Origin of the sequence: Cohnella terricola, assembly GCF_007786475.1 — a bacterium.
Classification (GTDB): Bacteria; Bacillota; Bacilli; order Paenibacillales; family Paenibacillaceae; genus Cohnella; species Cohnella terricola.
Genome location: NZ_VNJJ01000010.1, coordinates 115,344 through 159,073, shown reverse-complemented (window position 1 = coordinate 159,073; position 43,730 = coordinate 115,344). Strand labels below are relative to the sequence as shown.

The 43,730-nt window shown below is 52.9% G+C and carries 38 protein-coding genes and 1 tRNA gene (1 of these 39 only partly in view); 5 read left to right on the top strand and 34 right to left on the bottom strand.

Annotation, left to right across the window (positions count from 1 at the left end):
- Nucleotides 1-398: 398 nt before the first annotated feature.
- The 3 genes from FPZ45_RS17530 to nrdR all read right to left on the bottom strand — a co-directional run bounded on the left by FPZ45_RS17530 (nt 399) and on the right by nrdR (nt 2,344).
- The gene (locus FPZ45_RS17530) at nt 399-1,082 is read right to left on the bottom strand and encodes a hypothetical protein (RefSeq protein ID WP_144704732.1); all 684 of its coding nucleotides are present in this window, start codon (nt 1,080-1,082) and stop codon (nt 399-401) included.
- A gap of 579 nt (nt 1,083-1,661) precedes the next feature.
- Nucleotides 1,662-1,737, bottom strand: a tRNA-Ala gene (locus FPZ45_RS17525).
- A gap of 145 nt (nt 1,738-1,882) precedes the next feature.
- Nucleotides 1,883-2,344: a transcriptional regulator NrdR gene (nrdR, locus tag FPZ45_RS17520; protein WP_144704729.1), complete on the bottom strand. Its 462-nt coding sequence runs from the start codon at nt 2,342-2,344 to the stop codon at nt 1,883-1,885.
- Nucleotides 2,345-2,450: 106 nt separating this feature from the next.
- Between nrdR and FPZ45_RS17515 the strand changes: the two genes are divergently transcribed.
- Nucleotides 2,451-2,678: an alpha/beta-type small acid-soluble spore protein gene (locus FPZ45_RS17515; protein ID WP_144704726.1), complete on the top strand. Its 228-nt coding sequence runs from the start codon at nt 2,451-2,453 to the stop codon at nt 2,676-2,678.
- Between the two features lie 100 nt (nt 2,679-2,778).
- On the opposite strand, the gene FPZ45_RS17510 is transcribed toward FPZ45_RS17515, so the two are convergent.
- From FPZ45_RS17510 to FPZ45_RS17450, 13 genes are all read right to left on the bottom strand, one after another.
- Nucleotides 2,779-3,348, bottom strand: coding sequence for a lytic transglycosylase domain-containing protein (locus FPZ45_RS17510; RefSeq protein ID WP_144704723.1), 570 nt, complete (start codon nt 3,346-3,348; stop codon nt 2,779-2,781).
- Entirely contained in the window at nt 3,345-3,941 is a 597-nt protein-coding gene (gene coaE, locus FPZ45_RS17505; protein WP_144704719.1) for a dephospho-CoA kinase, read from the bottom strand. The genes FPZ45_RS17510 and coaE overlap by 4 nt, the downstream gene beginning before the upstream one ends.
- Before the next feature lie 12 nt (nt 3,942-3,953).
- Complete coding sequence (ytaF, locus tag FPZ45_RS17500) at nt 3,954-4,649, bottom strand: sporulation membrane protein YtaF (protein ID WP_342780068.1); 696 nt, start codon at nt 4,647-4,649, stop codon at nt 3,954-3,956.
- Between the two features lie 117 nt (nt 4,650-4,766).
- The gene (mutM, locus tag FPZ45_RS17495; RefSeq protein ID WP_144704716.1) at nt 4,767-5,681 is read right to left on the bottom strand and encodes a DNA-formamidopyrimidine glycosylase; all 915 of its coding nucleotides are present in this window, start codon (nt 5,679-5,681) and stop codon (nt 4,767-4,769) included.
- A 48-nt stretch (nt 5,682-5,729) separates the two neighbouring features.
- Nucleotides 5,730-8,402 (bottom strand): DNA polymerase I, encoded by a 2,673-nt coding sequence (polA, locus tag FPZ45_RS17490; RefSeq protein WP_144704713.1) that lies wholly within the window; start codon nt 8,400-8,402, stop codon nt 5,730-5,732.
- 277 nt (nt 8,403-8,679) lie between these two features.
- Nucleotides 8,680-9,903, bottom strand: coding sequence for an EAL domain-containing protein (locus FPZ45_RS17485; RefSeq protein WP_186438448.1), 1,224 nt, complete (start codon nt 9,901-9,903; stop codon nt 8,680-8,682).
- A gap of 80 nt (nt 9,904-9,983) precedes the next feature.
- Nucleotides 9,984-12,275 carry a GGDEF domain-containing protein gene (locus FPZ45_RS17480; RefSeq protein ID WP_186438447.1) on the bottom strand — a complete coding sequence of 764 codons (2,292 nt, stop codon included), beginning with the start codon at nt 12,273-12,275 and terminating at the stop codon, nt 9,984-9,986.
- A 193-nt stretch (nt 12,276-12,468) separates the two neighbouring features.
- Complete coding sequence (gene phoU / locus FPZ45_RS17475; protein WP_144704750.1) at nt 12,469-13,128, bottom strand: phosphate signaling complex protein PhoU; 660 nt, start codon at nt 13,126-13,128, stop codon at nt 12,469-12,471.
- 25 nt (nt 13,129-13,153) lie between these two features.
- The gene (gene pstB / locus FPZ45_RS17470) at nt 13,154-13,909 is read right to left on the bottom strand and encodes a phosphate ABC transporter ATP-binding protein PstB (protein ID WP_144704704.1); all 756 of its coding nucleotides are present in this window, start codon (nt 13,907-13,909) and stop codon (nt 13,154-13,156) included.
- A 37-nt stretch (nt 13,910-13,946) separates the two neighbouring features.
- On the bottom strand, nt 13,947-14,705 hold the full coding sequence (pstB, locus tag FPZ45_RS17465; protein WP_144704702.1) for a phosphate ABC transporter ATP-binding protein PstB: 759 nt from the start codon (nt 14,703-14,705) through the stop codon (nt 13,947-13,949).
- 15 nt (nt 14,706-14,720) lie between these two features.
- Entirely contained in the window at nt 14,721-15,608 is an 888-nt protein-coding gene (pstA, locus tag FPZ45_RS17460) for a phosphate ABC transporter permease PstA (protein WP_144704699.1), read from the bottom strand.
- The gene (gene pstC / locus FPZ45_RS17455) at nt 15,605-16,507 is read right to left on the bottom strand and encodes a phosphate ABC transporter permease subunit PstC (RefSeq protein WP_144704696.1); all 903 of its coding nucleotides are present in this window, start codon (nt 16,505-16,507) and stop codon (nt 15,605-15,607) included. Before pstC (FPZ45_RS17455) ends, pstA (FPZ45_RS17460) begins: the two co-directional genes overlap by 4 nt.
- A gap of 77 nt (nt 16,508-16,584) precedes the next feature.
- Complete coding sequence (locus tag FPZ45_RS17450) at nt 16,585-17,511, bottom strand: phosphate ABC transporter substrate-binding protein (RefSeq protein ID WP_144704693.1); 927 nt, start codon at nt 17,509-17,511, stop codon at nt 16,585-16,587.
- A 181-nt stretch (nt 17,512-17,692) separates the two neighbouring features.
- Between FPZ45_RS17450 and FPZ45_RS17445 the strand changes: the two genes are divergently transcribed.
- Nucleotides 17,693-18,562, top strand: coding sequence for a LysR family transcriptional regulator (locus FPZ45_RS17445; protein ID WP_144704690.1), 870 nt, complete (start codon nt 17,693-17,695; stop codon nt 18,560-18,562).
- Between the two features lie 13 nt (nt 18,563-18,575).
- Here the strand turns inward: FPZ45_RS17445 and pstA (FPZ45_RS17440) are convergent, their stop codons facing one another.
- From pstA (FPZ45_RS17440) to FPZ45_RS17380, 13 genes are all read right to left on the bottom strand, one after another.
- The gene (gene pstA / locus FPZ45_RS17440; protein WP_144704687.1) at nt 18,576-19,472 is read right to left on the bottom strand and encodes a phosphate ABC transporter permease PstA; all 897 of its coding nucleotides are present in this window, start codon (nt 19,470-19,472) and stop codon (nt 18,576-18,578) included.
- On the bottom strand, nt 19,469-20,437 hold the full coding sequence (pstC, locus tag FPZ45_RS17435; protein ID WP_144704684.1) for a phosphate ABC transporter permease subunit PstC: 969 nt from the start codon (nt 20,435-20,437) through the stop codon (nt 19,469-19,471). The genes pstA (FPZ45_RS17440) and pstC (FPZ45_RS17435) overlap by 4 nt, the downstream gene beginning before the upstream one ends.
- Nucleotides 20,438-20,528: 91 nt before the next feature.
- On the bottom strand, nt 20,529-21,380 hold the full coding sequence (locus FPZ45_RS17430; RefSeq protein ID WP_144704681.1) for a phosphate ABC transporter substrate-binding protein: 852 nt from the start codon (nt 21,378-21,380) through the stop codon (nt 20,529-20,531).
- A 25-nt stretch (nt 21,381-21,405) separates the two neighbouring features.
- Entirely contained in the window at nt 21,406-22,821 is a 1,416-nt protein-coding gene (locus FPZ45_RS17425; RefSeq protein WP_144704678.1) for a stalk domain-containing protein, read from the bottom strand.
- Between the two features lie 104 nt (nt 22,822-22,925).
- A complete protein-coding gene (locus tag FPZ45_RS17420) occupies nt 22,926-24,113 on the bottom strand; it encodes a methyl-accepting chemotaxis protein (RefSeq protein WP_144704675.1) in 1,188 nt (395 codons plus the stop codon).
- 356 nt (nt 24,114-24,469) lie between these two features.
- Nucleotides 24,470-26,521 carry a TolB-like translocation protein gene (locus FPZ45_RS17415; RefSeq protein ID WP_144704672.1) on the bottom strand — a complete coding sequence of 684 codons (2,052 nt, stop codon included), beginning with the start codon at nt 26,519-26,521 and terminating at the stop codon, nt 24,470-24,472.
- A 142-nt stretch (nt 26,522-26,663) separates the two neighbouring features.
- Nucleotides 26,664-27,800 (bottom strand): Gfo/Idh/MocA family protein, encoded by a 1,137-nt coding sequence (locus FPZ45_RS17410; RefSeq protein WP_144704747.1) that lies wholly within the window; start codon nt 27,798-27,800, stop codon nt 26,664-26,666.
- A gap of 23 nt (nt 27,801-27,823) precedes the next feature.
- On the bottom strand, nt 27,824-28,786 hold the full coding sequence (locus FPZ45_RS17405; RefSeq protein WP_144704669.1) for a sugar phosphate isomerase/epimerase family protein: 963 nt from the start codon (nt 28,784-28,786) through the stop codon (nt 27,824-27,826).
- A 169-nt stretch (nt 28,787-28,955) separates the two neighbouring features.
- On the bottom strand, nt 28,956-30,005 hold the full coding sequence (locus tag FPZ45_RS17400) for a substrate-binding domain-containing protein (RefSeq protein WP_144704666.1): 1,050 nt from the start codon (nt 30,003-30,005) through the stop codon (nt 28,956-28,958).
- 58 nt (nt 30,006-30,063) lie between these two features.
- The gene (locus FPZ45_RS17395) at nt 30,064-31,041 is read right to left on the bottom strand and encodes an ABC transporter permease (RefSeq protein WP_144704664.1); all 978 of its coding nucleotides are present in this window, start codon (nt 31,039-31,041) and stop codon (nt 30,064-30,066) included.
- Nucleotides 31,042-31,059: 18 nt separating this feature from the next.
- Entirely contained in the window at nt 31,060-32,538 is a 1,479-nt protein-coding gene (locus FPZ45_RS17390; protein WP_144704661.1) for a sugar ABC transporter ATP-binding protein, read from the bottom strand.
- 431 nt (nt 32,539-32,969) lie between these two features.
- Nucleotides 32,970-33,929, bottom strand: a complete 960-nt coding sequence (locus FPZ45_RS17385; protein ID WP_144704658.1) for an ABC transporter permease — start codon at nt 33,927-33,929, stop codon at nt 32,970-32,972.
- Between the two features lie 21 nt (nt 33,930-33,950).
- Complete coding sequence (locus FPZ45_RS17380; RefSeq protein ID WP_144704655.1) at nt 33,951-35,435, bottom strand: sugar ABC transporter ATP-binding protein; 1,485 nt, start codon at nt 35,433-35,435, stop codon at nt 33,951-33,953.
- 224 nt (nt 35,436-35,659) lie between these two features.
- Here FPZ45_RS17380 and FPZ45_RS17375 point away from each other — a divergent pair, with 224 nt between their 5' ends.
- Nucleotides 35,660-36,481 carry a helix-turn-helix domain-containing protein gene (locus FPZ45_RS17375; protein WP_186438446.1) on the top strand — a complete coding sequence of 274 codons (822 nt, stop codon included), beginning with the start codon at nt 35,660-35,662 and terminating at the stop codon, nt 36,479-36,481.
- A gap of 68 nt (nt 36,482-36,549) precedes the next feature.
- Here the strand turns inward: FPZ45_RS17375 and FPZ45_RS17370 are convergent, their stop codons facing one another.
- Nucleotides 36,550-37,623: a Gfo/Idh/MocA family protein gene (locus tag FPZ45_RS17370; RefSeq protein WP_144704649.1), complete on the bottom strand. Its 1,074-nt coding sequence runs from the start codon at nt 37,621-37,623 to the stop codon at nt 36,550-36,552.
- 125 nt (nt 37,624-37,748) lie between these two features.
- Between FPZ45_RS17370 and FPZ45_RS17365 the strand changes: the two genes are divergently transcribed.
- Nucleotides 37,749-38,618, top strand: a complete 870-nt coding sequence (locus FPZ45_RS17365) for an AraC family transcriptional regulator (protein WP_144704646.1) — start codon at nt 37,749-37,751, stop codon at nt 38,616-38,618.
- Between the two features lie 136 nt (nt 38,619-38,754).
- Nucleotides 38,755-39,465, top strand: coding sequence for a MarR family transcriptional regulator (locus FPZ45_RS17360; protein WP_144704643.1), 711 nt, complete (start codon nt 38,755-38,757; stop codon nt 39,463-39,465).
- Between the two features lie 38 nt (nt 39,466-39,503).
- Here FPZ45_RS17360 and FPZ45_RS17355 read toward each other — a convergent pair whose 3' ends face one another.
- The 4 genes from FPZ45_RS17355 to FPZ45_RS17340 all read right to left on the bottom strand — a co-directional run.
- Nucleotides 39,504-40,256 (bottom strand): hypothetical protein, encoded by a 753-nt coding sequence (locus FPZ45_RS17355; RefSeq protein ID WP_144704640.1) that lies wholly within the window; start codon nt 40,254-40,256, stop codon nt 39,504-39,506.
- 41 nt (nt 40,257-40,297) lie between these two features.
- Nucleotides 40,298-41,026, bottom strand: coding sequence for a response regulator transcription factor (locus FPZ45_RS17350; RefSeq protein WP_144704637.1), 729 nt, complete (start codon nt 41,024-41,026; stop codon nt 40,298-40,300).
- A 121-nt stretch (nt 41,027-41,147) separates the two neighbouring features.
- Nucleotides 41,148-42,947, bottom strand: coding sequence for a two-component system histidine kinase PnpS (gene pnpS, locus FPZ45_RS17345; protein WP_144704634.1), 1,800 nt, complete (start codon nt 42,945-42,947; stop codon nt 41,148-41,150).
- Between the two features lie 26 nt (nt 42,948-42,973).
- Nucleotides 42,974-43,730 carry the 3' end of a fumarate hydratase gene (locus FPZ45_RS17340; RefSeq protein ID WP_144704631.1) on the bottom strand. 794 nt of this gene lie beyond the right edge of the window, so only the last 757 of its 1,551 coding nucleotides appear in the window; its start codon lies beyond the right edge, outside the window; the stop codon is at nt 42,974-42,976.

Genomic DNA, 43,730 nt, shown 5'->3' with positions numbered 1-43,730 from the left:
CGATAAATCGTACAAACTTGACGCATTTAGCAGCAAAGGTTGCAAAAAAACAGCCCGATAAGGCTGCCCGTTGAATCGTTTTGGTGGACCATAGCGGGATATTGAAATTCTGATTAACTTTGCTTACGAAGATAATCAACGATGACGTTCTTAGTGGTAAATTTCAATGCCGTGCTCGTCCGCCTACGGCTCCCTGCGCGCGGAACGCTCCAGTTCGATCTCCGTAAAGGTTCCCAATAAATCAAAAAACGTAGTCCAGTTGGACTGCGTTGATTATAATTTATTGGTGGACCCTAGCGGGATCGAACCGCTGACCGTTTCGCTGCCAGCTAAGCGCTCTACCATGGATGGTCATTCACACTGCCATAACCACTCTCTGTGTAGTAACGTCATAGTGCTCATAGTAAATCGGGGCTTTGGATCGATCCCAAATATTCGTAATGATAGATTTTCCCTGTTGTTCCGGTGGGTACTGGACGAAGCCTATCTTTCTGAACAAGCATGCGGCAATATTTAATGACAGTTTGCTTGTGAAGCTCCAGTTCCCTTGCCGCTTCAGGGGGACGAAGGACTCGATTGTGACGGATGGCGAAACGCATAAGCTGTCGTTCAATTTTGCAGAAAGGCCGCGAAACCAGTATATATTTCTCTGTAGCAGAAGCCAGATAGGGAGCCAACATATTCCGGAGAATGGCTTCTATAAATGACGGGTTTTCATTCATCTCGTCGTATGAGATCGAAATGACTTGGAATTGTTGGGACTGTAAAAACAACCCGCGGTTCAAATCCAATCGATACTTGGAACGGTCTTTGCCGTGTGATCCGTAATCCATGATTTCGAACGCAAAGCGGTTTCCTCCCACGTTCCACATAAAGTCCACAAAATACGATCGCCCCCGCCAATCCAATACCTCATACTCCGGATGAAGCCCAACAAATTGTCCCATGAGTGACCACCAAATCTTTTCGACAAACATTTTATTCCCAAACCCGTGTCCCCGCAACAGTGCGTCTTTTCGCTCTCCATGACGCCTGCTCAAATGCCATCTAATCCACTTATCATGTTCGATCTCGAAGCTCAATTTCTTCGCCTCCTAGATTAAAATAAAAAAAGCCCCAATTAACCCTGCGCGGTACAGGATCATCGGGGCGTGCTTCGCCAATATGAATGAAATATCGTATAAAACTTAATCATTACCAGTCTAATTAAGCCAACTCAAACGATTTTTCGTACAAATTCTATGATTTATTCGCCATCAGGCTGGATTTTGTACGAAAAATCGTACAAAATAGCTCCAACCACGCTAAAACCAGTGCCACTTGTACGATAAATCGTACAAACTGGCTCCAACTTCATCAAAACCAGGGTCACTTGTACGATAAATCGTACAAACTTGACGCATTTAGCAGCAAAGGTTGCAAAAAAACAGCCCGATAAGGCTGCCCGTTGAATCGTTTTGGTGGACCATAGCGGGATATTGAAATTCTGATTAACTTTGCTTACGAAGATAATCAACGATGACGTTCTTAGTGGTAAATTTCAATGCCGTGCTCGTCCGCCTACGGCTCCCTGCGCGCGGAACGCCCCAGTTCGATCTCCGTAAAGGTTCCCAATAAATCAAAAAACGCAGTCCAGTTGGACTGCGTTGATTATAATTTATTGGTGGACCCTAGCGGGATCGAACCGCTGACCTCTTCGCTGCCAGCGAAGCGCTCTCCCAGCTGAGCTAAGGGCCCGTAATTGGCGACAAAAATGAGTTTATCACACGACTGTAGGTACTGTCAACGCTTTTTACTTTTCGTTTAGAAATAAAAATTGAAGACGGAGAAACGACTCGAAGTAGCCTTCGACGTCTCTTCCGTCCCCTCGATTTATTCCTATTTAAATACCATGTTTGTTCATCAGCGTATTCAATTCCTTCAGGAACATATTTATGTCCTTGAATTGCCGATACACCGACGCGAAACGCACGTAAGCGACTTCGTCCACGTGGTAGATCTGTCCCATCAGAAGCTCGCCGATCATCCGGCTCTCCACTTCCGCTTGCGCCGTATTGCGGACTTCCCTCTCTACATCGGAGACGATCACTTCCAACTGGCCGACGGATACCGGTCGTTTCTCGCAGGCGCGGAGCAATCCGCGAAGCACCTTGTCACGGCTAAATTCCTCGCGGCTCCCGTCTTTCTTGATAACGACCAGCGGCGTTTCCTCGACCGTCTCGAAAGTCGTGAACCGGCGGCTGCACTGCTCACACTCTCTTCGACGGCGAATCGATTTGTTGTCGTTCGCTGGACGGGAGTCCAGAACTTTCGTTCCGCTATAATCGCAATAAGGGCATTTCATACGCCGATTTCGCCTCCTTCGATATTTATCTTTTCCAAGCCTTCCCTTACATGATCAGTAAAATAAAGCACATAATACAGTTACCAACCGCAAGGAGGTGAACAACATGGCCGGACAAAACAACGCTAGCAATAACAACAGCAATCAACTGCTCGTCCCTCAAGCGACTGCGGGCTTGAATCAACTGAAATACGAAGCAGCCCAAGAACTCGGTATCGCCATCCCGCAAGATGGTTATCAAGGCAACATGACGACAAAAGATAACGGTTCTATTGGGGGTAACATCACCCGCCGTCTGGTGCAAATTGCCGAACAACAACTGGCAGGCAAATAATCACGCGATTAATTTCAATTACCGAAGCACATAATAGAGGAAGCTTTGAAGCGGATCGCTTCAAGGCTTTCTTCGCACATTCGGGACTTTCCGGAAAAAGTCAAAGCTTCTCATAAATACTTTGATACTTCTTATAATAATACAACACACGCTGCACGTAATGTCTAGTCTCTCCGTAAGGAATATCTTTAAGCGTCTGTTCTTCGCCGTTCCATACCCCTTTGTTTAACCATTGCTTTACTTTGCCGGGTCCTGCGTTATAGGCGGCTAATGAAATAACCAGATCGCCGTTAAACTGGCGATTCAGTTCCTTCATGTACCATGATCCTAAGGCGATCCCCGCATGCGCTTCTCTTCCGGCGTCCTTTACGGTAATACTGCCGAAATCATCTTGCTTCAAAATCCACTCAGCCGTGTCGGGCATAATCTGCATGATCCCGATCGCGCCTTTGCGCGAGACGGCAGTTAACTTGTAATTGGACTCCACGCGGATGATCGCCGCGATGAGCAGCGGATCCAGTTCGTAAACCGCCGCGTTCCTTTTGATCTCTTCTTGGTATGAAATCGGATATATCCGCTTCCCCAGCCAATCCGACTGAATGAACAATGCAGCCAGGACGATTAGAATCAGCAGAAGGATAAAGCGTTTGCGCTTGACTCGTTTTTTCATCCTAACCCCTTTTCCCGCCAGAAGCGATCGATTTGTTCCTCCGTCCGCGTGAGGGACCCGCTATTGTCAATAACGATGTCCGCCCTGTTTTTCTTCTCCTCGATGCCCATTTGCGCATCCAATCGCTTGCGTGCGTCGTCCGCTGATATCTCATCACGTTCCATTAAACGCTGCAATTGCTTTTCCCGAGGCACGTAAACGACCATCACCTGTTCAAAATAGTCTTCAAGACGCGATTCGTATAGAAGCGGCACGTCCACGACGATAAGCGTTTCCGGCGTTTTCTCCTCGTATTCGGTCATTCTTCGTTTCATGACGGCTCGAATAGCCGGATGGGTGATGGCTTCGAGCGCCTTGCGTTCAGACGAATCGGAGAAGACGATCTCGCCGAGCTTTTTGCGATTAAGCGATCCGTCTTCCTGCAGAACGGCCTGTCCGAATCTTTCCGCGATCGCGCGCAAAGCCGGTTGCCCGGGCTCAACAACTTCCCGGGCGATTTTATCCAGATCGATTAAAATGGCTCCTCTATCCGTAAGCAGCTTCGCGACCGTGCTTTTGCCTGCCGCGATTCCGCCCGTTAGACCTATATTCATTCGCTCTCTTCCTTATACCAACAATTTGAATAATCCCATCGCGATGAGAATAATGCCCGGCAGCATCGTCAATTGCTTTACCCAACGCCATCGGGAAGCCCATAAGCCGAACTTCGTTCCCGTCCAAAGAAACAATCCGCTTGAACCCGCGATCAAAATCGCGGTCGTGAATGGCGGAAATCCGACCAGAGCGGCGCCGATCCCCGCTCCGAACGCGTCAAGTGAAAGCGCCGTACCGAGCAGAAACGCTTCTTTCGGACTGATCGTTCCCGAGCGGTCCATGTCGGCCGCGGAAGGCGTTCGGAGAATCTGAATGATAAATCCGAATATTTTAAGCTCCATTTTTAGAACCGGAGCATCGCTTGCACTGTCCATTGTTCCCGATTCCGCTCCGCTATCCTCGTGAACTGAGCGCTGCGGACGTTCGCCGCGTTCTCCGCCGCGAATGAATTGAAGCAAAGCAGTCGAGCCTATTCCGATAAGAATGAAAGCGCCGACGGCCGAAGCTCCCTGAGGCGGAATCCATCTCGACATCGCCACGCCGACCATCATCGACATCAGAATGATGAACCCGGAACAAGCGGAAATAATCATAACGGAGGACACGGGAATTTTGATCTTTCTGACTCCGTAAGTAATACCGACACCGAATCCGTCTAAACTGACCGCGAAAGCCAATAGAAGCAGCGAAGCGACAGGCGCCATCATATCGTTTTCCCCCTGCATGGATGCGATCCCGAGCTTCCGATTGCGGAAGCCGGGTATTTTCCATCCTATGCAGGAATTCGCTTGAATGCCCAGTTTTCGAACCTTGCATGTCTATTCTCAGCGATTCTTGCCGTCTAATCGGTTTTTCACGGTATTGCCGCGCTTGTTTGTCTTGGACAGCGATCGTTGCGCCTTGACCGCTCGCGGCGGCTTCTGGCATTTCGGGCACACGTGCGTTCCGCGTCCGCCGACGACCGACTTCTCGATCGGCGAGCCGCAGGAATGGCACGGTTCCCCGGTCCTTCCGTAAGCTTTCAGACTGTGTTGAAAGAACCCCATCTCACCCTGTCCGTTCACGTAGGACTTAATTGAGGAACCGCCCGCATTTACAGCGGAAGACAACGTCTCGACGATGGACCCGTGAAGAAGGTCGCGTTTATTCTTCGCGATCTCGTTCGCGGGCGTCTCCGGATGAATGCCCGCCATATGCAAAGCCTCGTCTACGTATATATTACCGAGTCCGACGATCACTTCCTGATTCAGCAGCAAAGGCTTGATTTTCGTCGTTCGCTTCCCCAGCGCCGTCCGGAACGCTTCTATTGTAAAGCTGTCGTCGAGGGGCTCCAATCCCAGTTTATTCAACGGAGGGGACTGCCATTCTTCGCCCGGCAGGAAGAGATGCATCGTACCGAATTGGCGTACGTCCTTATAACGCAATTCCGTCCCGTCCGTAAAGTGAAAAATGACATGCGTATGATTCTCGATCGGCTCGTCTTGGCGGTACAAGCCGTATCGTCCTTCCATTCGCAGATGGGAGACGAGTACGATTCCGTCCATAACCAGTCTCAGAAACTTCCCCCTGCGCTCGACCGAGCGAACCGTTCTCCCTTCCAGCCAAGCGGCGAAAAGATGCGGATCGTCCGGCTTCTGCACGATTCGCGGTAATTTTACCGTGACGTGGTCAATCGTCTTCCCGACGATCAATTGTTGCAATGTGCGGCGTACGGTCTCGACCTCGGGTAATTCAGGCATCCCTATCTCCCCCTCTCTAGTTGTGCGTTTCCCGATGTTTGCCGATTATTATTTCGCTTCGTACCAATTGCTTCCGAAGCTCACTTCGGCGAGCAGCGGCACGTCGAGCTTCAAGGCGCTACCCATCACTTCCGGCACCAGCTTCTTCATCAGTTCGACCTCGTCCGCCGGCACCTCGAACACCAATTCATCGTGCACTTGCAGCAGCATCCGGCTGCGCAATTCGCGCTCGATCAGCGCTTCGTTCATATGCATCATCGCAAGCTTGATAATGTCCGCCGCGGTCCCTTGAATCGGCGTATTCATCGCTGTCCGTTCCGCGAACGAGCGCAGATTGAAGTTGGAATGGCGGATTTCCGGCAAATACCTGCGGCGCTCCAGGAGCGTCGTCACATAACCGTCGTTTCTCGCCCGCTCCACGATGTCGGTCATGTACCGACGCACGCCAGGGAAAGCCAGAAAATACTGTTCGATGAACTCGGCAGCCTCGCCCCGGGTGATGTTCAGATTCTGCGAAAGTCCCCAATCGCTGATTCCGTAGACGATGCCGAAGTTGACCGCTTTCGCTTGCCGCCTCATATTGGCGTCTACCTGGTCCGCCTGCACTCCAAAGACGTCCATCGCCGTTTTCGTATGAATGTCCATCTCTTTAAGAAACGCTTCTTTAAGTCCGTCGTCGCCGGAAATATGAGCGAGAACGCGCAGCTCGATCTGCGAGTAGTCGGCCGCAAGAATCGTCCAGTCGGGCTCTGACGGCACGAAAGCTTTGCGGATCTGGCGTCCTTCTTCCATGCGAATCGGAATGTTCTGAAGGTTGGGGAACTGGCTCGACAGCCTTCCCGTCGCCGCAATCGTTTGCCGATAAAAGGTATGGATTTTGCCCGTCTCCGGACGGATTTCCTTCAGCAAACCTTCGATATAAGTCGATTGAAGCTTCGACAATTGGCGATAATGCAATATCAAACGAACGATCTCGTGATGCGGCTCCAGTTTCTCCAACACTTCGGCGTCCGTCGAATATCCCGTCTTCGTCTTCTTCAGAACCGGAAGGCCGAGTCGTTCGAACAGCACTTCACCGAGCTGACGCGTCGATCCGATGTTGAATTCGAAACCTGCGGACGCATAGATCGCTTCGGTCGTCTCTTCAAGCCTACGTTGGAATTCTGCTCCCAACTCGCGCAGCGCATCGGCGTTGACGGTAATTCCTTGCTTTTCCATACCCGCGAGTACGATCGATAGCGGCTGCTCCAGCTCGTAATAGAGCCGATGCATGCCAAGCTCCTCGAGCTGTTCCGCCAGATGCGGCTGCAATCTGCGCACGGCTTCCGCCTTCGCCGCCAAGTGCTTGGCCAGCTCTTCGCCGGAAGGCAGCCGGAACTTGGCGCCTTTGCCGTATACCGCTTCGTCCGGCAAGATCGGCGCCAGCTTGTACCGCTGCAGCAACCCGTGCAGCGAAGGATCGGCTTCCGTCGGATCGAGCAAATAAGCAGCTAATTGCACGTCGAACGACTGCCCTCTCAAAGTAATACCGGAGCGCGCCAATATGAGCTCGACCCGGTGCAGATCGTAGCTGATCTTCGGCGCGCCGGCGTCTTCAAGCCAAGCGACGAGCGGTTTCGCTTCTTTGTCGGAGAGCAAGGCGTAAGGCACGACATAACACTTCGCGCCTGCGACGATGGTGATTCCGATGCCTTCGCTCTGATGCGGGTTGTCGCCGACGGAATCGACCAGCACGGCTTCCGCGACGGGAAAAGCTTCCGTCAGAACGCCCCATCCCGCTTCCTCTACCCGGACAACCTCGTAATGCGAGGCGGTTTCGGCGCTTTCCGCCTCCATCGCTTCGTCCGCCGCGCCAAGGTTTAATCTTTCGCTCAAGTTTTTGAACTCCAGCTTGCGGAAAGCGGCCGCAAGCGTCGCTGACTCATAACCTTTCCAAGCGACGTCTTCGATAGAGAATTCAAGCGGAACCTCGCGATAGATCGTCGCGAGCTGCTTGCTCATTCTGGCGTTATCTTGGTTCGTTTCGATATTCTCGCGAAGCTTTCCTTTGATCTCTTCGACGTGCTGAAGTACATTCTCGACCGTTCCATATTCGTGCAGCAGCTTAAGCGCGGTTTTCTCGCCTACGCCCGGAACGCCGGGAATGTTATCGCTCGCGTCTCCCATAAGACCTTTCAAGTCGATGATCTGCGCGGGAGTCAGCCCGTACTTCTCTCCGATGCTGGCGGGAGTAAAGCGTTCGACTTCGCTCACGCCTTTGCGAGTAATCAGCACGCTGACCTCATCCGTCGCGAGTTGCAGCATATCCTTGTCCCCGGACACGACGATGGCCGACTTGCCCTGTTCCGCCGCAAGCTTCGCCATCGTGCCGATAATATCATCCGCTTCGTACCCCGCAAGCTCAAACTGCGAGATCGAGAACGCCTGCAGCAGTTCCTTCAAAAGGGGGAACTGTTCGGACAGCTCCGGAGGCGTTTTCTGGCGCCCGCCTTTATATTCTGAATAACCTTCGTGCCGGAAAGTCACTTTGCCCGCGTCGAAGGCGACGAGCACATGGCTCGGCTTCTCTTCCTCCAGAACTTTAAGCAGCATCGTCGTAAATCCCAACACCGCGTTCGTATGAAGCCCATTGCTGCTCGTAAGCGGCGGCAACGCGTAAAATGCGCGATTGATAATGCTGTTGCCGTCGATCAAGACCAGCTTGTCCTTGTCATTCCCCATGTCCGTTCGCCCACCTCACCGACAAATTTTCATACAAATATCATAACATAAGTGACGAACGAACCGCGACCCGACAACAGCTGTCGCTAGGGAAGCAATATCTTCCGGGAAAGTAACGACTATTGTAGTCATTTCATTGGTTGTAAGCGCATTCGTGTAATTGTTTCAGGTAAGTTGCGGAGTTTAGTTAGGTTTCGCCGGACTACAGACGCACGGAGCACTGAACACGTGAACTAGGACATTAGCCGAAACTGAAAAAAAAGCTCCCCCCTCGTCGTTAGACTTTGGGGACAGCTCCCGTAATTGCCACCGGATTTTCGCTTGGTCTTCCGATCAGATACCCTTGCGCGTAATCGAACCCCATGGCGCGCAGGAGGCGAAGCTCCTCCGGACGTTCGATGCCTTCGGCGACCGTGCGAATGTTCATCTTCTTGGCGAAACGAACGAACGTCCGCAGCATATGCTTCTTCATCTCGTCTTTATCGGCCATGCGAACCAGGGAACGATCCACTTTAATATAATCGGGGCTAAGCTCGACGATCGATTGCAGCGACGAATATCCCGCGCCAGCGTCGTCGATTGCAATTTCGTATCCTTGGCTGCGATAATGTGCGAGTATTTTTTTCGCTGCTTCGAAGTCGTCGATCGAGCTTCGCTCCGTCAGTTCAAACACGACCTGGCCGGGAATCAGCCCCTTTTCGTTCAGCCACCGAACAGTCTGGCCCGAGACGAAATGAGGGTCGTTGATAATGCTCATCGTAACGTTGATGAATATTTTTTGGATCGAACCCAGCGCAGGGGAATGCCGAATGGCCGTTTCCCTGGCCAGGCGGTCGAGCGCCAGCGCCATATTGCTCTTCTCGGCGAACCGGAACAACGACAGCGGACCGTCGAACAGACTGTCTTCCGGGCATCTCGTCAACGCCTCGTAACCGAACACTCTGCCGTCCCCGAGCCGCACGATCGGCTGGTAGACGCTTCTAATGCTGCTCTCGGTAAGCATTCGCTCCAATTCGTGGCGCAGTTCCCAATCCCGGTGACCGTTGAGCGATTCCCGGATTTGTCCCGTTGCTTTCACGATGCCCTCGTAGACGTTCTCTTTGATCCGATCCGCATGCATGATCTGTAGCTTGGCGTAACCGATGCCTTTCTCCCGATACTTCGGCGATGCATAGGCGATCGCGGCTCCGCCAGTCTCGGCTACGATCGCCTCCTTGACGCGCTTCGCCATGCTGCGCAAATAAGTATCCCCGTCCTCATCCCCGAGCTCGGCCGGCAGTTCCGCATACAGCCAAAGATGTCCCGCGATTTCGTCTCCGTACCACAGATCTCCGCGGCCCATCGAGACGGCCAGCCACTTCGTCCAATCAAAGCCGTTTTCGCGGAATTTCGACGAGAGTCCGCCTCCGCACTCAGATACGTCGATCCCGATTAAACCGATAGAAGAATGATGTTCGATACGATCCATTAGTTGCTCTATGCCAAACCAAGAAGTTGTCATGCGAATGAACACCATCTTCCCCATAATCTTCCGCAATCCTCAATTTACCAAGGTTTTGTTAATGGAATTCGTCGTTTTTGTTAATGAGACGTTAAATCGACAGGTGACGCCGGTACCTCAATTGGTTCGCATCTTTCTATCGTTTCCCATACGATCGAGTTGCCGATTTGCTGCTTAGCCTTTTTCTTCAAGTGAGCCGCCTGCTCCGACAATGTCTCCGGCGTCCAGCCGGAGGCCGATCTGCATAACAGCAATGACAACGATAATGACAAAACCGGTGCCTCGACTGCATAACCCGACCGATCATGTACCGTCTCCGATCGCGTCCCGCCGTATGCGCCGATTCCCTGCTGGAATCGTCCGATGACACGATGAGCCATTTCCAGCACGTCCACGCCCGATGAGATGACGATAAAATCGTCCCCGCCGATATGACCGATGAAACAATCGCCGTTTCCTTCTTCGCGCACGGCATGAACCAGAATATCCCCCGTGTATCGAATAACGTCGTCTCCCTTTTGAAACCCATAACGATCGTTATACCATTTGAAATGATCCAGATCGGCGTACAACACCGCGAACGGCCGGCCATCCGCGAGTCTGCGGATCATCTCCCGGCGAATTGGTTCGTTGCCGGGCAGTCCGGACAGTGGATTGGCCCACTGTGCGTCGTTCATGCGGGATTGGGATATCCATTCCAGCATCGAGCGGATGGAGGCTATACCCGCCACCACCCCGCCGCGAGTAATGATCACCTCGTCGTACAGCTTGTCCGGTTCCCGGGCCATCGCCATCTGCGAGGCCTGATCGACGGTGACCGATTCTTCTACGATCATCGGATGCGTATCCATAATTTTGCCAACCGGCCGATTCCAATAGAGAGGCAGACCGAATTGTCCCGATAATAGGTGCAGCAGCTTTTCCTTCATTAATAAACCGATCGGTCTGCCGTTATCCGAGATCACGATAGCCGGAGCCTCGCGATGCAATTCGAAGTGGCGAGAGATTTCCGATACGGCCGTTTCCCTGGCGAACTGCTTGACCGGGTTCACCAGCTCCGACATCGTACCGGAAGCGCCCCGAAAGCGCTTATTCACTTCCGAACGGATGCTGGCCCGAAGATCGGGCAGATGCGCCAGCGAATCCCCTCCCCGAACGTCGCCAAGCCATTCCCTTTGGGCATAGTTCATCCCGCTGGCGACCAACGCCGGTAGCATTCGCTCCCCATGAAGCCCTTTGGCGATCATGACGATCTGTTCTTTGCGGGCAATGCCGATTAAAGCTTGAAGCAGGTTTTCTTCCACGGTTCCGATTCCTTCGTTGCTCATCCACTCTACGTTCATCAGCGAATAATCCGGGTGCAAAGCGGTCATTCTGCGCAACGATTTAAGCGCGGGTGTAACCTCCGATAGAGCGATGCGAAAGCCTTGATTACGATAATGACTGAGTGCCGATCGCATCGTGGAATTCAGTTCGTCTTCTCCGCCTACGATAACAAGCACGACGTGTTCGGGCCTTAGATTGGCCGCTTCGATCCTTCGCAGCGTGCTCCCTGGATATAAGCGTGGGTCAAAAATAATTTTCGCGGGCACGGGCAGGAACAGCTTCACGTCCCCGTTGCGGGACGGCAATCCACGAATCGCCGCTTCCCTGAACTTACGGTCCAATTCGAACAGCTTGCCCGCCTGATCCGTACTCGAGTAGAAGTATTGCAGGTCGATCCGCTCACCTTTTCGGGCATCCACGGGAACCGCTTCGTATCCGTACAGCGAACCGTCCAACAAGGAGACGATCGGCAAATACCGCACTTGAAAATCGAACCCTTGCGAATCCGTGTTTCTTTCCGCGATCGGCAGTCGAATTAGAGGGCTGGATGCATATTGCATGCGCTGCCAAGCCGTATCATAGGCTTTCATAAGCGCACGCTCCCACTTGCCGGAACACTCCTCCGCCGATTCCGCCTTGTTTTCGACTCCCGTCGCCCAACCGAACCCGCAGCGGATGGCACCATTGCCCTCAACCGCAGCTGGGTATTGAAATTCAACAAGTATTCGATGCGCCGTATCGCGGATCAAGAATGCCATTCTCCCGGCGGATATTTCGCGGTCATCGGCTTCCTCCTCCGCGAACGAGACGACGATGATCAGACTATCCTCGGTCTGCGTCCATCCCCGCACGGAATCCGCGATTTTCGAAATACGCAAAGCTAAAGCGCTCAATATACGGCCGATTCGAAGCGGTGAAGGACCTTTACCGGGTTCAAGTCCGGATTCCCACCGCACCATAAATAATCCGCTTTGCCGCGAAGCCTCATCCGTACTCCGCCATTTTTCTATCAAATCCGGGTTCAGCCATCCGTTAGCGCTTTTCATCTGATTCGCCTCCGACCGGAGATGCTTGCCTATCGGCATCCGTTTCATTTTCCTAAACTTAACATGCCAACGTAAACTCAATCGACGCATTCTGTTAAATCAATGTCAAAACATTTATATCCCAGCCGGTATGGCAAAAAGCGCCGGAACGGATCTCCTCCGCCCGGCGCTTATTCGGTTCGTATACACAAAATTATTGGTTCAAATCCGGGCGTTTGCCCGTCATTAAGTAAACGACGCTTTCGGCAATATTCGTCGCGTGGTCGGCGATCCGTTCGATGTAACGTCCGACGAAGCTGAGCAGCATCGCTTGGCTGACCATCTTCGGATTCTCGACCATGAACGAGAACATCTCCCGAATGATTTGCGAGTACAACGCATCGACTTGGTCGTCGTCCTTCGCGCTCTTGTAAGCCAGATCGACGTTCTCGTCGACGTAGGATTGCAGAGATTCCCGGATCATAACCGCTACGATCTCGGACATGCGCGGCAAGTCGATCAGCGGCTTGAACAGCTCCTGTCCATCTAGACGGATTACGGATTTGGCGATATCCACGGACAAGTCGCCCATGCGCTCAAGATCGGACGAGATTTTGAAAGCGATCAGAATGCGACGGAGATCCTTCGCGACCGGTTGCTGCGTGGCGATCAACTTAGCACCGATCTCGGCGATCTTTTCTTCCAGCAAGTTCAGTTCGTGGTCGGCGCCTACGATTTTCTTGGCTTTTTCCACGTTGCTGTTCTTTAGCGCGTCCATCGATTCGACGAGCGCCTTTTCCACTCGTCTCCCCATCTCAACGAGTAATTCCGTCATTTCCTCCAAACCATGATCGAACTCCAGACGTTTAACCATCATCCTAACCCATCCTCTCCCGGTATCAACCGAACCGTCCGCTAATGTAATCTTCCGTGCGCTGGTCTGTCGGATTCGAAAACAGCTTCTCCGTCTCCGAGTACTCCACGACTTCCCCGTTCAAGAAGAAGACGGTTTGCTGGGATACCCTCGCGGCTTGATGCATGTTATGCGTGACCATGACGATCGTATAGCGGTCTTTCAGTTCCTGCGCCAGTTCTTCGATCTTCAGGGTGGAGATCGGATCGAGCGCCGAAGTCGCTTCGTCCATGAGCAGGATGTCTGGCTCAACGGCCAGTGCCCGCGCGATGCACAAGCGCTGCTGCTGTCCACCGGAGATGCTGCCGGCTGAACGTTTCAGATGGTCTTTGACTTCATTCCAAAGAGCGGCGGAACGAAGACTCGTCTCCACGATTTCATCGAGCTTTTTGCGGTCGGTAATGCCGTGAAGGCGCGGTCCGTAGGCAACATTGTCGTAGATCGACTTCGGAAACGGATTCGGCTGTTGAAATACCATGCCTACACGCTTGCGAAGTGTCTCTACGTCAACGTCTCCCGAATAGATGTCGGTGCCCGCGATCTCGACCTTGCCTTCGATTCTCGTTCCCGCAATCATGTCATTCATACGGTTGAAAGTTCGCAGAAGCGTCGACTTGCCGCAGCCGGAAGGACCAATGAACGCAGTAATGGCTTTCTCGGGAATTTCCATGTTCACGCCTTTCAACGCGTGAAATTCTCCGTAGTACAAATCCAAGTCATTAATCTCGATAATGGAGTTCATGGCCGTTTCTCCTCTTTCATTTGGGGATGGCTAGCATTTATCCGAACCGCCCGGTGATGTAGTCGTTCGTCTCTCGTCTTTGCGGATTCGTAAAGATAGTAGGCGTGAGATCGTACTCTACGACTTCTCCCGACAGGAAAAACGCCGTTTTGTCCGACACCCTCGCCGCTTGATGCATGTTGTGCGTCACGATGACGATGCAATAATCTTGCTTCAGCTCCGCGATCAGTTCTTCGATCTTGGCTGTCGAGACTGGATCCAGCGCCGACGCGGGTTCATCCATGAGGATAATATCCGGCTTGACGGCGATCGATCTCGCGATGCATAACCTTTGCTGCTGCCCGCCCGATAAAGCGAGCGCGGAGTTGTGCAGCCGGTCCTTCGTTTCATCCCAGAGCGCCGCTTTCCTCAGCGACTCTTCGACGATCTCGTCCAGTTGCTTCTTGTTCTTCGTGCCGTGGTAACGCGGTCCGAAGGCGATGTTCTCGTAGATTGATTTATGAAAAGGATTCGGGCGTTGCCAGACCATGCCAATCCGCTGCCGCAAAGAGACGACGTCCGTCTCCGGGCTGTTGATGTTCTGGTCGCGAATCCAGATTTCTCCCGTAACCGTACAGCCCGCGATCAGATCGTTCATGCGGTTCAAGCTGCGCAGGAACGTCGATTTCCCGCAGCCGGAAGGGCCGATTAACGCCGTTACCTGCTTTGGCGCGAAATCGAGCGATACGTTCTTCACGGCCGTCCTGTCGCCGTACGCGACGCTTAAGTCGTTAACGGTCATGCCGAATGCTTGCATCCGATTTCCCCCTTCCTATTTAATAGCGGTGAATTTGCGATACATGTAACGACCGAGCCATCTTGCCGCGAAGTTAAACAGCAGCACGGTGATGACGAGCACCGCGGATGCTCCGGCGGCGATCTCTCCGGCGTCCGGAGCCAAACCTTCGGAATTGATCTTCCAAATATGGACAGCGAGTGTTTCCGCCGGACGAAACGGATTCAGCGGCGAGAACGGGCTGAGCGGATTCCAATCGGAGAAATCAAGTCTAGGCGAGCTCATTCCCGCCGTGAACAGAAGCGCTGCGGCTTCCCCGAATACACGGCCAGCCGCCAGAATTGTTCCGGTCAGAATGACGGGCATCGCGATTGGCAGCATGACCGAAGTGATCGTCTTCCACTTGGACAGACCAAGCGCGAGACTGGCTTCCTTCTGTTCCCTAGGTACGCCTTTTAAGCCCTGCTCGGTAATCCGGACCATCAGCGGGAGGTTAAACACGGTCAAGGCTAATGCGCCCGAGAACAAGGAGAATCCGAAGCCGAACAGGTTAACCAGGACAAGAAGTCCGAACAAACCGACGATGATGGAAGGCACCGATGACAGCACCTCGACGACCAAACGAATGGCGTTCGTCAGTTTGTTAGACGGAGCGTATTCGCTCATATAGATGCCCGCGCCCAGACCGATCGGAATCGTGATGATCATCGTAAGTACGAGTAGAAAGATCGAATTGAATAGTTGAGGGCCGATGCCTCCACCCTTGCGGATCGTTTCCGGTGCGGAGGTCAGAAAATGAAAGCTGACATGCCCAAGTCCCCTTACGAGGATGTAACCGAGCAGCCCGGCCAGCACGAGAACGATAAGGGCCGCAATCGCAATAATGACCGAGGTCGCGATCTTATCCACCGTTTTGGCTTTCATATTTTTGATCTCCTTTCAAGCCAGCGTACGATAAAGACGAATATAAACGTCATAATCATCAGGATGAGTCCAAGCGACCACAGTGCATTGTTGGCCGCGGTGCCCATCGCCGTGTTGCCCATGCTCAGCGTAATCGCGCTCGTTAAAGTCGAAGCTGATTCGAACAGGGAACTCGGGATGTGAGGCGCGTTGCCGATAACCATCTGCACAGCGAGTGCTTCGCCGAACGCGCGTGCGATGCCGAGTACAATACCCGTCATCAGAGCCGGCAGCGTAGTCGGCAGTACAATTCGATATATCGTTTGCCAACGGGTAGCCCCCAGCGCGTAAGAGCCTTCCTTCAAGCCCTTAGGCAGCGCGGCTAACGCGTCGGTCGCTATTGTCGTAATCGTGGGAAGAATCATAATCGACAGCACGATGGAACCGGCTGCGATACCGACGCCTTGGCCGGGAAAAATATCGCGGAATAGCGGAACGATCACGCTGAGTCCAACGAAGCCGTAGACGACGGATGGAATGCCCGCCAGCAGCTCGATGACCGGTTGCAGGAATTGACGTCCGAACTTAGGCGCGATTTCAATCATGAATACAGCCGCGCAGAAGCCGAGCGGTGCTGCGATGGCCGCCGCAAGCAGCGACGTGCTGAACGAACCGAATATGAAAGGCAATGCTCCGAAAAGTGCGGGTTCCCCTTCTGGTGCCCATTTTAATCCGGTCAACAGATCCAAAACGTTCACATGGTTCTTGAAGAATGTACTTAGCCCTTTGGAAGCGACAAAATAAACGATCGAGATAATGGTGATAATAAGAAACGCGATACAGAACAACGTATAGATTTTGCCGACCCATTCTTCCGCGAGATGCGGCTTCGCTTTCTGTCTATCTAACGGCTGAGCCATAAACCTCTCCCTTTACACGGCCAATCAAGAGGCTTGAAGAGAAACCTCTTGATTGGCTCATCGTATGGAATGCGTTATTACTTCGTGATGTTGCCTTGCGCGTCGCGTTTGATTTGCATTTGGTTAGCCGGAATATAATCGAGTTCCACGACATCGCTGTTCTGAACTTCATCGCTCAGCATATAATCCAGGAACGCTTTGGCGACTTCGTTCGGCTCGCCCTTCGTGTACATGTGCTCGTAAGCCCATACCGGATAAGTGCCGCTCACGATATTGTCGACCGTAGCTTCGACGCCTTCGTATTTCACCGTTTTGACCGACTCGTTGAGGTAGGACAGCGCCAGGTAACCGATCGCTCCCGGAGTTTCGCCGACCAACTTGCGAACCGTACCGGAGGAATCTTCTTGGATAGAACCTTTCGGATCTTCGGTTTTCTGACCAAGCGCGTATTTCTCGAATGTTGCGCGAGTACCGGAGCTGGAAGGACGGTTGATGATTTGGATCTTCTGATCGTTGCCGCCTACGTCTTTCCAGTTCGTAACTTTACCCGTGAAAATGTCGACCAATTGCTGTTTCGTCAAGTTGTCTACCGCTACGTTCGGATTGACGACTGCCGCCATACCTACGACCGCAACTTGGTGGTCGATAAGCTCAGCCGCTTTGTCCGCGTCAAGCTTCTCTTCTGCGAATACGTCGGAGTTGCCGATATCCGATTGTCCTTCGGACACTTGCGTCAGACCCTGTCCGCTGCCGCCTGCTTGAACTTGAATGGACACGCCTTTGTTCGTATCCATGAACTTCTTCGAGACTTGATCGACGAGCGGCTGCAATGCCGAGGAGCCTGTCGCGAGCAGCGAGCCCTTCAATTCGCTAGCAGGACTTTCGCTTGCCTCGCTGGAGCCCGGCGCCGCATTTCCCGAATTGTTGCCTTTATTATTTTGGCCGCATGCGGCCAGAGCCAACGTCAACGTCAGAACCATCAACAACACTACCGTTTTCTTCATTCGTTTAGTTCCCCTTCCAACTCTCGCTGTTTTTGTTTACATTTCATATTGTAGAAGTCTCGCGTTAATGTAATGTTTTCATTTTGTTAACTGTGAGAAAAATATACATACATAATAACTATGATGGTGATATTATTATAGAAAAATTAAATACTTAAAGTTGAATTGCGGGGAAAATGGGATGAGTCTATTAAAATTGAAAATTCTCGCGCTTATGGATCGATATAAGCAAGTGACTGCGGTCGCCGATGCGCTTCGCATGAAGCAGCCCACGATTAGCTTTCATATGAAGAAAATGGAGGCGGAATGGGGAGTTAAACTGTTCGAGGGAAAGTCCGGTCGAATCTATTTGACGAACGCGGGAAAAATGCTTCTTCCGTACGCCGAGGAGATCGGCTTTTTGTATGCGGAAGCGGAAGAGAAAATCGCGGAACTGCGGGATAGCGAACGAACGATTCTGCGATTAGGATGTACGGACGCGGCAATGACGTGCCTTGCGCGTTCGAACGGTCTGTCTAAGCTCGGGCAGCTTAACGAGATTCAGATGACTTTTTTGAAACAGGACGCGTTATCACTATATCGTTCGCTGCAATCCAAGCGGCTCGACTTGGCCCTATGCGGGGAGCAGCCGGCGGATTCGGACGATCTGCGCAGCGCCAAGCTCGGCGTTTTCCCGCTTCGGCTCGTTCTACCCGTCAACCATCCGCTCTCTCTCAAACAAACGATCTCCTTTCGAGATCTGGCGGCTTATCCATTCGTCCTTCATTCCGAGCCGTCCGTGAACGAGATTGTCGCCTCATGGAAAGAGCCCATGCAAGCGGGCGCTACCGTTACCGCAAGGATGGACTCTGTAGAAATGCTTATACAGTCCGTCTTTTCCGGACTTGGCTTGTCCGTCCTGCCCTCTTGCGTATTGCCCGATCCAGCAAATCGGGTGACCTCGGCGGAAATGCCGGGTCACCCTGAACAATGGACGTTATACGCCGTATGGAGAGCGGACTTCTGGAATGCCCGTCTGATGGATCGAATCGTCGACTCCATCACCTTTTGATTGGAGTTTCTTTTTACCGGTTTTTTCGGTCTTTGATCCATAGCGGGATGCGGAATAGAACGTTAAACAGAAGAATGACGAACAGGAGCACGGCAGCCGCTTTATCCGAGATCGATACCGCGTCGGGTACGATCGCTTCCGATTGGACGTACCAGAGATGGACAGCAAGCGTCTCACCCGGCGAGAACAGATTAAAATCCCACATCTCTCCCGACGTGGTCACGCCGGCCGTAAGGATAATGACCGCGCTCTCTCCGAACGCCCTACCTGCGATCAGACAGATTCCCGTCACTAGGCCTCCGAGCGCCGCCGGAATGAGCGCCTTGCGGATCGTCTGCAAATGCGTTCCACCCAGCGCGAACGACGCTTGCTTAAGCTCACCCGGAACAGCCCGGATCGATTCCTCCGTTACCCGAGTCATGACCGGCAAGTTCAGGAACGCCAAGCTGATCGCTCCGCCGATGATCGTCAGGCCGATTTGGAACATTTCTACGAACAAGGCGATACCGAATAGACCGAAAATAATCGAAGGCACGGAAGCCAAACCTTCTACGCAAATCCGTACGAAAGAAATCAGCTTGTTATTCGGCGCGAACTCTGCCAAATAGATGCCTGCCGCCATCCCTAGCGGTATCGCAACGACCAGAGAGATAAGCAGCATGTAGAAGGAGTTGAACAAGGCCGGACCGATGCCTCCGCCCTCCTCCATCTCGCTAGGCAATCCGATGATAAAATCCCACGTCAAATACGGAAGCCCCTTCTGTAGAATTAAAAAGAGCAGAGAGATGATAAACAAGACGATGCAGCCGGATATGCCCCATACGAGCACGGTAAACAACCGGTTGTTAAATCCGTTGATGCCCCTGCTTTTCGTAAACATGCCGCGCGTTTCCGATACGACGGACTTCATGACTTAGCCCCCTTGCGCTGAAGCAACCGTACAAGTACGATCATCAGGAGAGAAATGACGAGCAACAAGAATCCCATCATATAAAGCGCGTAATTCCACGTCGAGTCGAAAGGCACGTTGGCGATCTGCATGACGATGTTGCTTGTCAGGACCGACGTCGGCTTGAACAGCGCGTCTGCGAGCTGCGGCGTATTGCCGATGACCATGACGACTGCCATCGTCTCCCCGATCGCGCGGGCCATCCCAAGAATAACGCCGTACAGAATGCCGCTTCGCGCCGCTGGGATCGTAACCTTAAAAATCGTCTGGAATCTCGTTCCGCCTAGCGCGTACGAAGCATCCCGATACTTTCTCGGCACGGCGCTGATCGCGTCGTCGCTCACCCGGCTGATCGTCGGCAGCACCATGATCGTCAGCACGATCGCTGCCGCCAATATGCCGTCTCCCATATTCGTACCGGTGACGTCCCGCAGCAATGGGATCAAGATCGTCAGCCCCAGAAAACCGTAGACGACGGATGGAATGCCGACCAGCAGATCCAGAATCGGACGGAGCGCGTTGCGCAGCCACGCCGGAGCGACTTCGGACAGAAAGACGGCGATGACGACCGAGAGCGGTACGGAAATGAGCAACGTCAGAAAAGTCAGTGCGAACGTTCCGAATATAAACACGAACGCGCCATACGACTCTTCTTCCGGCGACCACTCCGTAGAGAAGAAAAACGTGAGCGGCGAAACATCGCGGAACGTCAGTATTCCCGTTCGAAACATGAAGAACAAAATACCGAACAGAATCAAACAGACGAATACCGCGCTTGCGATACATGCGATTCTAAAGAAACGGTTATAGAACAGCAGCCTGTTTTTTCGATCGAAGGTTTTCCCGGAACCGGCTTTGATGCTGACGCCGAGATCGCTGTCCTTCGCGCCGAGTATCGAAGGCTGAGCGGACGTTTCCAGTTGCATAAGATACGATCCTCCCATGAAGAAACCAGCTTCCGCGAGGTCCGCTTTGCTGGTTTCTCCTGCGTTTATGGTATGCAATTATAACGGTCGATTACTTGATTGCGGAAATCGGGATAAACTTCAGCTTTTTCAGGGAACCGTTCTGGAACTTCGCGCTTTGAATATACTCGATGAACGCTTTCGTTACTTCGTCCGGTTGGCCCTTAGTCATGTAGTAGCCGAAGCCCCACACTTTATAAGTACCGTTGATCACGTTAGCTTCCGTAGGAGCAATGCCATTGATTTGCAGAGCTTTCATGTTGCTCGTAACGTACACGAGATCCATATAACCGATAGCGTTAGGCGTCGTTTCGACCGCGGTTTTCATGTCGCCGCTCGATTTCACTTCTTTATAGTTGTTGCCCTTGCTGATGAAATCCGTTCCTTGCAGGGCTTTCATCTGGAAGTTGACGCGAGTACCGGATCCGAACGCGCGGTTGACGACGATGATGTCGGCATCCGAACCGCCTACGTCTTTCCAGTTCGTCACTTTGCCCGAGAAAATGTCTTGAAGCTGTTTCGTCGTAAGGTTATCAACCTTGACGTTCTTGTTTACAACTGCAGCGAACGGAATGACGGCTACTTTGTGAGCGACTTGACCTTCGAATTTCTTGAAGCCCGGAACGTCTTGGGAAGCATCCCAGTCGACCGCGCCGATATCCGCGATGCCTTTGCGCACCGATTGCGGGCCTGTGATGGATCCTGCAGCGGATGCGGAGATTTTAACTTTCGGATTCGCCTTCTTGAATTCGTTAGCCGCTTGCAGCGTTAACGGCAGCAGCGCGGAGGAACCGTTGATGACGATTTTGCCTTTCAAAGAACTTGCGGCTCCGACTACGGACACCGTAGATGTGACTAATGCAATCGCCATAGCGGCGACGGTTAAGGACTTAAACCATTTCATTTGAATTTTTCCCCTCTCGATAGGTTTATCGGCTCATCGGTCTCCAGTGACCGTTTACTTCCACGAACACGTGGCCGTCATTCATGATGGCGATCGGCGCTCCGTCTTTAACGTAGATCTCGCTTACGTCGCTTGGCAGGGAGATTAGCTGTTTCGCCGCGCTCGTTGCCGGATCGACTTCGTAGATAAATGCGTTCGCTTTATTCCCTTCCGTCAGAAGGAACCATTTGTTACCCGACAACGTCGCTTGGTATACGTCGCTCTCGTTGAACAGCGTAACGACTTTCTTGTCTTTGCCAACGATTACGAGCGTAGACTTATCGGCGGAATCGGCAATGCTCACATAACCGACTTGGGAAGCGTCCGAAGAAGCATAAATGAAAGCTTTGTCGTCGGTGCTTGTCGTCAATTGAACCGCTTTGTTGTCTTTAACCGAAGGATCGACAGTGTACATGTACACTTGCGGCTCCGTGCCTTTCATGTCGATCGCGACGTCGTCCGCCTCTACCGGCTTATCGCCCGCTACGACCGCTCCGGGTTTCGTCACGGTATATACGAACGTTTTGCCGTCAGCGGATACGGAGAGATTTGCTTTGTAGTCGACTTTATCGTCCAGAACTTTCGTGATCTTAGCGATCGTAGGGTCGAGCTGAGCGATAACGCTGCCTTTATCTCCTTGCAGGAAATAAATGAGAGAGCTATCCGCGGACCATACTAGCTCCGGCTTGATATTCGTATCATTGCTGACTTTCACAGGGTTGAACGAATTAAACTCGATAACGAATATTTCGCCTTTTCCGTTCGTAAATGTCGCTTTCTCTCCGTTAGGCGCCACGACAAGCTCCGATGCGTCTTCCGGAATGCTCAATTGGCGGGTTTTTCCGGACTGTGCGTCGACCAAATAGTCCTCACGGCCTGTTTCAGTCTCAACGGAAGCGATGAACGCTTTGGAGTTCGCCCATTGAATATGGTCCACGTTCGCCAGCACGTTCGCTTCGATCCAGGCGATTCCGGACGAATCTTTCACGAAATACGCTCCCAAAGCATCAACGTAAGCTTTTAATTCCACATATGTAGTGCCCTTTAAGCTTTTCACAGGAACCGTAAGCTTCTGATCGGCTCCATCTACTTTAAGAATGTCGCTGTCGTATTTCAATTCCACGACGTGACCGTTCAGATTCGCTTGGACACCGCCGCTGACGGCTTGCAATCTTGCTCCCAATTTCGAACTGAGATCCTTCAGGGATACAAGCGTTTTTCCTTTTTCGTAGAACGTGTTGATGTTAACCGATACTCCGTTAACATAATAAGTCGAGCTCGTCACTTGCACGGTGCTTGCTTTCGTTGCGGATGTTACGGATGCTGCGGATGCTGCGCTTACGGAGGCCGCTCCGACCGCCAACGCCAATACGGAAACAATAGAAGCTTTTTTGAGCACCATCGACTCTGATCACCCTTCTGAATATGGTAGTATTTACTTACTAGAATGAGTATAGTCCTCAATTGTAAAGCGAATGTTTTGGAACCATTTTCCCATTGTTAAATTTAGCCATCCATCTGAGAGACTAGCTTATGGATTTCTTGAAGAACTTCGTTCGATTTGCGCTGTGCTTCCTTCGAGGCCGAAGTCAGTCTTGTCGCTGCTTCCCGGTTCAACTCGGACGAACTCCACATTTGCGCGAACGTGTCTTCCGTTTTCTTCACGCGATAGAACCCGACATCCGCTCCTTTTTTTCCTTCCCCGGCCAACGAGGCGGATAATTCGACCGCGTCCGTCATCGACCGGATCTGTCCCGTTATCTCCGTGGCAGATCGTTTCGTCTGATCGGCGAGCGCCCGGATCTCGCTGGCAACGACGCCGAAACCTCTCCCGTGCTCGCCCGCCCTCGCCGCTTCGATCGCCGCGTTAACGGCAAGCAGATTGCATTGATCCGCCAGATCGGCGATTAACCGGATAATGCCGTCGACGGCGGCCGTCCTTTCCGTCAGCTGGCCCGCGGCCTTCTCTTGCTTGGTCGCGTTCTCCGACCATTGGGTAAACAACTGCGTCATCTCGGCGAGTTCTCCGCGTCCCTGATCGGCGATCTCGGCTATTCTGTCGCTACATTCCCGTGCATCGTTCGTCGCATCCACAGCCGAGGCGACGGAAACGGAGATGCCTGCGATCATCCCTTCCGTGTCCCGGATCGTGCGGATTTGGCGGCTAACGGCTTCCTTCTGCAGCAACCGGGACACGTTCAGCAGATCGTTCACGGTCAGAATGCCCGTGAACTTGCCGTTATCCGTTAAGATAACCGAGTCGTAGAACGTTTCCTCGGACCGGGAAAGCGCCCTGTCGATCAATTCCTGCGGGTCGATATCGAGTTCCGCGGAGAGCGGTGCGCGGTCCATTAATTTGGAAACCGGTCGATTGCCGAACAGCGACATTCCGTATAACGTACCCAATCTTTGAAAGAAGCGATCCTTCATGATGAGACCGACCGGTTGATGCAGGTTATCGCAGACAACAACGCACACGTATTGCGGATTTCTCCTGAACAAGCCGATGATTTCGTCGCTCTGCCGGTCCGCGGATATCACCGGGCAACTCTTCATCCAATCCTTGACGATTACGGGCTGAAAAATGTCGGTGACGGTAAATTCGGGCGTTCGGACGGCTCGGGCAGTTGGAGTCGGCGCTGTTGCGAGCGGAAGTTCTGTGTCGGGGCGCGCGAGAACGGAAGTGCTGGTCACGGGATCACCTCGTACATAAGTTATAGCGGTATGGGGATTTTTACCTATATAGAGGCTAACAAATCTGTGTCATCGAATTGTTCGGAATTCATTAACGGAATGTAAAGTTTACCAGAGACGTAAGCCGGACACCTGAATGGACAAGAAAAACCGTCAGGGGAGTTCGCCCTGACGGTCCTTTCGAGTGGGGTGCGCTCCCTATAGCGATGTTTTTCATCGTACTTGCACCCCACCAGTTCCCCACAAGGCAGAAGTACGATGTTTTTCACCACTAATATTCGGCTCCATGTTCCAACTGTACCAAACAAAAAAAAGCTATTTCACGGCGCGGTGCCGATGAAATAGCTCTTCGTTGATTATTTTGCGAACACTTTGGTCAAATCCACGTACTCGATGCCGCCGCCGATCAGCCAGCGTTCGCCGAGTAATCGAGGTGAATCCAGCGGATAAGGAATAGTCGCTTTCTCCCATAAACCGCTGTTTTCCATGAATCTAGCGATTTCTGTTTCCGATTCCTCCTCCAGATAACGGACGATATAAAGCACGCTATCCGAAGATACGATCGGATACTCGATAATCGGCAATTCACGGGAAGCTTCCCAGATCTGTCCGGCTTTGAGGTCAGCGACGAGATTAGGCCATGGCGCGGTGGCCGAAGCGATCATCTCCGGATGTCGAAGCTCCGCAATGTCCTCTACCGTATTCAGCGGGATGTACGTCTTTTTCTTTAGATCGTATATTTTATAGAAATAATCCTTCACGGTGAAGTTCTCTTTGCGACCGGTCTCCCGATCCAGATGAAAGTACCTTAGAAGAACGGAATCACTCTCCGGCAGCCAACCGGCGATCTCGACGTATTCGTCCTTCTTCGGATTGGACTTCACGTTCGCGATTTCCTTGCCGTTCCGCCCGTAGATTCGAACGCCTTGCGGCGCGATGTTATCGATCTCCTCCGAGTCGATGACGTGTTTGCGGTCTTTGTCGAACGTATAATAGAGGGCGGTATATCGACTGTCCTCGCTCCATATCCAAGCCGGGTAATTAATCAATCCGACGGGGTAACGCACTTTGGCGACGAGATTCTCATCTAGATCAAGCAAGCGGAATTCCTGCTTCGATGTGTCTACATACCAGAACTGTGTGCCGTCCGGCGAAGGAATCGTCATATAGAAAGGCCAATCGTGTTTATATTTCCCTTGGAACCGCTTGACTTGCCCGCTCGTCAGGTCGACCGTCTCGAAGCTGCCGTCGAAATACTTGTTGAAAGCGATCCTCCCGATGCTTGGACTAAACCAATTGCGTGCGAAGAAATCCTGCTCCCCCAGAGCGCTTGGCACTCCCTCTGCAAGAATCGCTCGCTCTCCCGACTCTGGATCGAGAGCTTCGATCGAGTACGTTAGACCGGTTGGCTTTTCCTTAACATTCGAATAGACGATCCGCCTGCCGTCTAACGGACCGAACACTTTAAGCAAGCTGGATACTCCGTAATCATTGACTACCGAAACGTCCGTCAAGCGAGACGACAGCACGCTTTTTCGCAGCTCCGGATCGATACGTTCTAGCGTTCTGATCATCCTCGACGGATCCGTGTCCATATAGCCGAAGGGAACGGATATCGTATTTCCCGTTTGAACGGTATCGTCAACGTACATGAAGTAACGTTCATTGTAGACAAGTTTGAAACCATAGTCGCGAGGCTGGAAAATCAGGTTCAGTTCCTCGCCGGCTCCTCCGGTTTCGGTCTCCTCGTAAGGAGCTTCTCCCGTCTTGCGGTAAGAGGTTCCGTCCCACTCGTAAGTCGTTTCGATCAGGCCGCTCCGGCTGTTGTCGTAATACCGATAGCTGAAAGCGCCTCTGTCCTTTTTCTCAAACGCGACGGAATAAGCGGAATCTGCTATAGCCATTCCCTGAACAAGCGTCGAAATCCCTTCCGGCCTTATCGTATATACATTGTAAACGAAGTTGTTGCTCGAGCCGTATTGTCCGATCGTAAATTCGGGGTACCCGTCGTTGTTGTAATCGTCAAAGACGAGCTCAAAGGCTCCTTTACGGAACTGCATATCCTCTCCAAAAGAAGGCGTCAAATCCAGGCGCTGCAGCTCAGCGCCTTCTGCGTCCGTCAACACGGCCGCGAACCGTCCGATATAGTATTCGCCCTGGAACGGCCCCGGCTCGCTCTCGTTCCGCAGCTCGCCCTCGGTCATCAAGATCGCAAGCTTCTCCTGTTTGCCGTCCTTGTTCCAATCGATCCCCTTCTGCGCAATTGTTACCTTGTAGACCAACGTTTCCTGGGCGGGCTCCGTCTCCGCCTTCGAAGAGGTCTTGTCTTTCGCACCGATCACCCAAACGCTTGCCATAACGAGCATGATACCGATCCCTAGCCATATTGCCACCGCGCGCTTCGACATCAACATTCCTCTTCCCCAATATATGGAATAGCTAATGGATTGGACGTTTACCGCCCGAAAAAGTTGCAGCGAACGCGCTCTTCGTTCAATAGAAAATCCCGATCGCTTAACAGCGATCGGGACGCGATGATAGCGGATGATATTACACTTCGTCGATGCCGACCCAGGAGCCGCGCTCGATCGACAAGTCGACCGCTTCCAGCACCTCTTGGCATTTCACGCCGTCCAGGAACGTCGGCGCGAACGGGGAGCCTGTCGTCATATGCTGCACGAACTCGTACACGATATGAACGAACGCATGCTCGTACCCGATAATGTGTCCGGTCGGCCACCAGTTGCCGGCGTATTTATGCGTTGGTTCCGTAGCCAAAATACGACGGAAACCTGCCAGATTCGGCTCGTCCTCGCGGAAGTAGACTTCCAGCTCGTTCAGCTTCTCCAGATCCCAACGAATGGTGCCTTTGCTGCCGTGTATCTCGAATGTATTATGGTTCTTGCGGCCTGCTGCGAAACGGGAAGCGACGAACATGCCCATCGCGCCGTTCTTGAAGTCGGCGAGGAATCCCGTCGCATCGTCGACGGTTACTTCGCCCTTCTCCGTCGCGGAACCGGATCCGGACAAACCGGCCGAGCCGGTCAGAATCGGACGTTCTTTCACGAATGTGCGGTTATGGCCTACGACGCGATCGAACTCGCCAATCAGGAAGCGCGCCAAGTCGATGCTGTGCGCATTGATGTCGCCGTGCGCACCGGAACCCGCCACTTCCTTCTTCAGGCGCCAAGCGAGCGGCGTGTTCGGATCGACCAACCAGTCTTGCAGGTACGTTGCGCGGTAGTGATGAATCTCGCCGAGACGGCCTTCGTCGATTATTTGTTTGGCGAGCTGTACCGCTGGAAGGAACCGGTAGTTAAAGCAGATCGCATGTTTGACGCCAGCTTTCTCCGCCGCCGCAAGCATTTCACGGCCGTCCGCCAGATTAAGCGCGAGCGGTTTCTCGCAAAATACATTCTTGCCTGCCGCAATCGCAGCTAGCGTAATTTCTTTATGCGCATCGCTCGGAGCGTTGATGTCGACGAAGTCGATATCGTCGCGCTCAACCATTTTGCGCCAGTCGGTCTCGTAAGAATCCCAACCGAACTTCTCGGCCGCTTCCTTAACGCCGTTCTCGTCGCGGCCGCAGATCGCTTTCATGACGACGTCCGCTGCCGGATCGAAGAACATGCCTACGTCTTTGTATGCATGGCTATGGGCTTTGCCCATGAATTTATAGCCGACCATGCCGACGTTGATTTTCTTTTTGTTTACGCCCACCACATTTCACCAGCGCTTTCTTTCAAGATGAGGGAATTCAAGAATCCAGCCGCTTTCGTGAATCCTTCGTTGACGCTCATGATGCCGTCTTCATGCTCGATGCTGATCGTGCCGTCGTATCCGACGAGACGCAGCGTGCTGACGAGATCCTTCCAGAACTCGTCGTCGTGGCCGTAACCTACTGTACGGAACACGAAAGAACGGTTAAGAATGTCGCCGTAATGCTTCGTATCGAGAACCCCGTTGAGGGCCGTGTTGCGCTTGTCGATCTTCGTATCCTTCGCGTGCACGTGGTAGATGGAGTCGCCGAGCGCTTTGACGCATTCGATCGGATCCATGCCTTGCCAGAACAAGTGGGAAGGGTCGAAGTTGACGCCGATATTGTCGCCCGCTTCCTTGCGCAAGCGAAGCGCCGTCTCGGTATTGTATACGAGGAACCCCGGATGGGCTTCGATCGCGATTTTAACGTTATGCTTGCGGGCGAGCGCGGACTGTTCCTTCCAATATGGAATCGCGATCTCGTTCCATTGCCATTCCAGCACGGTCAGAAAATCGGGCGGCCATGGGCATGTGACCCAAGACGGATATTTGGAATTCGCCGAATCGCCCGGGCAGCCGGAGAACGTAATAACCGTATCGACGCCAAGCTTCTCCGCCAATTGAACGGTGGCGACGAAATCTTCGTGATCGGATTGGGCGGCTGCCTTGTCCGGATGGAGCGGGTTGCCGTGACAGCTCAGCGCGCTGATCGTTAGACCTCTAGCATCGACCGCTTCGCGAATGCGGCGGATAGCCGCGTCGTCGCCGACGATTTCCTTGGCGTTCACATGCGAGGTTCCCGGGAAACCTCCCGTTCCGATTTCCACGGATTGCAGTCCTGCCGCTTTGACGGTATCCAGCGCTTGTTCAAACGATTGTTGAGCGAATAGAACGATAAATACTCCTGATTTCACAGTCGTCCACCAAACCTTTCTCGTATGAGTAATAGATCGGCACGCGTTCTATGTACGCGCGTTCATAGAGATCTATTCTATTTTACATGATTTCGCATAAGGTTTGCTACCTCTATTTCAGAAGGGCGACAAAGACGGGCCGCCTTAAGCGACCCGCCGCTTCTTCAAGTTAATACTTCGAATCTGGATTCAGGAAAGCGTTCACGTTGTCCGGAGTAACAGGAGTCGCCTCCAATACGATATGATGCGGAACGCTCTTCTCCCAGAACCCTTCGATTGCTTTCCCCTCGAGAATCAACGTAGCCAGCTTCACGGCCGTGCCGCTCATCGTCGGGGAATACGTCAACGATACGACGACTTCAGGCTTCGCTTTCTCCTTCATCATCTTGTAGATTTCCTGCATGCCGCCGGAGCTGACGATAAACATCTCTTCCGCGCGTTTGGCGTCCTTGATCGCCTGAACGATGCCGACCGTCATGTCGTCGTCCTGGGAATATACGGCATCGATTTCCTTATTCGCCTGCAAAATGTTTTCCATCGCTTTCAGCGCTTTTTCGCGGGTAAAATCGCCCGGCTGCGAAGCGATGATCTGCACGCCCGGATAATCCTTAATGTAGTCGCGGAAACCTTTCGAGCGAAGGTCGGTAACGGATGACGGCACGCCGCTGATCTCGATGATTTTGCCTTCCGCTTTCCCCTTGCGCTTCACGAGCGCATCAACGAGATATTTGGCGTCTCCGTACCCGATACCGTAGTTGTCGCCGCCGACGTACAGCCGATAGCTTTCCGTATTGACCGCTCGGTCGACGACGATAAGCGGGATACCCGCTTTCGCCACCTTCTCGGCGGCAGGCGTCAGCGCCGCGGATTCGATCGGCAGCATGACAATGGCGTCTACTTTCTTCGTGATCAAATCTTCGATGTCCGACGTTTGCTTGGCCGGATCTTTCGCGGTGTAGACGATCGATTTGATATTCTCATGCTTGTCGGCTTCCGCTTTCGCGTTGGCGATCAATGCGCCCATCCAGCCGTGATCGGCCGCGGGCAACGATATGCCGATCGTATAGTTTCCTCCCGCGGCATTGTCCGAATCTTCCTGGCTTGATGACGGTGTCGCGATCGGACTTTCGGAAGCTTTGTTTTTGCCGTTGCTGCAAGCGGACAAGATAACGGCTATCATGACAGCAAACGCCAATAGCTTAATCGTTTTTCTCGACATTGGAATGACCCTCCATGGATTCGATTTTGGTTCTTCACTAGGTAACGGATTGCTTAGGTTAATCCCTTTTTTGCAGTAGCACCGCTGCGATAATGATTAAACCCTTAACCACCCCCTGCAAATATGGCGAGATGTTTAGAAGATTCATAATATTGCTGAGCACGCCTAAGATCAGAACGCCAAACAAAGTGCCTACGATGCGACCGCGCCCTCCGGAAAGGCTAGTCCCACCTATGATTACCGCGGCGATCGCGTCGAGCTCGTACATATGCCCCGAGCTGGACGTGCTTATCGAGTTCAAACGCGACGTCTCGATGACGGCGCCGATCGCGGCGGTTAACCCGCAAATGAAGTACGAGGCAATCGTAACCTTGAACACGGAGATCGCGGAGAGCCGCGCGGCTTGGGAGTTCCCGCCGACGGCATAAATATGGCGGCCGAACACCGTTTTCTCCAGCACGATGTAGCAAAGCAAGAATATAGCCCCAAACAGGATGACCGGGATCGGGATGCCCAACCAATATTCATTGCCGATATTGCTGTACGCGGAATCGTAGCCCGATATCGCCCCCGCGTCCGCATAATACAGAGCCAAAGAGCGTGCGATCGTCATCATGGCCAGCGTTGCGATAAATGCCGTAATTTTGCCGTAAGTAATGACCAATCCGTTAATGATGCCGAGCAGCGCTCCCGCGATAAGACCCAGAACGATCGACATCCAGATCGGCAGCCCGTAAGTCACTTGCGCCGCCATGATGACCGTACCCGAGAACGCGAGCACCGATCCGACGGACAAATCGATTCCTCCGAGAATGATGACGAAAGTCATGCCTAGAGACAGAATGCCGACGATCGACACTTGGCGCAGTACGTTCGTGATGTTACCGATGTCGAGGAAATGTTCGTTGAGCAAAGCGGCAAGAGCAACCAACACGACAAAGGCAAAGATCACGCTGTACTGGTCCCATAAATATTTTCCCCACCGCATTCCGGCGGAGGTGCTTCTCTTTTCGTAATCCGTTGCCGCTTGGGACATCGGCCGTTCCCCCTTTGATTAAAGGCCAGTAGCCATAGCCATAATGTTCTGTTCGTTCGCTTCCCGGCCGCAGAGCTCGCCTTTGATTTTTCCGTGATGCATGACGTAAATCCGATTGCACAACCCGATCAATTCGGGCAATTCGGACGAGACGACGATGACTGCCTTGCCTTCCTGCGCGAACGTCGCAATCAGGTTGTAAATCTCGCCTCTCGCGCCGACGTCGATTCCCCGCGTCGGTTCGTCCAAGATGAACAACTCCACATCGGATACGAGCCACTTCGCGATGACGACCTTTTGCTGGTTGCCTCCGCTCAAGTTTTTGACCGGCCCGTTGAGCGATTTGGCGTTAATGTTCAACTCACGGATTTTCTCGTTTACGATTTTGGTTTCGCTTTTCTTGCGGATGAGATTCCAGCGGCTGATCTTCGCCGGATTGGACAGAGTCATGTTATGGGCTGCGTTCATCTCCATGAGCAGCCCCGAGCCCTTTCGGTCTTCGGTCGCGAACCCCCATCCGAGCTTGACTGCATCCATCGGGCTGCGAAAGTAAACCGGGCTGCCTTTCCAGATCACCGTGCCCTCCTGCGCTCTCCAGTCGCCGAATAGCGTGCGCATCAGCTCCGTCCGTCCCGCTCCGATCAGCCCGGCGAAACCGATGATTTCACCTTGCTTGACGTGGAACCGGATATCTTCGAAATACGGACGGCGGGTCAACCCTTCGACCTTAAGCATCTCGTCGCCGAAAGCTTCCGGATGCGTCGGGTACATCTCCTTCAGCTCTCTTCCGACCATCAGGTTTGCGATTTCCTTTTCCGTCAAACCCTCCATGCTTCTCGTCGTGACGTGGCGCCCGTCCCTGAGCACCGTTATCCGGTCGCAGATCCCTTTCAGCTCGTGCAGACGATGGGAAATGTAGACGATCGATACCCCCCGTTGCTTAAACCGGTGAATCAGCTCGAACAATTGGTTCGCCTCCCTCTCTTCCAGCACGGCCGTCGGCTCATCCATCACGAGCACTTCCGCGTTCATGGAAAGCGCCTTTGCGATTTCGACGATTTGCCTAGCTCCGATGCCGAGGTTCGCGACACGCTCCTGAGGATTCAAACTCAGGCCGAACTGATCGAGCAAGCGTCTCGTTGCCCCTTCCATTTCCTTGCGATCTGAGAATAACCCAGCCCGCTTCGTCTCCCGCCCTAGAAAAACATTCTCGGCCACCGTCATGTGCGGGACGAGCTGCAGCTCCTGATGAATCACAGAGATACCCAGCCTTCTAGACTGCTGAGGAGTGCCGATACGTACAGGCTTACCGCCGAACACGATTTCGCCCTCTTCCGGTTCGTAAATACCGGCCAATATCTTCATTAACGTAGATTTGCCCGCTCCGTTCTCCCCGACCAGCGCGTGAACTTCACCCTTCTTAAGCCCGAACGACACATCCTGAAGCGCTTTCACTCCGTAAAAAGCTTTGGATATTCCCTTCATCTCTAGAATCACTCGATCACCCCCGGCTTTCTCGCGGCTCTTACGATTTCATACTAAAAAATAAACGCCCATTCCCGCAATTAACAAACTTGCGAAGGCGCGCTTCATAATCTTGCGGACCCGCAGCTACACAAGTACACGATCTTGCGGCGCGTACAATAAAAAAACCTTCGGGAGAGTTCGTCCTGACGGTCCTTTCGAGTCGGGTGCACTCCCTATAGCGATGTTTTTCATCGTACTTGCTCTCTACCAGCCCCCCTCAAAGCAGAAGTATGATGTTTTTCATCACTAATCACCCGGGAACCGAACAAAAAGTGGCTCTCACGCTCCTATAGCGATGTTTTTCATCGTACTCGCTCCCCACCGGCGCCCCTCGAGGCGAAAGTATGATGTTTTTCATCACTAATCACCCCTTTCTGATATGTTAAAAAAACCTTCGGGAGTCACTCCTCCCGAAGGCGATTTTGCCGATAGAGCACCAAAAAGATGAGCAATCCTTTCAGTACGCCTTGCAAATAAGTAGAAACGTTCTGCAAATTCATATAGTTGTTGAGAATCGAGAACATCAGGACGCCGGACACGGTTCCGAGTATCGTACCTTTGCCGCCTCGCAGCGAAGCCCCTCCGAGCACGACCGCCGCGATCGCGTCCAACTCGTAATACACGCCGGAATTGGCCGTCGAGATCGAATTCAGCCTGGCTGTCTCCAACACCGCCCCAAGCCCCGCCGCTATCCCGCTGAGCGTGAAGGCGATCAGCGTTACCCGGTTCACGTTCGCGCCCGAGCTGTAAGCTGCTCTCGGATTTTGCCCGACAGCGTAGATGTACCGGCCGAACAACGTGCGGGAGAGCAGAAAATGCGCGGTCATCGCTGCGATCAACAGCGGAAGCACGACTACGGGAATGCCCAGCCAGTAACCGTGTCCGAGAAACGTATGACTAATTCGGCTGCCCGATATCGCCCCGGCGTCCGCGACCCACATCATGAAATAGCGATAGATGAACATTGTGCCCAGCGTCGCGATAAAGGAGGGTACCCTGCCATAGGTGACGAGAACTCCGTTCAGGCTTCCAAGCAGTGCTCCCGATATCGCACCTAACAGCAGCGACCCGGGAATATCGAAACCGAACAGGTTCTGCCCCCAGAGGATGATCGCGCCCGAGAAGACGACGATCGAACCTACGGATAAATCCAGCTTACCGATCAGGACGACGAAATGGACGCCCAGCGCGATCATCCCGATGACCGATGCTTGACGGAACACGTTCATCACGTTGTTCCATGTCCAGAAGTAGTCGCTCGTAACCGCGGCTAGAAAAGCAAGTGCGAGGAGCAGCATGAATATTTTGTTGCGCGATACCCACTTCTGGACATTGTCCGTTGTCGCGAACTCGATTCGCATATTTCCCCTCCGAAAGGCGATTTAACGATGCATGCCTGCTGCAGATTGCAAGATCCGCTCTTGGGAAGCTTCCTCGTGCGCGATCTCGTCCACGATCCTTCCTTCGTGCATGACGAGAATCCGGTTGCACAATCCGATCAGTTCAGACATGTCCGAGGAGATCACGATCATGCCTTTTCCTTCTCTAACCAGTTCGTGGAGCAGCACGTACAGTTCGCTCTTCGAGGCGACGTCGATCCCCCTCGTCGGCTCGTCCAGAATATACAAATCGCTTTCCGCGACAAGCCACTTGCCCAGCATGACTTTTTGTTGGTTGCCTCCGCTCAGGAATTTGATCTCCTGCTCCGGGTCGCGGGCTTTGATGTCCAATTGGATAATGGCATCCAATGCCTTGTCCTGCTCCGGTTGATCCTTAAGAAGATGATAGCGATGGATTTTCTTCAAGCTCGCGATCGTCAAGTTGTGATAAACGTTCATGTCCATAAATAATCCGGATTCGATGCGATCCCGGTTCACGTATCCGAAGCCCGAAGCGATCGCTTGCCGAGGGGACTTCAACAGAATCGGCTCCCGATTCCAATACACTTTGCCCGACTCCGGCTGAACTTCGCCAAAGATCGTCTTGGCGAGACCTTCCGTGCCGGACCCGATCAACCCGGTAATGCCGAGAATTTCCCCTTCGTTCAACCGAAAATCGATGTTTTCGAACCAAGGTTTGCGCGTCAAATTTTCTACTCTCAGCAATTCCTTGTCCGTAGGCTTCGATAAAGGCGGGAAAATCTGAGCAAGTTCTCTTCCTACCATCAGCTTGACCAACTGATTCTCGGCGAGCCCGGTCACGCTGGTCGTAACGACCTTTTTGCCGTCCCTCAGCACCGTGACTCGGTCGCAAATGTCGAATATCTCGTTCAACCGATGCGTGATGTACACGATCCCGACCCCTTCCTCCTTGAATCGGCGGATCATCGCGAACAGCCGTATTCTTTCGGCATCGGACAAGGAAGCAGTCGGTTCGTCCATCACGAATATGTTCGCTTTTAAAGATAATGCTTTGGCGATCGCGACGATATGGTGCTCGCTCATCGACAAGTTCTTCACCTTCGTGTTCGGATGGAGCGGCATGCCAAGCGAGCGAAGAATGCTTTTCGTTTCGCGCTTCATCTTCATCGCGTTCGAGAACAGGCCGAGCCACCTGGGTTCGGAACCGAGGAATACGTTTTCCGCGACGCTCATCTCCGGCACGAGGCATGATTCTTGGTAGATCATCGAGATTCCCATCCGCTGCGCTTCGATGGGCGTGTAAGCCGATACCGGCTTGCCGTTCACGATCATATATCCGTCGTCCGGGCGGTAAACACCGGACATGAGCTTGGCCAGCGTCGACTTGCCGGCCCCGTTCTCTCCAACGAGAGCGTGGACTTCTCCGGGTCTCAGGTCAAAGTCGATTCCATCGAGCACTTGAACCCCATAGAAAGATTTTGAAATCCCTCTCATTTGCAACAACACGGAGTCACACTCCTTCGGGAAACTCTCCCGCTTCCTAGTTTAAAAGATGATAGCGGCGCGGAAAATGAATGATCTTGCGGAAGATTTGTTCGTTACTCCACATTCTTGCGGTATCGTATTTCCTGTATTGTAATTTATATCCTCATCATACATAATTCGATTCAAAGGGGTGAAGCGTTTTTTTCGCGATGAACAAGCCCTCGATTTTATTGGAGATTCCACGTTTGGCGAGTTGGTGCGACTGGGCGGGAAGCGATCCGCTGCCGATCGCTCCAGGTGAACGATCCTGCGTTCTATGGCTCCGGGCGGGATCCGGCCATGCTTGCTCCGTTCACAATCGAATAGAGATCAACGCAGGCGCTTGCTTGTTCGTCCCTCCGGAAGTCGAGGTGACGCTCCGGCCAGTCGCCGATTTGCCGATTCGAGCCGTCGCCTATTTCGTGTCCGGTCTTCAGGTTCAGGGCAAGCGGAGAGGGATGCTCGCGAATTCCTCCGTCCCCTTCCTGATCCCGCCAGCCCCGGATCAGCACAAAGTCGACCGCATCATGGAAGACATTCTTCATGAAATCCGCCATCCCCAATTGGGAAGCTCGGAAGTCGTATCCTCTTTGCTTCAGGCTTTGCTGATTCATTTTCTAAGGGAATTGCGCGACGAAGAAGCGTTGACGCAGCCATCGTCCGACGTGCCGTCCGATCCGCAATCGGAACCTTCCGGAGAGGACGAAACGACAGTAGGCCTTGCCCATCATGTAAGGGTTTACATAGAAAAAAACTTTCATCTGGAACTTTCGCTTAGCGATCTCGCCCAAATCGTGTTCGTCAGCCCCTACCATCTCGCTCACATATTCAAGGAAGAAGTCGGCATGTCGCCGATTCAATATTTAATCAAATGCCGGATAGACGAAGCCAAGCGAATGCTTGTCGAAACGGGCTACTCGGTTCGGGAAATCGCCAGCAGAGTCGGTTATCCGAATGCGAATTACTTCAATTTATTGTTCAGTAAAATGACAGGGGATTCCCCGGGAAAATACCGTAAGCGGAAATAGTCCTATATGCAAAATAGCGACCGAGAAGAGAGCTTGGCGGCTCCCTTTCCGGTCGCTATTTCTAGACATTACACAAAACTGACCGCTTGGCCCTTGCTCGCGGATTCGTAGACGGCTTCGAGAATTTCCTGCACGACGAGCGCTTGCTTCGCCGTTACGACAGGCTCGCGATCGTGCAGGATCGCATCGATCCAGGCGCGCGCTTCTTGCTCCGCGGCGTCGTCGGGAAGCGGATCGCCTCCGAAATCCCCGGCCATTTGGATTTCTTGCGTATAGAGACGGCCATGCTCCTCGCCATTGACTCGCAGGCCTTTTTTCATATCCGCTCCGGCTTTCGTGCCGCAGAGTGTAACCTTAGCCTCATCCACATCAAGCGTATTAAGCGCCCAGCTGGATTCAAGCCATACCGTCGCGCCGTTCTTCATCGTAATCATCGCGAAGGCGGAATCTTCCACCGTGAATTTCGAAGGATCCCACGGTCCCCACAGATTGGCTTGGCTGCCCTGCTCGGCCAACTTGCGATAGGATGATCCGAGCACCGTTCTCGGTTCGTAATTGTCCATCATCCAGAGGGCCAGGTCGAGCGCATGCGTTCCGATATCGATCAGCGGGCCTCCGCCCTGCTTCTCTTGATCGAGGAATACGCCCCAAGTCGGCACTGCGCGGCGGCGTATCGCATGGGCTTTGGCGACGTAAATCTCGCCTAGATCGCCTGCGCGGCAAGCTTGATGCAACCACCGGCTGTCCGCCCGAAAACGGTTCTGATAAGCGATACTAAGCTTCTTGCCCATTCTTTGCGAGGTTTCCAGCATTTTGCGGGCATCGTCGGCGGTTTTCGCCATCGGTTTCTCGCAGAGCGCGTGTTTGCCCGCTTCGAGCGCCGCGATCGAGATTTCCGCATGCGTATCGTTCGGCGTGCACACATGGACGACATGAACGTCCGGATCCCGCAACAGTTCGTAAACGTCTTGGTACACTTTTGCATCCGGAATACCGTATTTGCCCTTGGCTTCTTGCGCCCTGTCCGACGCCACGTCGAAAAAAGCGACGACTTGCGCTTCCGGGATTTTGGCTAGCGCAGGCAAATGCTTGCTCATCGCGATTCCGCCGCAACCGATCATTCCTACGTTAACTTTTGTCATAATGCTTGTCCTCCTTGCGAGTAGAGCGTTTTCAAACTACAATAAGTGTATCATAATTCATCAGAAATCCCATTCGCTTTGATGCGAGGATTTTATGTGATTTTGCCACATAAGGGGATGAGTCCATGCAAGCGATGAAAGAAACGATCGAGTACGAGAATCCGTTGTTATCGTTAAAAATCTGGCAAGTGACCCGCGACCGCCATGGCGGAGTAGGCTGGCACTATCATCCCGAATGCGAGCTGCTGCTTGTGCAGGAAGGCTCTTTGAACGTAGATCTAAGCGATGAGACGTACGAGATGTTCGCGGGGGACGTCGTGATACTCGGCAATTCGCAGTTGCATAGAGACCATAGCGGCGGCGGTTTTCTGAGCTATATCGTGCTGCAATTCGATTTGAACACTTATTTCGACCAGAGCACGATTCCTTATTTGCAATATTTTAACGAGACGAAAGTACCGCTAAGCGCGATGAACTATATATTCCGGGATAATCCCGAAGCCCGCCGCGAGGCGGCGGAATGCATCCGCCAAATCCATAAAGAAGCATTGAACAAGGACAGCGGGTACGAGCTTGCAGTGAATATGTTGATCAAGAAACTGCTGCTCATCCTCATTCGCAACGACAGCCGCGGTTTATTGGCCGACCAGGACCGCGTCGAGAGAATACGGCTCAAGCCCGTGCTGGATTTCGTCGAAGCCGGCATCAACGATCGGATCACCGTCGAGGATGCCTGCAGATTGGCGAATATGAGCTATTATTACTTCGTGAAGTTTTTCAAGAAAATTATGGGCCTATCTTTCACGGAATACGTCAATTTCCGCAAAATCAAACGCGCCGAGCAGCTTCTCCTCACCCGCGACATGAGCGTCAGCGAAGTCGGCGAAACGATCGGCATGGCCAACATGGCCCACTTCTACAAAATGTTCAAACGTTACAACGGATGCTCGCCGAAAGAATTCCAACGCAAGATGCTCGCTTGGGGGCGGGGGTAAGAAGAATAAATTGATTGTTGAAATTTACTATGCTAAATTATGGATATGAAGGTCGTGAAGCACACGCCGCCATTCCTGGATCATTCCGGGGTTGGCGGCATTTTGCTTTTAAAAATCAATTGAAGTAGGTGACGGGATGGCATTAAAAAGCGTAAACAACGAAGTTAGAATGACGGGAGAATTAAAACAAGCTTACGAGTTATGGCTGAACAAACTTGTCGCAACATCTCGGGGCGAAAGAAAGAGACGACTAACCAGCACTACAAACCATGCAGAACAAATGTTTATCGTCAAAGTATGGTGGCCGGCCTTCGGGCACTTTGCATGCCTACAAGCCGAACACGAAGTCAGAGACTTCAAGGATGGAACGAGATATTTGGATTTCGCTTATATAACGGAAGGTTTCAAGATTTGCATCGAGATTGACGGCTTTGGCGCTCATTGGCGGGATGTTAATCGAACGCAATTCGCCGATCAATTAATGCGGCAAAACCATCTCGTGATCGATGGATGGTACGTGCTCCGCTTTTCATATGACGATATAATGGATCGTCCGCGAATGTGTCAGCAGATCATCCAACACTTATTAGGGAGATTGGGAGCTCAACTTGATATAGAAATTGAGTTAACCTTAACTGAACAGGCCATCCTTCAACTCGCCCTATCCATAGCCGAACCACTCTCTCCAAAATTTGTCGTCCAACAACTCGGAATCCATCGCACAACCGTTCACAGACATCTCCAATGCTTGGTTAGCAAAAAGTTGCTAATCCCAGTACGTACCGATGTCAAAAGAATTTGCGGTTACAAAGCTAATAAAGCTAATCTACCTGATTTTCGCACGTAAGGGCGTACAGGCGAGCGCTTTACCTGGTGGTGGGTTCATTATTGCTGCTTTTTGCAACAATGAGCAGGGGCAGCGGCTCTTCCGCTCTCCATTGTTGCTTTTTGCGACAATGAGCAGGCGGCAGCGGCTCTTCCGCTCTCCATTGTCGCTTTTTGCGACAATGAGCGGGCGGCAGCGGCTCTTCTGCTCTCCATTGCTGCTTTTTGCAACAATGAACGGGGGCAGCGGCTCTTCCGCTCTCCATTGTCGCTTTTTGCGACAATGAGCGGGCGGCAACGGCTCTCCCGCTCTCCATTGCTGCTTTTTGCGACAATGAGCAGGCGGCAGCGGCTCTTCCGCTCTCCATTGTCGCTTTTTGCGACAATGAGCGGGCGGCAGCGGCTCTTCTGCTCTCCATTGCTGCTTTTTGCAACAATGAACGGGGGCAGCGGCTCTTCCGCTCTCCATTGTCGCTTTTTGCGACAATGAGCGGGCGGCAACGGCTCTCCCGCTCTCCATTGCTGCTTTTTGCGACAATGAGCAGGCGGCAGCGGCTCTTCCGCTCTCCATTGTCGCTTTTTGCGACAATGAGCGGGCGGCAGCGGCTCTTCTGCTCTCCATTGCTGCTTTTTGCAACAATGAACGGGGGCAGCGGCTCTTCCGCTCTCCATTGCTGCTTTTTGCGACAATGAGCGGGCAGCAGCGGCTCTTCCGCTCTCCATTGCTGCTTTTTGCGACAATGAGCGGGCGGCGGCGGCTCTTCCGCTCTCCATAGTCGCTTTTTGCGACAATGAGCGGGCGGCGGCACCCATAAAAAAAGCCCGAACTCATCAAGTTCGGGCCTCACTATCCGCTATGAATTACTCGTCGTAGCCTTGCGGTTCACGAATAGTTTGTATCCGACGCCGCGGATCGAGTCGATCTGAACGCTCTGCTGATTAAGCTCGAGCTTCTTGCGCAGGGAGCTGACGTGCACATCAACAGTGCGCTGGCCGCCGATATAATCGAAGCCCCAGACGACGTTCATCAGATCGTCGCGAGTGATGACGATTCCCGGTCTTTCCGCTAGGTACAGCAGCACCTCGAATTCCTTCGGCCGCAGCGTAATCCATTGGCCGTTCGAGAATACCTCGTACTTGTCCGGGAAAATCTGCAGATCCCCGATCGTGATGACCCGGTCGCCGCCGGCGGATTTGACCGGCTTGCTCTCTTCGTTGCGGGAACGCCGCAGAACGGCCGAAGTGCGAGCGAGCAGCTCGGCCACGCCGAACGGCTTCGTAATGTAATCGTCCGCTCCGAGCTTCAGCCCTTGTACGACTTCCTCTTCCGCGTTTCGCGCGGTCAGAATGATGACGGGCGTGCGGATCTCGTTTTGGCGAAGCTTCTGCAGCACTTCAAACCCGTTCATCCCCGGCAGCATCAAATCCAAAAAAATGATGGCGTACTGCTCATGAATCGCTTTATGAAGTCCTTCCGCTCCGTTCCCCACGACTTCCGTTTCATAGCCTTCTTGCGAAAGATTGTAAGTCACGAGACGGGCAAGCGTCGGTTCATCCTCGATAATCAGTACTTTGTCCGACATGCGTTCCTCCGGTCCAGGCGGAATTATCTGCCTAATTGGCTCTACATGTTATTTTTATCATACCACTGTAAAGCCTACATCATGTAATTATTAACGCAAAGTAAAATAGGTTATCCGGATGTTACGGCTGCAGCAGAGGTAATTCCAATATAAACTTCGACCCTACGCCTACCGTGCTTTCCACACGGATCGTGCCGTGATGCAACTCGGTCAAATGCTTCACGATGGATAGCCCCAGACCGGTTCCGCCCGAGCTGCGGGAACGCGCCTTATCTACCCGATAGAATCGTTCGAAAATACGCGGAATGTCCTTCCGCGGAATGCCGATACCCGTGTCCGACACGGTAATTCGGACTATTTCTTCCTCGCTGTCTTCAACGTTGACGATTTCCGCGCGGACTTTGACCTTGCCGCCATCTGGCGTATAGTTGATTCCGTTCTGCATCAAATTCATGACGATCTGTCCTAGCCGATCCTCATCCGCTTCAAGGAACAAACCTTCCTCCGAGACGACATCAAGTTCGATGTCTTTTTTGGCCGCTTCGGGAGATAACAACTCCGTCATCCGTTCCAGGAACGCCGGCAGATCGATCGGAGAAAACTGCAACGGAGAACGGCGCGACTCGATCTTGGACAATTCCAGAATGTCCCCGATCAGACGGTTCAGCCGATCGCTCTCGTCCTGAATGATCGTTAGAAAAGATTTCGCCGTCTCCGGATCGTTAAGCGCGCCGGACAACAGCGTCTCCGCGAAGCCTTTCACCGCGGCGACAGGCGTCTTAAGCTCATGGGATACGTTGGCGACGAATTCGCTGCGCATCCGCTCCAGACGACGGATCGCCGAAACGTCCTGAAGAACGAGCAGCAAGCCGGTATCTTCATCGCCGCTCATCGTCATCGGTACGATATGAATCTCAAGAAGCCGTTCTTCCGGATAATAAACGGTAATCTCTTCGTGGAAGGAAACCGGATTTTCCAACGCTTCCCGAATAAGCCCGACGATCTCGAAATGATGGCGAATTTCCGTAAAGCTCCGGCCGACGCGCTCGCGGATCGAATTGCCGAGCAGATGCTCGGCCTCGCGATTGTACAGCGTAATTTTGCCGTCGGGTGCGATCATGACGACTCCGCTGATCATATTGTCGAGCACGCTCTGAAGCCGAGTTCCGTTCCGGCGAATCTCGTCCAATTGTCCTTGCAAGCTTCCCGCCATCGCGTTAAGCGCCCGCGCAAGCTCCCCGATCTCGTCCTTGCCGCCTTCCGGTACACGGGTCGCGTAGTCCATGTTGGCCATCCGTTTCGCCGCGGAAGTCATCCGCTCGAGCGGACGCGTCACGCTTAAAGCAACGCGATAACTGATGATGGCGGCAACCGCGAACAAGATCAGCAAACCTGTGATCAGTGCGAGCCACATGTTATTCATGCTGCGCTCCACGTCACCCAAGCTCATAGATAGCCGGATCACGCCTTCATTTGCGCCGCCCCGGTCTTCGTTCACTTTGATTGCGACGTACATCATTTTCTCTTCCAGCGTGCCGCTGTACCTGACGCTGCTTCCCGTGCCTTCCTTAAGCGCTTGCTGGACTTCCTCCCGGCTAAGATGGTTATCCATCGTTGCCGGATCATGATCGGAATCCCCCATGACTTTTCCGTCCAAACGGATATAAGTAATGCGCATCTCCGCGATTTCCTTGAACCGCTTAGCCTGTTGCTGCAAGTATTCGCTTTGGGCCGCCGGGTCGACCATGTCGGGCCAAGGCGCTGCCGCGTTTAGAACGTGCAGTTCCCTGATCATATGGTCCCTTAGGGCCGCCTGATGGTTTTTCTGATAAGAATTGCCCATCAATAGCCCCGCGGCAAGCACAGAGAAGCCGATGAACAAAATGAACAGCGAGGTTAACTTCAGACGGAATTTAGTCATGAACGAATGACGGCTCCTTTAGGCGCTTATGCAAAAACAGGATCTTTGAATTGGGCAAGCTTGGCTTTGGAATCTTTGTCTACGTCGGCATGCAAGCTGTTGCCGTGGGAATCCATCGTGACGATCGCCGCGAAACCTTCGACCTGCAGATGCCACATCGCTTCCGGAATGCCGAACTCCATGTAGTCCACACCGTTGACGTTCTTGATGCATTCTGCGTAGTATTGGGCAGCTCCGCCAACCGCGTTCAAGTAGACGGCGCCGTGCTCTTGCAGTGCGGCAAGCGTTTTGGGTCCCATGCCGCCCTTGCCGATGACCGCGCGCAAGCCGAACTTCTTGAGAATATCGCCTTGGTACGGTTCTTCGCGAATGCTCGTCGTAGGTCCCGCCGCTTTGACGTGCCAACCCTCGTCGTCTTTTAGCATGACCGGACCGCAGTGATAAATCACGCCGCCGTTCAGATCGATCGGTGCATCGTGATCCATCAAGTGTTTATGCAGCGCGTCGCGCCCCGTATGCATTTCACCGTTCAGAATGACGACGTCCCCGACTTTCAGACTGCGTACGTCTTCTTCGGACAACGGCATTTGCAGTACTTTCTCTTTTACTTTGACCGGAGTGTCGCCAGCTTGCGCCGGAGCCGCCGCTTCGTCGGACGCCGTCATAGGCACGCTAGATCCGCCTTCGTAAATCCAGCTTTTGATCTCGTGCGAGGAACCGTCCAGCAGTACGCCCTGGCGACGATACGCCCAACAGTTATACGCGACGGACACGAAAAAGCTC

Excerpts from the sequence above, each read along its gene's own strand:
- nrdR (WP_144704729.1), bottom strand. The coding sequence starts at position 2,344 with ATGAAATGCCCTTATTGCGATTATAGCGGAACGAAAGTTCTGGACTCC.
- FPZ45_RS17515 (WP_144704726.1), top strand. The coding sequence starts at position 2,451 with ATGGCCGGACAAAACAACGCTAGCAATAACAACAGCAATCAACTGCTC.
- FPZ45_RS17510 (WP_144704723.1), bottom strand. The coding sequence starts at position 3,348 with ATGAAAAAACGAGTCAAGCGCAAACGCTTTATCCTTCTGCTGATTCTA.
- coaE (WP_144704719.1), bottom strand. The coding sequence starts at position 3,941 with ATGAATATAGGTCTAACGGGCGGAATCGCGGCAGGCAAAAGCACGGTC.
- ytaF (WP_342780068.1), bottom strand. The coding sequence starts at position 4,649 with ATGATGGCGCCTGTCGCTTCGCTGCTTCTATTGGCTTTCGCGGTCAGT.
- mutM (WP_144704716.1), bottom strand. The coding sequence starts at position 5,681 with ATGCCTGAATTACCCGAGGTCGAGACCGTACGCCGCACATTGCAACAA.
- polA (WP_144704713.1), bottom strand. The coding sequence starts at position 8,402 with ATGGGGAATGACAAGGACAAGCTGGTCTTGATCGACGGCAACAGCATT.
- FPZ45_RS17485 (WP_186438448.1), bottom strand. The coding sequence starts at position 9,903 with ATGACAACTTCTTGGTTTGGCATAGAGCAACTAATGGATCGTATCGAA.
- FPZ45_RS17480 (WP_186438447.1), bottom strand. The coding sequence starts at position 12,275 with ATGAAAAGCGCTAACGGATGGCTGAACCCGGATTTGATAGAAAAATGG.
- phoU (WP_144704750.1), bottom strand. The coding sequence starts at position 13,128 with ATGGTTAAACGTCTGGAGTTCGATCATGGTTTGGAGGAAATGACGGAA.
- pstB (WP_144704704.1), bottom strand. The coding sequence starts at position 13,909 with ATGAACTCCATTATCGAGATTAATGACTTGGATTTGTACTACGGAGAA.
- pstB (WP_144704702.1), bottom strand. The coding sequence starts at position 14,705 with ATGCAAGCATTCGGCATGACCGTTAACGACTTAAGCGTCGCGTACGGC.
- pstA (WP_144704699.1), bottom strand. The coding sequence starts at position 15,608 with ATGAAAGCCAAAACGGTGGATAAGATCGCGACCTCGGTCATTATTGCG.
- pstC (WP_144704696.1), bottom strand. The coding sequence starts at position 16,507 with ATGGCTCAGCCGTTAGATAGACAGAAAGCGAAGCCGCATCTCGCGGAA.
- FPZ45_RS17450 (WP_144704693.1), bottom strand. The coding sequence starts at position 17,511 with ATGAAGAAAACGGTAGTGTTGTTGATGGTTCTGACGTTGACGTTGGCT.
- FPZ45_RS17445 (WP_144704690.1), top strand. The coding sequence starts at position 17,693 with ATGAGTCTATTAAAATTGAAAATTCTCGCGCTTATGGATCGATATAAG.
- pstA (WP_144704687.1), bottom strand. The coding sequence starts at position 19,472 with ATGAAGTCCGTCGTATCGGAAACGCGCGGCATGTTTACGAAAAGCAGG.
- pstC (WP_144704684.1), bottom strand. The coding sequence starts at position 20,437 with ATGCAACTGGAAACGTCCGCTCAGCCTTCGATACTCGGCGCGAAGGAC.
- FPZ45_RS17430 (WP_144704681.1), bottom strand. The coding sequence starts at position 21,380 with ATGAAATGGTTTAAGTCCTTAACCGTCGCCGCTATGGCGATTGCATTA.
- FPZ45_RS17425 (WP_144704678.1), bottom strand. The coding sequence starts at position 22,821 with ATGGTGCTCAAAAAAGCTTCTATTGTTTCCGTATTGGCGTTGGCGGTC.
- FPZ45_RS17415 (WP_144704672.1), bottom strand. The coding sequence starts at position 26,521 with ATGTCGAAGCGCGCGGTGGCAATATGGCTAGGGATCGGTATCATGCTC.
- FPZ45_RS17410 (WP_144704747.1), bottom strand. The coding sequence starts at position 27,800 with ATGGTCGGCTATAAATTCATGGGCAAAGCCCATAGCCATGCATACAAA.
- FPZ45_RS17400 (WP_144704666.1), bottom strand. The coding sequence starts at position 30,005 with ATGTCGAGAAAAACGATTAAGCTATTGGCGTTTGCTGTCATGATAGCC.
- FPZ45_RS17395 (WP_144704664.1), bottom strand. The coding sequence starts at position 31,041 with ATGTCCCAAGCGGCAACGGATTACGAAAAGAGAAGCACCTCCGCCGGA.
- FPZ45_RS17385 (WP_144704658.1), bottom strand. The coding sequence starts at position 33,929 with ATGCGAATCGAGTTCGCGACAACGGACAATGTCCAGAAGTGGGTATCG.
- FPZ45_RS17370 (WP_144704649.1), bottom strand. The coding sequence starts at position 37,623 with ATGACAAAAGTTAACGTAGGAATGATCGGTTGCGGCGGAATCGCGATG.
- FPZ45_RS17365 (WP_144704646.1), top strand. The coding sequence starts at position 37,749 with ATGCAAGCGATGAAAGAAACGATCGAGTACGAGAATCCGTTGTTATCG.
- FPZ45_RS17360 (WP_144704643.1), top strand. The coding sequence starts at position 38,755 with ATGGCATTAAAAAGCGTAAACAACGAAGTTAGAATGACGGGAGAATTA.
- FPZ45_RS17355 (WP_144704640.1), bottom strand. The coding sequence starts at position 40,256 with ATGGGTGCCGCCGCCCGCTCATTGTCGCAAAAAGCGACTATGGAGAGC.
- FPZ45_RS17350 (WP_144704637.1), bottom strand. The coding sequence starts at position 41,026 with ATGTCGGACAAAGTACTGATTATCGAGGATGAACCGACGCTTGCCCGT.
- pnpS (WP_144704634.1), bottom strand. The coding sequence starts at position 42,947 with ATGACTAAATTCCGTCTGAAGTTAACCTCGCTGTTCATTTTGTTCATC.